The organism is Pseudomonas marginalis, from assembly GCF_024169655.1.
Lineage (GTDB): Bacteria > Pseudomonadota > Gammaproteobacteria > Pseudomonadales > Pseudomonadaceae > Aquipseudomonas > Aquipseudomonas paraveronii.
The window spans coordinates 6197186-6254856 of the sequence record NZ_JALJWV010000001.1; the positions used below are offsets into that span (position 1 = coordinate 6197186).

General features: G+C 60.9%; 52 protein-coding genes (2 of these 52 running past the window's edge). 17 read left to right on the plus strand and 35 right to left on the minus strand.

Annotation, left to right across the window (positions count from 1 at the left end):
* Positions 1-786 carry the 5' portion of a zinc metallochaperone GTPase ZigA gene (gene zigA, locus J2Y83_RS28695; RefSeq protein ID WP_253400195.1) on the minus strand. Its footprint begins 423 nt before the window's first position, so only the first 786 of its 1209 coding nucleotides appear in the window; its start codon is at positions 784-786; its stop codon lies beyond the left edge, outside the window.
* Positions 787-924: 138 nt separating this feature from the next.
* Here zigA and J2Y83_RS28700 point away from each other — a divergent pair, with 138 nt between their 5' ends.
* Positions 925-1293: a glutamine synthetase gene (locus tag J2Y83_RS28700; RefSeq protein WP_253400196.1), complete on the plus strand. Its 369-nt coding sequence runs from the start codon at positions 925-927 to the stop codon at positions 1291-1293.
* Here J2Y83_RS28700 and J2Y83_RS28705 read toward each other — a convergent pair.
* Complete coding sequence (locus tag J2Y83_RS28705; RefSeq protein ID WP_253400197.1) at positions 1290-2492, minus strand: N-acetylmuramoyl-L-alanine amidase; 1203 nt, start codon at positions 2490-2492, stop codon at positions 1290-1292. The two genes, J2Y83_RS28700 and J2Y83_RS28705, sit on opposite strands and share 4 nt — an antisense overlap.
* Positions 2493-2621: 129 nt before the next feature.
* On the opposite strand from J2Y83_RS28705, the gene folE2 reads away from it, so the two are divergent.
* Genes folE2 through J2Y83_RS28735 form a run of 6 tightly spaced genes read left to right on the plus strand, consistent with a single transcriptional unit; the run spans position 2622 to position 7831 of the window.
* A complete protein-coding gene (folE2, locus tag J2Y83_RS28710) occupies positions 2622-3512 on the plus strand; it encodes a GTP cyclohydrolase FolE2 (protein WP_253400198.1) in 891 nt (296 codons plus the stop codon).
* Positions 3509-4177, plus strand: a complete 669-nt coding sequence (locus J2Y83_RS28715; RefSeq protein ID WP_253400199.1) for a metal ABC transporter ATP-binding protein — start codon at positions 3509-3511, stop codon at positions 4175-4177. The genes folE2 and J2Y83_RS28715 overlap by 4 nt, the downstream gene beginning before the upstream one ends.
* Positions 4177-5043, plus strand: a complete 867-nt coding sequence (locus J2Y83_RS28720) for a metal ABC transporter permease (RefSeq protein WP_253400200.1) — start codon at positions 4177-4179, stop codon at positions 5041-5043. Before J2Y83_RS28715 ends, J2Y83_RS28720 begins: the two co-directional genes overlap by 1 nt.
* An 11-nt stretch (positions 5044-5054) precedes the next feature.
* Positions 5055-5933: a metal ABC transporter substrate-binding protein gene (locus J2Y83_RS28725; protein WP_253400201.1), complete on the plus strand. Its 879-nt coding sequence runs from the start codon at positions 5055-5057 to the stop codon at positions 5931-5933.
* The gene (locus J2Y83_RS28730) at positions 5930-6490 is read left to right on the plus strand and encodes a DapH/DapD/GlmU-related protein (protein ID WP_017850050.1); all 561 of its coding nucleotides are present in this window, start codon (positions 5930-5932) and stop codon (positions 6488-6490) included. Before J2Y83_RS28725 ends, J2Y83_RS28730 begins: the two co-directional genes overlap by 4 nt.
* Before the next feature lie 3 nt (positions 6491-6493).
* Positions 6494-7831: a dihydroorotase gene (locus tag J2Y83_RS28735; RefSeq protein WP_253400202.1), complete on the plus strand. Its 1338-nt coding sequence runs from the start codon at positions 6494-6496 to the stop codon at positions 7829-7831.
* On the opposite strand, the gene J2Y83_RS28740 is transcribed toward J2Y83_RS28735, so the two are convergent.
* Positions 7828-8349 (minus strand): DUF3617 domain-containing protein, encoded by a 522-nt coding sequence (locus J2Y83_RS28740; RefSeq protein WP_253400203.1) that lies wholly within the window; start codon positions 8347-8349, stop codon positions 7828-7830. The two genes, J2Y83_RS28735 and J2Y83_RS28740, sit on opposite strands and share 4 nt — an antisense overlap.
* A gap of 130 nt (positions 8350-8479) precedes the next feature.
* Here J2Y83_RS28740 and cls point away from each other — a divergent pair, with 130 nt between their 5' ends.
* Positions 8480-9919, plus strand: coding sequence for a cardiolipin synthase (gene cls / locus J2Y83_RS28745; RefSeq protein ID WP_253400204.1), 1440 nt, complete (start codon positions 8480-8482; stop codon positions 9917-9919).
* A 137-nt stretch (positions 9920-10056) separates the two neighbouring features.
* Here cls and cfaB read toward each other — a convergent pair whose 3' ends face one another.
* The 8 genes from cfaB to hflK (J2Y83_RS28785) form a co-directional block, all read right to left on the minus strand.
* Positions 10057-11241 (minus strand): C17 cyclopropane fatty acid synthase CfaB, encoded by a 1185-nt coding sequence (gene cfaB, locus J2Y83_RS28750; RefSeq protein WP_253400205.1) that lies wholly within the window; start codon positions 11239-11241, stop codon positions 10057-10059.
* An 87-nt stretch (positions 11242-11328) separates the two neighbouring features.
* Positions 11329-12117, minus strand: a complete 789-nt coding sequence (locus J2Y83_RS28755) for an HvfC/BufC N-terminal domain-containing protein (RefSeq protein WP_253400206.1) — start codon at positions 12115-12117, stop codon at positions 11329-11331.
* Positions 12108-12953 carry an MNIO family bufferin maturase gene (gene bufB / locus J2Y83_RS28760; RefSeq protein WP_253400207.1) on the minus strand — a complete coding sequence of 282 codons (846 nt, stop codon included), beginning with the start codon at positions 12951-12953 and terminating at the stop codon, positions 12108-12110. Before bufB ends, J2Y83_RS28755 begins: the two co-directional genes overlap by 10 nt.
* Positions 12954-13021: 68 nt before the next feature.
* Complete coding sequence (bufA2, locus tag J2Y83_RS28765; protein WP_253400208.1) at positions 13022-13273, minus strand: BufA2 family periplasmic bufferin-type metallophore; 252 nt, start codon at positions 13271-13273, stop codon at positions 13022-13024.
* Positions 13274-13388: 115 nt separating this feature from the next.
* Positions 13389-15275: a cation-translocating P-type ATPase gene (locus J2Y83_RS28770; RefSeq protein ID WP_253400209.1), complete on the minus strand. Its 1887-nt coding sequence runs from the start codon at positions 15273-15275 to the stop codon at positions 13389-13391.
* Positions 15272-16306 carry a protease modulator HflK gene (hflK, locus tag J2Y83_RS28775; protein WP_253400210.1) on the minus strand — a complete coding sequence of 345 codons (1035 nt, stop codon included), beginning with the start codon at positions 16304-16306 and terminating at the stop codon, positions 15272-15274. Before hflK (J2Y83_RS28775) ends, J2Y83_RS28770 begins: the two co-directional genes overlap by 4 nt.
* The gene (gene hflC, locus J2Y83_RS28780; RefSeq protein ID WP_253400211.1) at positions 16303-17292 is read right to left on the minus strand and encodes a protease modulator HflC; all 990 of its coding nucleotides are present in this window, start codon (positions 17290-17292) and stop codon (positions 16303-16305) included. Before hflC ends, hflK (J2Y83_RS28775) begins: the two co-directional genes overlap by 4 nt.
* Positions 17293-17304: 12 nt before the next feature.
* Positions 17305-19230: a protease modulator HflK gene (gene hflK, locus J2Y83_RS28785; protein ID WP_253400212.1), complete on the minus strand. Its 1926-nt coding sequence runs from the start codon at positions 19228-19230 to the stop codon at positions 17305-17307.
* Between the two features lie 319 nt (positions 19231-19549).
* Between hflK (J2Y83_RS28785) and J2Y83_RS28790 the strand changes: the two genes are divergently transcribed.
* The 8 genes from J2Y83_RS28790 to pbpC all read left to right on the plus strand — a co-directional run bounded on the left by J2Y83_RS28790 (position 19550) and on the right by pbpC (position 33460).
* Complete coding sequence (locus tag J2Y83_RS28790) at positions 19550-20173, plus strand: CDP-alcohol phosphatidyltransferase family protein (RefSeq protein ID WP_253400213.1); 624 nt, start codon at positions 19550-19552, stop codon at positions 20171-20173.
* Between the two features lie 10 nt (positions 20174-20183).
* Positions 20184-21938 (plus strand): bifunctional alpha/beta hydrolase/class I SAM-dependent methyltransferase, encoded by a 1755-nt coding sequence (locus tag J2Y83_RS28795; RefSeq protein WP_253400214.1) that lies wholly within the window; start codon positions 20184-20186, stop codon positions 21936-21938.
* Between the two features lie 2 nt (positions 21939-21940).
* Complete coding sequence (locus J2Y83_RS28800; RefSeq protein WP_253400215.1) at positions 21941-23239, plus strand: phosphatase PAP2/dual specificity phosphatase family protein; 1299 nt, start codon at positions 21941-21943, stop codon at positions 23237-23239.
* Entirely contained in the window at positions 23229-23672 is a 444-nt protein-coding gene (locus J2Y83_RS28805) for a hypothetical protein (RefSeq protein ID WP_253400216.1), read from the plus strand. The genes J2Y83_RS28800 and J2Y83_RS28805 overlap by 11 nt, the downstream gene beginning before the upstream one ends.
* 9 nt (positions 23673-23681) lie before the next feature.
* Entirely contained in the window at positions 23682-24302 is a 621-nt protein-coding gene (locus J2Y83_RS28810) for a lysophospholipid acyltransferase family protein (RefSeq protein ID WP_253400217.1), read from the plus strand.
* A gap of 1 nt (position 24303) precedes the next feature.
* Positions 24304-25236 carry a phosphatidate cytidylyltransferase gene (locus J2Y83_RS28815; protein WP_247408497.1) on the plus strand — a complete coding sequence of 311 codons (933 nt, stop codon included), beginning with the start codon at positions 24304-24306 and terminating at the stop codon, positions 25234-25236.
* A gap of 144 nt (positions 25237-25380) precedes the next feature.
* A complete protein-coding gene (locus J2Y83_RS28820) occupies positions 25381-31182 on the plus strand; it encodes an MG2 domain-containing protein (protein WP_253400218.1) in 5802 nt (1933 codons plus the stop codon).
* Positions 31163-33460: a penicillin-binding protein 1C gene (pbpC, locus tag J2Y83_RS28825; protein ID WP_253400219.1), complete on the plus strand. Its 2298-nt coding sequence runs from the start codon at positions 31163-31165 to the stop codon at positions 33458-33460. The genes J2Y83_RS28820 and pbpC overlap by 20 nt, the downstream gene beginning before the upstream one ends.
* Positions 33461-33481: 21 nt before the next feature.
* Here pbpC and J2Y83_RS28830 read toward each other — a convergent pair whose 3' ends face one another.
* The 7 genes from J2Y83_RS28830 to arsQ form a co-directional block, all read right to left on the minus strand.
* Entirely contained in the window at positions 33482-33847 is a 366-nt protein-coding gene (locus tag J2Y83_RS28830; RefSeq protein ID WP_253400220.1) for a hypothetical protein, read from the minus strand.
* Between the two features lie 301 nt (positions 33848-34148).
* On the minus strand, positions 34149-34694 hold the full coding sequence (locus J2Y83_RS28835) for an arsinothricin resistance N-acetyltransferase ArsN1 family B (protein WP_253400221.1): 546 nt from the start codon (positions 34692-34694) through the stop codon (positions 34149-34151).
* A 138-nt stretch (positions 34695-34832) separates the two neighbouring features.
* Positions 34833-35543 carry an aquaporin gene (locus tag J2Y83_RS28840; RefSeq protein ID WP_301295070.1) on the minus strand — a complete coding sequence of 237 codons (711 nt, stop codon included), beginning with the start codon at positions 35541-35543 and terminating at the stop codon, positions 34833-34835.
* A gap of 68 nt (positions 35544-35611) precedes the next feature.
* On the minus strand, positions 35612-36661 hold the full coding sequence (gene arsM, locus J2Y83_RS28845) for an arsinothricin biosynthesis methyltransferase ArsM (protein WP_253400223.1): 1050 nt from the start codon (positions 36659-36661) through the stop codon (positions 35612-35614).
* A gap of 16 nt (positions 36662-36677) precedes the next feature.
* A complete protein-coding gene (locus J2Y83_RS28850; protein WP_253400224.1) occupies positions 36678-37553 on the minus strand; it encodes a methyltransferase type 11 in 876 nt (291 codons plus the stop codon).
* 11 nt (positions 37554-37564) lie between these two features.
* Positions 37565-38839 carry an arsinothricin biosynthesis radical SAM protein ArsL gene (gene arsL, locus J2Y83_RS28855; RefSeq protein ID WP_253400225.1) on the minus strand — a complete coding sequence of 425 codons (1275 nt, stop codon included), beginning with the start codon at positions 38837-38839 and terminating at the stop codon, positions 37565-37567.
* A gap of 72 nt (positions 38840-38911) precedes the next feature.
* Positions 38912-40117: an arsinothricin export permease ArsQ gene (gene arsQ / locus J2Y83_RS28860; protein ID WP_253400226.1), complete on the minus strand. Its 1206-nt coding sequence runs from the start codon at positions 40115-40117 to the stop codon at positions 38912-38914.
* Positions 40118-40313: 196 nt separating this feature from the next.
* Between arsQ and J2Y83_RS28865 the strand changes: the two genes are divergently transcribed.
* Positions 40314-40811, plus strand: a complete 498-nt coding sequence (locus tag J2Y83_RS28865) for a MarR family winged helix-turn-helix transcriptional regulator (RefSeq protein ID WP_253400227.1) — start codon at positions 40314-40316, stop codon at positions 40809-40811.
* A gap of 414 nt (positions 40812-41225) precedes the next feature.
* Here the strand turns inward: J2Y83_RS28865 and glmS are convergent, their stop codons facing one another.
* From glmS to mnmE, 17 genes are all read right to left on the minus strand, one after another.
* The gene (gene glmS, locus J2Y83_RS28870; protein ID WP_247408019.1) at positions 41226-43058 is read right to left on the minus strand and encodes a glutamine--fructose-6-phosphate transaminase (isomerizing); all 1833 of its coding nucleotides are present in this window, start codon (positions 43056-43058) and stop codon (positions 41226-41228) included.
* 10 nt (positions 43059-43068) lie between these two features.
* A complete protein-coding gene (locus J2Y83_RS28875) occupies positions 43069-43836 on the minus strand; it encodes a DeoR/GlpR family DNA-binding transcription regulator (RefSeq protein WP_253400228.1) in 768 nt (255 codons plus the stop codon).
* 221 nt (positions 43837-44057) lie between these two features.
* The gene (glmU, locus tag J2Y83_RS28880; protein ID WP_253400229.1) at positions 44058-45425 is read right to left on the minus strand and encodes a bifunctional UDP-N-acetylglucosamine diphosphorylase/glucosamine-1-phosphate N-acetyltransferase GlmU; all 1368 of its coding nucleotides are present in this window, start codon (positions 45423-45425) and stop codon (positions 44058-44060) included.
* 115 nt (positions 45426-45540) lie between these two features.
* Entirely contained in the window at positions 45541-45966 is a 426-nt protein-coding gene (locus tag J2Y83_RS28885; protein WP_017848931.1) for a F0F1 ATP synthase subunit epsilon, read from the minus strand.
* Positions 45967-46010: 44 nt separating this feature from the next.
* Entirely contained in the window at positions 46011-47390 is a 1380-nt protein-coding gene (gene atpD, locus J2Y83_RS28890; protein WP_010565871.1) for a F0F1 ATP synthase subunit beta, read from the minus strand.
* Positions 47391-47417: 27 nt separating this feature from the next.
* Positions 47418-48278, minus strand: a complete 861-nt coding sequence (gene atpG, locus J2Y83_RS28895; protein ID WP_253400230.1) for a F0F1 ATP synthase subunit gamma — start codon at positions 48276-48278, stop codon at positions 47418-47420.
* A gap of 50 nt (positions 48279-48328) precedes the next feature.
* Positions 48329-49873: a F0F1 ATP synthase subunit alpha gene (gene atpA, locus J2Y83_RS28900; RefSeq protein WP_010565869.1), complete on the minus strand. Its 1545-nt coding sequence runs from the start codon at positions 49871-49873 to the stop codon at positions 48329-48331.
* A gap of 21 nt (positions 49874-49894) precedes the next feature.
* Positions 49895-50431 carry a F0F1 ATP synthase subunit delta gene (locus J2Y83_RS28905; protein ID WP_247396723.1) on the minus strand — a complete coding sequence of 179 codons (537 nt, stop codon included), beginning with the start codon at positions 50429-50431 and terminating at the stop codon, positions 49895-49897.
* Between the two features lie 12 nt (positions 50432-50443).
* Positions 50444-50914, minus strand: a complete 471-nt coding sequence (locus J2Y83_RS28910; protein WP_015886647.1) for a F0F1 ATP synthase subunit B — start codon at positions 50912-50914, stop codon at positions 50444-50446.
* Between the two features lie 57 nt (positions 50915-50971).
* Positions 50972-51229 carry a F0F1 ATP synthase subunit C gene (gene atpE, locus J2Y83_RS28915; protein ID WP_002555987.1) on the minus strand — a complete coding sequence of 86 codons (258 nt, stop codon included), beginning with the start codon at positions 51227-51229 and terminating at the stop codon, positions 50972-50974.
* Between the two features lie 133 nt (positions 51230-51362).
* The gene (atpB, locus tag J2Y83_RS28920) at positions 51363-52232 is read right to left on the minus strand and encodes a F0F1 ATP synthase subunit A (protein ID WP_053258795.1); all 870 of its coding nucleotides are present in this window, start codon (positions 52230-52232) and stop codon (positions 51363-51365) included.
* 16 nt (positions 52233-52248) lie between these two features.
* The gene (locus J2Y83_RS28925) at positions 52249-52656 is read right to left on the minus strand and encodes a F0F1 ATP synthase subunit I (RefSeq protein WP_247396726.1); all 408 of its coding nucleotides are present in this window, start codon (positions 52654-52656) and stop codon (positions 52249-52251) included.
* A 148-nt stretch (positions 52657-52804) separates the two neighbouring features.
* A complete protein-coding gene (locus J2Y83_RS28930; protein ID WP_253400231.1) occupies positions 52805-53677 on the minus strand; it encodes a ParB/RepB/Spo0J family partition protein in 873 nt (290 codons plus the stop codon).
* A gap of 9 nt (positions 53678-53686) precedes the next feature.
* Positions 53687-54484 (minus strand): ParA family protein, encoded by a 798-nt coding sequence (locus tag J2Y83_RS28935; RefSeq protein ID WP_247396734.1) that lies wholly within the window; start codon positions 54482-54484, stop codon positions 53687-53689.
* 18 nt (positions 54485-54502) lie between these two features.
* On the minus strand, positions 54503-55147 hold the full coding sequence (gene rsmG / locus J2Y83_RS28940) for a 16S rRNA (guanine(527)-N(7))-methyltransferase RsmG (RefSeq protein ID WP_253400232.1): 645 nt from the start codon (positions 55145-55147) through the stop codon (positions 54503-54505).
* Complete coding sequence (mnmG, locus tag J2Y83_RS28945; RefSeq protein WP_247396738.1) at positions 55144-57036, minus strand: tRNA uridine-5-carboxymethylaminomethyl(34) synthesis enzyme MnmG; 1893 nt, start codon at positions 57034-57036, stop codon at positions 55144-55146. Before mnmG ends, rsmG begins: the two co-directional genes overlap by 4 nt.
* A 540-nt stretch (positions 57037-57576) precedes the next feature.
* Positions 57577-57671 carry the final stretch of a tRNA uridine-5-carboxymethylaminomethyl(34) synthesis GTPase MnmE gene (gene mnmE / locus J2Y83_RS28950; RefSeq protein WP_247396740.1) on the minus strand. It continues 1276 nt past the right edge of the window, so the window shows 95 of its 1371 coding nt (coding positions 1277-1371); its start codon lies beyond the right edge, outside the window — the gene reads right to left on this strand; the stop codon is at positions 57577-57579.

Here is a 57671-nt window from a genome sequence, read left to right on the forward strand (position 1 = left end):
GCGGTAAGCCGTAGAGGCGATGCCGTACTCTTCGGTTTCCGGCACATGCTCGCCGCGCAGTTCCTGCAGCCAGCCAGGGGCCTGGGCGGCGCGGTCGAAGTCGAAGCGGCCGGTGTTGAGGATTTTGTGCAGCGGCACTTCGCCCATGACCATCGGGATGATTTCCGCCTGGGCGTTCAGGCGTTCGAGGATGGCCATCAGTTCCTCGCGCTCGTGGCGGCCGATCAGGTCGATCTTGCTGATCAAGATGACGTCGGCAAATTCGATCTGCTCGATCAAAAGGTCGGTGATCAAGCGTTCGTCCTCTTCGCCGAGGGTTTCGCCCCGTGACGCGAGGCTTTCGGCGGCCTGGTAGTCGAGCAGGAAGTTCATGCCATCGACCACGGTGACCATGGTGTCCAGGCGCGCGATATCGGCCAGGCTCTGCTCGTTTTCATCGCGAAAGGTGAAGGTTTCGGCCACGGGCAACGGTTCGGAGATGCCGGTGGATTCGATCAACAGGTAATCGAAGCGACCGTCCCTGGCGAGTTTTCCGACCTCTTCGAGCAGGTCTTCGCGCAAGGTGCAGCAGATGCAGCCGTTGCTCATCTCCACCAGCTTTTCTTCGGCGCGGTTGAGGGTGACGTCGCGCTGCACCTCGCCGCCGTCGATATTGATTTCGCTCATGTCGTTGACGATCACCGCCACCCGCAGGTTGTCGCGGTTGCGCAGGACATAGTTGAGCAGCGTACTTTTACCGGCGCCGAGAAAGCCGGACAACACGGTAACGGGGAGACGATTGGGCATCAGGTCATTCTCATCAGGCCGCCCGTTCAAGCCGGGCTGTACTTAATGTTATATTATAACAACACAAATAAGCCAATCCCCCGCTTGCTCATCATGACCAACGGGGCAATGCTGGCGCCTGTCTACATCGAGAACCCTATGAAATATCTACTGTGCAGCCTGCTGTTGCTCATCACGGCCGAAGCCTGCGCCCAAGTACCGAGCCTGTCGGCGAACTGCACGCGCAGCGCCACCCTGCTGGCTTGCGTCGACCCGCTGGGCAACGCCTACAGCGTGGCGACGGTCGGCAGCACCACGTATTTGCGCGGTTTCGAAGTGATCGGCCAGCGCCACTGGGCTCAGACCAACAGCCGCTACGGGCAACTGACGTTCTTCACCGGCTTGGCCTCGGACGGCGAGGCGTGGGTCGGCTACACGCGGCGCGTGGGCTGGACCACGATCAACCGCTTTTCCAGCTCCGGTGGCGCCAGCGCCACGTTCACCTGCAGCCGCGTGACTGGCTGTTAGGCCTGGTTGTTTTTCTGTTCCTGGACCCAAGCCATGTAGCTGTCCACTGGCGGGTTCTTCTGGAAATAGCGCTGCAGGCCGACGAACAAACCCTCCGCCACCGCCTGTTGATGCCGCGCCGTGACCAGCCGCGCACTGTCCCGCGCATTGGAGATAAACCCGGTTTCCACCAGGATCGACGGCACGTCCGGTGACTTGAGCACCGCGAATCCGGCCTGCTCCACGCGCTTCTGATGCAACGAGGTGATGCCTTCCAGGCTGCCGAGGATCGAGCTACCGAGTTGCAGGCTGGAGGCGATGGTGGCGTTCATCGACATGTCGAGAATCACCCCGGCCAGCATCGGGTCCTTGTCCTTGAGGTTCAGCAAACTGGTGGCGCCCAGCAGATCGGCGCCGTTTTCCCGTTGCGCCATGAAACGCGCCGTGGCCGAGGTCGCACCGCCTTCGGACAAGGCATACACCGAAGCCCCCGACGCGGTGATCCGTGGTGCCGCATCCGCATGCACCGAGATAAACATGTCGGCGTTGTGTTTGTGGGCGATCTCCACGCGCTTGCGCAGCGGCACGAAGAAGTCATCGTTGCGCACCAGCTTCACATCGAACCCTTTCTCGCGCTTCAAGCGTTTGGCCAGCAATTGGGCAATGGACAGCACCACGTCTTTCTCGCGCTGGCCCTTGGAACCAATAGCGCCGGGGTCTTTGCCGCCGTGGCCGGGGTCGACCACCACAATGATGTCGCGCTTGGGGTGCGCCCTGTCGACCGGCGGTTTGGGTGCGGCCGCTATCGGGTGAGGCACCTGGGTGGCGCTGGTGAGATCAAGCACCAGGCGGTGCCCTTGCCCATCCTGGGGCGGCAACAAAAAGCTGGTGAGCTGCATCGGCGTGGCGAGGTCCAGCACGATGCGCGTATCCGCCTTGCCGAAGTGCCCGGAGCGAATCGAGGTGATCCCGCTGTTCTTCAAGACCAACTGAGAGAAGTCGCCACTGAGTCCGGCGCCGCTCAGGTCGATGATCAGGCGTTCCGGCGCGGTCAGGGAAAAAGTCTTGTAGTTCACCGGGCCACTGAGGTCGAACACCAGCCGCAGCTTGTCGTCCGAGCGCCACAGGCGGGCGTTGCGAATCTGCGTGGCCGACGCGGTGAAGGGCAAGGTGAACAGCGGGCTGACCAGGAGCAGGTTAAGGAGCTGACGTCTGTGCATGACAAATACCGCAGATAGAGGAGCGTCCTTACTCGACATGACCAAAAAAAGACCCGAGCAGAAAATTCATCGTCGACTCAATCGTTATAATATAACATGTCTTTTTTATCGCCAACGATGGACCTGCTCATGAATGCGCTGACTCTGCCGGATATCGCCGCGCAGGCTTCACGCCAAGCCTTGCCGCTCGACTGGGTGGGCATGTGCGGCATCGCCCTGCCCATTTTGCTCGACGGCCAACGCCTGGCCGCCACTGCTGACGCCGGCGTCAGCCTGGACGACGGCACGGCTCGTGGCATTCATATGTCACGCCTGTACCTGGCGCTGGAGATGCTCGACCGGCAGCCACTGACGCCGGCACTTCTGCGTAAGGTACTGCAGCGGTTTCTCGACAGTCATGAAGGTTTATCTAATAACGCCTACCTGCGTATCCACACCGATCTGCTGCTCAAACGCCCGGCATTGGTCAGCCCACTGGCCGGCTGGAAAGGCTACCCGGTGAGCATCGAAGCACGTGTGGAAAACCAGATGTTCCACGTGGAACTAAAAATTGACGTTACTTATTCCTCAACCTGCCCGTGCTCGGCGGCCCTCGCCAGGCAGTTGATTCAGCAGCAATTTCTCGAAGACTTCGGCAACACGCCGTTGCAGCATACCGACGTGCTGACCTGGCTCGGCAGCGCCAATGGCATTGTCGCCACGCCCCACAGTCAGCGCAGCAGCGCGCAACTGCGCGTCCAGTTGCGTGGCGAGCACCTGGCATTGACCGATTTGATCAACACCGCGGAGGCCGCCCTCGGCACCGCCGTGCAAACCGCGGTGAAACGTGCGGACGAACAAGCCTTCGCCCTGGCCAACGGGCAGAACCTGATGTTCTGCGAAGACGCCGCCCGCCGCTTAAACCTCGCCTTGAAACGCTCGGACGCCGTCCAGGCCTTCCACCTCAAAGTGATCCACGCCGAAAGCCTGCACGCGCACGATGCCGTGGCTGAAAGCTGCTGGACGAGGTACTCGGCATGATCACCTGCACGGCTTTACGCTGGGGCGCCCCTGGCCAACCACTGACCCCGGCGCTGGACTTGCGCCTGGAAACGGGCAGCCTTACCGGTGTGATCGGCGCCAACGGCACGGGCAAAAGCAGCCTGCTCAAAGTCATCGCCGGCCTGCAAAACCCCCTGGCGGGGAAAGTCACCGTGGACATTCCACGCCGTGGCGGCCTGTCGTTCCTGCCGCAGCAACAGCACCTCGACCGTCAGTTCCCGATCAGCCTGCAAGAACTGGTCGCCGCCGGCTTCTGGGGCACGCAGCTCAGCACGCCGCAACGCAGCCAGCGTTTGCAGGCGGTGCTGGAAGACTGGTGCCTGGGAGGCTTGGAACAGCGCCCGTTGATGGCGTTGTCCGGCGGCGAACTGCAACGCGCCCTGCTCGCCCGCATGAGCCTGGCCGACGCGCCGGTGCTGTTGCTCGACGAACCCCACGCGGCGCTCGACGAAGACGGCCAGGCTTTGTGCTGGAAACACATCCACGCCTGGCACGCCGCAGGTCGCACGCTGGTCGTGGTCTGTCATGACTTGGCCTCCGTGCGTCAACACACCCAGCAAGTGGTGCAGATCAAAAGCACGGGCTGCCTGTTCGGGCCGAGCAAAGAACTGATCCGACCGCAACCGCACATGCAGGTGGCCTGATGCACTTCACCGCGCACCTGTGGATGCCGTTTCTCGACTTCGTGTTCATGCGCCGCGCCCTGATCGGCGGCCTGGTACTCGCCTGCAGCACCGCACCGCTGGGGGTGTTTCTGATCCTGCGGCGCATGAGCCTGATCGGTGACGCCGTCGCCCACGGCATCCTGCCCGGCGCCGCTCTGGGGTTCTGGCTCGCCGGCCTGAGCCTGCCCGCGCTGACCCTCGGCGGCCTCGGCGCCGGCCTGAGCATGGCCGGGCTGGCAGCGTGGATCACCCGTCGCACCGGCCTGCGCGAAGACGCCAGCCTGGCCGCCATTTACCCCATATCCCTCGCCGCCGGCGTGCTGATCCTCGGCCTTGCCGGCAAGCGCCTGGACCTGCTGCACCTGCTGTTCGGCTCCGCGCTGGCCGTCGACGACACCACCTTGACCGGCATGCTCTGGGTCTCTGGCTTCAGCCTGGTCGCCATGGCGCTGATCTACAAACCGCTGCTGCTGGACACCCTCGACCCACTGTTCCTGCAAACCGTCAGCCGCCTCGGCCCGCTGGCCCACGGGCTGTTTTTGACCCTGGTGGTGCTGAACCTGGTGATTGGTTTCCAAGCCATCGGCGCGCTGATGGTGGTGGGTTTGATGATGCTGCCGGCCATCGCGTCGCGGTTCTGGAGCCGGCGCTTGCCGGTGTTGATCGCGGTATCGGCAGTGCTGGGCTGCCTGTCGGTGTGGCTTGGCTTGTTGCTGTCGTTCTACTACTCACTGCCCAGCGGCCCGGCGATTGTGCTGGTGGCTGGTGGTGGGTACCTGCTGTCCGTGGTTTTCGGTCCGGTGCATGGCTTGCTGCGCCGCCCGCCCTTGCTGTCATCCCAATGAGGTGTTTCCCGATGCGCGCTCTATTCGTGCTGTTCAGTCTGCTACTGCCGTTGTCCATGGCCCAGGCCGCCGACAAACTCCAGGTGGTGACCAGCTTCAGTATTCTCGATGACATCACTCACCAGATCGGCGGTGAGCACATCCAGATCAGCAACATGGTCGGCCCCGACGCCGACGCACATACCTACGAGCCGAGCCCGGACGACGCCAAGGCGCTGCTCAAGGCCAAGCTGATCATCAAAAATGGCCTCGGCTTCGAGCCGTGGCTGGACCGCCTGGTGGCCAGCACCGAAACCCGCGCCACCGTGGTCACCGCCAGCAAAGGCGTGATCTCCCACACCATGGAGGAAGACGGCGAAACCATCCCGGACCCGCACGCCTGGCATAACCTGGCCAATGCCGAAATCTATGTGAACAACATCACCAAGGCGCTGGTGGCCGCCGACCCGGCCAACCAGGCCGACTACCTGCGCAACAGCCAGGCGTACCTGAAAGACATCTACCGCCTGCTCGCCGAGGCCAAGGCCAAGTTCGGCGCGTTGCCAGCGGGCAACCGCCGTATCGTCACCTCCCACGACGCCTTCGGCTACCTGGGCCAGGCCTATGGCATCCAGTTTCTGGCGCCCCAGGGTTTGTCCACCGAGCGTGAGCCTTCAGCCGCTGAAGTCGCCGCGCTGATCACTCAGATCCGCAAGGACAAGGTCAAAGCCGTGTTCATTGAAAACATCAAGGACTCGCGCCTGCTCAAACAGATCGCCAGCGAAAGCGGCGCACAGATCGGCGGCACGCTGTACTCCGACGCCCTCGCCGCAGAAGGCCCGGCCAGCACCTTTATCGGGCTGTTCGAATACAACCTCAACACCCTGTGCGCGGCGTTGGGCAAACCATGATCCGCAAGAACCCATCCGGCGATCTGCCGGTGATTGCCGAATCGGCCTACGTCGACAAAACCGCAATCATCTGCGGCAAGGTCATCATCGGTGAGAACGTGTTCGTCGGCCCCTACGCCGTGATCCGCGCGGACGAAGTCGACGCCAGCGGCGACATGGACCCGATCACCATCGGCGCCAACTCCAATATCCAGGACGGCGTGGTGATTCACTCCAAATCCGGCGCGGCGGTGACCATCGGCGAATTCACCTCCATCGCCCACCGCTCCATCGTCCACGGCCCGTGCAGCGTCGGCGACCGCGTGTTCATCGGCTTCAACAGCGTGTTGTTCAACTGCGCCGTCGGCGACGGCTGCGTGGTGCGCCACAACTCCGTGGTCGACGGCCGCGACTTGCCCGCCGCGTTCTACGTGCCCTCCACCACCCGCATCGGACCCAACACCGACCTGTCGCAATTCCCGCCGGTAAGCGTCAGCGCATCGGAGTTTTCCGAGGACGTAGCGCGTACCAACGTCGATCTGGTGCAGGGTTACAAAGCCCTGCAAAACGAGTTCTGAACCATGAGCCGCCTGTTGATCCGCAACGCCCGACTGGTCAATGAAGGCCAGGTATTCGACGCCGACGTGCTGGTCGCCCATGGCCGTATCGAGAAGATCGCCAGCAGCATCGCGGGGCACACGGCGTCCGTAGAAATCGACGCCCACGGTCAATGGCTGCTGCCGGGTATGATCGATGACCAGGTTCACTTTCGCGACCCCGGCGCGCCGGACAAAGGCAGTTTCTACAGCGAATCCCGCGCAGCGGTGGCCGGCGGCATCACCAGTTTCATGGACATGCCCAACACCCGGCCGGCCACCCTCACCCTGGAAGCGCTGGCCGACAAAAAACGCCGCGCCGTCCAGCACTCGGTGGCCAACTACGGCTTTCACTTCGGCGTCAGCAATGACAACCTCGACACCGTCGCCGCGCTCGACCCTCGGCAGGTGGCCGGGGTCAAAGTGTTCATGGGCGCGTCCACCGGCAACCTGCTGGTGGACGATCCACGGATTCTGGAGCGCCTGTTCGCCGAGGTGCCGACGATCCTGCTGGCCCACTGCGAACACACGCCGAGTATCCAGGCCAACGAACAGCGCTTGCGCGAGCGGTTTGGCGACAACATCCCCGCCGTCGCCCACCCGCTGATCCGGGATGCCGAAGCCTGTTATCGCTCGTCTTCACTGGCGGTGGAACTGGCCAAGCGTCACGGCACGCGCCTGCATGTGCTGCACCTGAGCAGCGCCCGCGAGTTGGCGTTGTTCGAAGATAAACCGCTGGCGCAGAAACGCATTACTGCCGAGGTCTGCGTGCATCACCTGCTGTTCGACGACCGCGACTATCACCGCCTGGGCCACCAGATCAAATGCAACCCGGCGATCAAGACCCGCGCCGACCGCGACGCTCTGCGCCTGGCCCTGCTCGGTGAGCGGCTGGATGTGATCGGCACCGACCATGCGCCGCATACCTGGGCGCAAAAGCAGTTGGCGTATGGTGAGGCACCGTCGGGTTTGCCCCTGGTGCAACATGCGTTGCCGGCGTTACTGGAGTTGGTGGCCGATGGGCTGCTGCCGCTGACCACCCTGGTGGCGAAAACCAGTCATCGCGTCGCCGACCTGTTCGCGATCCCCGACCGTGGCTACCTGCGCGAAGGCTATTGGGCCGACCTGGTGCTGATCAAACCCGAACCCGAGGGCAAGCCGGTCAGCCGCCAGCCGATCCTGGCGCGCTGCGGCTGGACACCGTTCGCCGAGCGCCGCTTTCGCCACAGCGTCAGCACCACCCTGGTGTCGGGCCAGTTAGCCTGGCACAACGGCCAGGTGGTCGACAGTTGCCAGGGGCTACCCCTGCACTTTCAGGGTTAAGCGCGCGGTTTGACACTGCCGCAGTTATCCCCCAGCCACTGGGCGTGGCTGTCCAGGCTGCCCTTCTGCTGAATGCCGGTGGCGTTGAAGGTGCCGTTGACCGTGGTGGTGAACTCTTTCTGACTCTGGAAGGTGGCCACGCCGGTACCCTGGGCTTTCGGGCAACTGAAACGAAATTTCCACTGGTTGCCGCTCTTGTCGGTCACTTGCTGTTTGCAACCCGACTGCGGGTCGGTCAGCGGGATCGAGTCGGAGGCGACCTGGGCGGGGGTGAGGCACACCTGGACGCCTTTGCCGGCCATGGCGATGCCCTGTTTTTCCAGCATAGCGCGCTGTTCCGGGGTCATCTGTTGCTTGAGCTGACCGAGGATCAGCGACAAGTCCGGCAGGTCCTGGTTATCCACTTTCATGTTGCTCGTAGTCAATTCCCACAAGCCCGGCGCCAGCATCTGCGCCTGTGCCGCCACGGGCAGCGACAAACCAATAACCATGGCCAAACCTAGCAGACGAGCATTCATCGGGTAACTCCTGGGCAATTGTGGGCGTTAGACGCCACAAAAGCGCCAGTGTTGCACGACAAAGAAAATAGCGACATTCCTGACCGAACATGGTCTGTTAAGCACTGGATTGCCTGGAGTGACATCGTCCATGGATTTTTTTGGCCCGCACCTGCTCGCCTACTTTATCGCCACGCTGCATTTTCTCGGGACGCTTGCAGCGATCCACGCGGTGCTGACGGTCAGGACCGCCCAAGGCTCGATTGCCTGGGCCTTATCGCTGATGTTCGTGCCCTACCTGACGCTGATTCCTTACCTGATCTTCGGCCGCAGCACCTTCGATGCGTACATCCAGGCGCGGCGCCAGGCCAACCAGGAAATGCACACCGCAATCAACGAACTGAACTGGCGCCCGTGGGTCGAGGAAGCCCTGGCCGCACGCAACTCCAGCGCCTACGCCTCGCTGCGGGCGATGCCCAAGCTGGGGCGCATGCCGTGTCTGGCAAACAATGAAGTGCGCTTGCTGATCAATGGTGACGCCACCTTCAGTGCGATCTTCGACGCGATTCGCCGCGCCAAAACCGCCGTGCTGTTCCAGTTCTTCATCATTCATGACGATGAACTCGGCAGGCAGTTGCATGCCTTGCTGAAGGAAAAAGTCGCCCAAGGCGTCGCCGTCTACGTGCTCTACGACCGCATCGGCAGCCACGCCCTGCCCTCTCGCTATGTGCAATCGCTGCGCGACGCCGGGGTGCAGGTCAAGGCGTTCGCCACCCGCAGCGGTTGGCTCAATCGCTTCCAGGTCAACTTCCGCAACCACCGCAAGATCGTGGTGGTGGATGGCATCACCGGGTTTGTCGGCGGGCATAACGTCGGCGACGAATACCTGGGCAAAAAACCACCACTGGCGCCGTGGCGCGATACCCATGTGCAGGTCAGCGGCCCGGTGGTGGCGTGCCTGCAGGAATCGTTTGCCGAAGACTGGTTCTGGGCCGCGCGGGAACTGCCGCCGCTGATCCTGCCGGACACCTACCCCGAAAACGGGGTGCTCTGCCAATTGCTCGCCAGCGGCCCGGCCGACCCTTATGAAACCTGCTCGCTGTTTTTTGTCGAAGCCATCCACGCCGCGACCGAGCGCGTGTGGATCACCAGCCCGTATTTCATCCCGGATGAAGCGGTGTTTGCCGCCCTGCGCCTGGCGGTGCTGCGCGGGGTCGACGTGCGCCTGCTGCTGCCGTCGCGGCCCGACCACCGCATTGTGTATGCCGCCTCCAGCCTTTACGCGATCGAAGCGGTGCGCGCCGGGGTGCGGGTGTTCCGCTATACGCCGGGGTTTCTGCACCAGAAAGTGGTGTTGGTCGACAGCGAAATCAGCGCCATCGGCAGTGCGAATATGGACAACCGTTCGTTCCGGCTGAATTTCGAGGTAATGTTGCTGACCGTCGATGAAGCCTTCGCCCAGCAAGTGGAGCACATGCTGCTCGATGACTTCGCCCAGGCCCATGAAGTCAGCCAGGAAGAAAGCCGCGAAACCCGCCGCCTGCAACAATTAGGCATGCGGATTGCGCGGCTTATCTCACCGATTCTCTAACAGACACTGCGGTAAAAATGTGGGAGGGGGCTTGCCCCCGATAGCGGTGAATCAGTGCCTAATCCGCTAGCTGACACACCGCAATCGGGGGCAAGCCCCCTCCCACATTTACACCTGCAGGGCTGCGGGAAAATGCTTCAGCGGTAGATATCTTCCCGCGTCCACGGCAGTTCATGGCTGCCATCGGCGAAGGGTTTTACTGCCAGGATCTGGTGCAGGTTGATCCAACCCCGCGCAAACGCGTAGGCGCAACCGGCCAGGTACAACCGCCAGATGCGCAATGCCTGTTCCGGCACCAGCTTCGCCGCCGCTTCCAGGTTGTCTTCCAGGCGTTCGCTCCAATGGTCGAGGGTGCGTGCGTAGTGCATGCGCAGGCTTTCCACGTCGACCACTTCGAGCCCGGCTTCGCTGAGCTCGGCGGTCATCATCGCCAGGTGCGGCAGTTCGCCGTTGGGGAATACGTAGCGCTCGATAAACTCCCCGGCGCCACGGCCCACGGGGCGACCGTCAATGTGCTTGGCGGTGATGCCATGGTTCATCACCAAGCCACCTTCGCGCACCGCGCCAAACAGGGTCTTGCAGTATTGCGCCAGGTTGGCGTGGCCGACGTGTTCGAACATGCCCACGCTCACCACTTTGTCGAAACGGCCGTTCTGGGGCAGGTCACGGTAATCGAGCAGTTGCAGGTCCACCTGATCCTCCAGGCCCTCGGCTTTCACGCGCTCTTTGGCCAGGGCCAGTTGCTCCTTGCTCAGGGTGATGCCGAACACTTTTACCCCAAACTCCCGCGCCGCATACCGCGCCAGCCCGCCCCAACCACAGCCGACATCGAGCAAATACTCCCCCGGCTGCAAGCGCAACTTGCGGCACAGGTGGCGGAATTTGTCTTGTTGGGCCTGGTCGATGGATTCGCTGCCGGTTTCGAAGTAACCGCAGGAATACGCCATGTCCTGGTCGAGCCACAACTGGTAGAACTCGTTGGACAGGTCGTAATGGTAGGAAATCGCCGCCGCGTCAGTGGCCTTGTCGTGGATCGAGCGCACCGGATGATTGTGCACATCGTCATCGATCAGGGCATGACTCAACTCGTCACACACCCGGATCACCTCGGCGATGGAGCCTTCCAGCTCCAGCTTGCCCTCGACAAAGGCTTCGCCCAATGAATCGAGCGTGGGATGGAAAAGCGTGGACACAACCGTGGGGTCCTTCACCACGATGGTCACACTGGGCTCGGGGCCCAGGTTGAATTCATGGCCGTCCCAGAGTCGAAGACGCAGCGGTAGCTGAAGATTCTGTAAGGCCGGTGGAAGTTGCGCGAGCATGAGTAGTCCCCCCTTGTTTCAGACGTCTGGAAAGAGGGTAGACCATCCTACGACAGCGTAGAAAGCTATCGATTTCATAACCTGCGCCTATGGAAATCGGCGTTCGAGCAAACCGTCCTGAATCCACTGTTTCAGCCATGAGACCGCTTGCAGGGGCGCACCCTCTCCATAGCTGACTGCCAACTGCGCGCACAGTTCTGAAAAACACCAGCCGGTGGTCACCATACCCGCCAAAGCGCAGGTTTCTGCGGGTTCCAGGCTGCGGTAGCGGCACACCTGCTGATGGCGCCACACCAGGCAGATCTGCGGCGCATCCAGAGGCTGGCTGGCGCGCAAGTCCGACTGGGCCTTGCCGGCGCGCCAGGTCTCTACGGTGTTGAAGCGGCAGAGAATCTGCTGAACGGTCGGCGCCAGGGTGACCTGCAAACCCGGCCAGTCGTGCGGCGACAGTCGCGCCATATCGTCCACGGTCAGCGGTGTACCCGGCGGCGCGTCGAACGCCAGGGTGAAAGCCCACTCCAGCCGCGCCAGCTCAGACAGCGGCGCGCTTTGCTCAGCCACCAGGTGCTCCTGGATAAACGCCGCGAACCGCTGGCCCAGCCAGCGCAGGCTGTAGTGGGCGGACGGGTAGCGACGCACGTAGGCCTCGGTCAGCGCGGCGAACTCGTCATCCCCGAGCCAATACCAGAGGGCGCCGAAGTCCTGCCGTAACACGTCCTGCAACCGCGACAGGTAGGCGTTGTGATAAATCGCCAGGCCCGTTTCCACATCCAGCGTAGGACCACCCAGCAACGTGGCGGCAAAGCCGGTGCCGGCCACGGGGGTTTCGGCCAATAAGTGCTCTTCGAAGGCCTGTTGCCAATCCGTCAGGCGCATAGCGTTCTCCTGGCCAAGGCGGTCGCACCCAGCGTGCGAGCCTTGTCCAACTCGCTGAGCAGCTCTTCGAACGGTGGGAAATGGTCATCGCGCTCCAGCAACGTCGAGACCGGGCCCAGGTGCTCCAGGGTCTGTTGATACAGCGCCCACACCGGATCACACACCGGATGGTCATGGGTATCGACCACGTAATCGCCGTAGTCCATATGCCCGGCCAGATGCAGTTGGCGGATGCTCTGCGGCGGCAGGTTGTGAATGAACGTCCAGGCATCGAAACCGTGATTGCGCGAGCTGACGTACACATTATTGACGTCCAGCAGCAACTGGCACCCCGTCAATCGGGTCAGCGCGTTGAGGAATTCCCACTCGGTGAATTCATCCGCCTTGGCGCGCACATAGCTGGAGACGTTCTCCAGCACCAGCGGGCGCTGCAACACATCCTGCACCTGCAGCACACGACTGGCCACGTGATACAGGCTTTCTTCGGTGTAAGGCAGGGGCAACAGGTCATGCAATTGATGCGCGCTGCCACGGCTCCAGCACAGATGATCGGAGATCCACGCCGGCTGGATGCGCGCGGCGAGTTGCTGGAGCTGCTTGAGGTAATCGATATCGAGGGCATGGGGCCCGCCGATGGACAGGGACACACCGTGCATCACCAGCGGGTAGCGCTCGGCGATCGCGTCCAGGTAGTACAAGGCTTTACCGCCCTGCACCAGGTAATTCTCGGAGATCACTTCGAACCAATCCACGGCCGGCGATTGTTCAAGGATCTGCTGATAGTACTCACTGCGTAGACCCAGGCCGTAACCCAGGCTCGGAAGGGACATAGACATCAGACACTCCTGGGCAAAAGTGTCCGCAGCGGCAGGTGGCAACCGCTGCGGTTGCACTCGGTCGCCGATTATTCGCCGACTTTGCCGCCGGCCGCGTCGCACGCCGCCTTGGTCATGGCCTTGAAACCATGACCCTTGCAAACCGCTTGACCCTTGCAGGCGTTTTCAGCGGTCTTGCAGTCATTCATGCCTTTGCAGGAAGTGACGCCGTAGCAATGCACCGCAGCGTCGGCGGCCTGTACCTGGGTGGTGACACCGGCAAACAGGGTGGCAGCAGCGAGCGCCAGGGCAGCACCGGAAATGGCGTTTTTGATGGTCATGGGGTCATCCTCATAAATCGTGGTTAGGTCGGCTGAGCAACATGCTCAGTCCCGACATACCCCTAGAGTGAGGTGACCCCTTGCCGTTACAGCACCCTCGAAAAAAACCTGACAGTTATTTCTCCAGCTTCGACAGCGGCTCCTGAAACCGCAGCAAACGCCCGGCATTGCCCAGCACCAGCAAGGTGCTGAGGTTGTGCAACACCGCCGCGATCATCGCGCCGGCGGCGCCCAACCAGCCAAACGCGGCGAACACCACGATGGCCAGCGTCCAGCCCAGGCCGATGATCACGTTGACCTGCAACGTGTGCCGACACTGGCGACTCAAGCGCACACACGTGCCCAGGCGGCGCAAGTCGCTGCCAATCAACACCACATCCGCCGAGGCCAGCGCGATGTCCGCACCGCCCGCGCCCATGGCCACACCGACCACGCCCGCTTTGAGCGCCAGGGAGTCGTTGATGCCGTCGCCCACCACCATCGGCCGGAAACCGCTGCGGATCTCGCCCAATACGCGGTTGAGTTTGTCTTCCGGCAACGCCTGAGCTTCGACATCGCTGATGCCGACGTCGAGGGCCAGGCTGTCGGCCACGCTTTGACGGTCGCCGGTCAACAGCAGTTGGCGACCCAGGCCCAGGTCGCGCAGCTCTTGCAGGGCCTGGCGCGCTTCGGGTTTGACGCTGTCGGCGAGCAACAGCCAGGCGAGGAACGCACCGTTCAAGGCCAGCCCGGCAATCGGGCCATCATGGTCGGGGACGCGGGTGGTGACGATGCCCAACTGCTCGAACAGCTCCGGCCGGCCCAGCGCCGCTTCGCCCTGCGCGGTCCGGGCCACCACGCCGAGGCCTTGGCGTTCGCGGATGTCGGTGAGCACCAACAGCTGTTCCTGGCTCGCCAACCCCGCCAACGCGCGGCTGACCGGGTGGCTGCTGGCCGACCCGAGGCTGGCCGCCAGGTTCAACAACCCTTGGCGGTCCGGCGCGGTGGTTTCGATGGACTGCAAACGCAGGGTGCCAAAGGTCAGGGTGCCGGTCTTGTCGACCACCAGCGAGGTCAGGTCCGCCAACTCTTCGAGGAACGCCGAGCTGCGGATCAGAATCCCATGCCGCGCCGCCACGGCAATCCCGGCAATCGCCGTGGCCGGGGCCGACAGCACCAGCGCGCATGGGCACGCCGCCACCAACACCGCGAGCATCGCCTGGGCGTCATTGGTAACAAACCACGTCACCGCCGCCAGCAACAGCACCAACACCATATAGCTGCCGGCGTAGCGCTCCAGCAGCCGCGTGATCGGCGGCTTGGAACGCTCGGCGTTCTGCATCAGGGCGATGACCTTGCCCAGGGTCGACTCGTTGCCGGTGCGCGTCACCTCCAGGCGCAACAACCCGTCGAGGTTGATCGCACCACCAAACACTTGCACGCCGACACTGGCTTCCAGCGGCACCGACTCGCCGGTGATCGGCGCCGTGTCGAGGCTGGCCTGGCCCGACAGCACCACGCCATCGGCGGGCACGCGGTCGCCGGCGCGCACTTCGACAACGTCGCCGGTGTTCAGCGTGCCGTTGTCGACTTCGCTGATGCTGCCGTCCGCCTGCACCAGGCGTGCGTGGCTGCGGGTCAGTTTGCCGAGGGCATGGATCGCTTCCTGGGAGCCGATCACGCTGCGCTCTTCCAACACATGGCCGAAGATCATGATGATCGGCAGCAACGCGGCGGTCAGCAGATCGCCCGTGGCCCATGCGCCGAGCATCGCCAGGGCGATAAGCTGGTCGGTGATGCCATGCAGGCTGGGAAAACGCAGGCTGTACCAGGCCGAGCGCATCACCGGCACGGCCACCAGCAGCGAGGCCACGCCGAGCAGCAACTGGCTGACGCCGCTCTGGTCCGGCGCCAGCCAGCGCCACACCAGGCCCAGCACGAGCAAACCGAGGGCGAGCATGGCCAGGGTCAATTGCCGGGCGGCGCTGCGCTGCTCGGCGGATGTCAGCATGGGCGCGCTCATTGTTCGGCTCCCTGAATGATCAAGCGGGAGTCGTCTTTGGGATCGACCGTGGTCACGGAACCGGCCTGGCCGAGAATCTTCGGCAAGCGTTCGCGGTACAGGCGCAACAGCAAGCCGGGGTCTTTGACCTGGGCCAGGCTGGCGACGGTGGCGGTTTGCGCCTGGGCGTTGGCCAGGCGTTCGCTGGCCTGGGCGTGGGCGACTTGCACCAGGCGGTCAGCCTGTTGATTCGCGGTTTGCGTGAGTTTTTCCGCGTCGGTCCGCGCATTCGCCACGGCTTTGTCGGCTTGCTGACTGGCGGTGAGCACCGCATTGAAGGCATTCACCGCCGGGCTCGGCAGGCTCGATTGCACATCGACGCGGGTGACTTCGATGCCCACTCCCAAGCCGCTGGCAGTCAACTGTGCCAGGCGCTTGTTGATGCCTTGCACCAAGTCGCCGCGCAGCCGTTCACGACGCTCGGCGGCGCCGTTGTCGCTGCCGATCAATTCGGGGCGCGCCACCAGAATCGTGTCCAGATCCCGCGCCGCCGTCAGGGCCACGGCGCTGCGCGTCACCAGACGATCCAGCGCCGGCAGCACGTGCTCGCCCTGCAACACAAACGCATACGGCTCGGTGACCTTGTAGAACACCCGCACATCCAGCTGCACCACGCCGGCGTCGCCGGTCAGCAGGTAGCCGGAGCCGGCCAGGGCATCGCTCAACGGCGTGGCCAAACTGGCCACGCGGTCGGCCTGCACCGCGGCATCGGAACGCAGCAGGTTGTCGACCCGCCGCTCGATCACCCGGTCCGCCGCCGGCAACAGCACGACCTGCTCGAACGGCTGCGGCCACGCCAGCAACAGCCCGGCATTCTGAATCCGATCAAGCGCGCCGAAGTGCAACACCACGGCGCGATTCTGCGGGTCGATCTGGCGCACATTGGAAAACGCCCAGGCCAGGGCGGCCAACACCGTCACCGCGTACAGCGCCATGAACGTCAGGCGCCCGGCCTGGATCCACGGGCTGTCCGGGCTGTCACGCTCGGTCATGGCTGGACATCCTTCGGCCCATCCACCAATGCGCGGAACGGCGCAGCATCGGTACGCAGGATGATCCTGGTGCCCGGGGTGACCACGGTGCCCAGGGTATCGAGCGAACGCAGCAGGTTGTACAGCTGGGGATTGCCCGCGTAGGCGCGCCCATAAATCTGCGCCGCTTCGACCCGCGATTGCGCTTCGATGTCGGCGGCTTTCACCGTGGCATCGGCCTGCACGATCCGCGCATCGCGCTCGGCGGCAGAGCGAATCTGCGCCGCTTCACGCTTGCCCACGGCGGTGCGTTCGGTGGCGATGGTTTCACGCTCGGCGCGCATGCGGTCGACGGTGGCGGTGAGCGTCACCGACGGCAAGGTCAGGCGCTCGATGCCCACCTGCGCCACGCGCACGCCATAGGTGGTGAGCAATTGTTGATCGATCTGCTGGCGCAACTGCGCTTCGAAATCGGCGATGCGCACTTGGCTGGCATCGGTATTGATCAGGCTGGACAGGTCGAAGCTGGCCGCCGTGGTTTCCAGCGCCGAACCGACAAAGGTCCGAATCTGCCGCGCCGCTTCATCCGGCTGGTTCTGCACCGCACGCATGAAGCGCTGCACATTGTCGGCATCGCCCTGCACCTGCCACGCCACGTAAGCCTGCACGATGATGCGCAGGCCATCGCGGGTGCCGACGTCCTGCAAACCGCTGGAGGTGGTGCGCAGGCGCAGGTCCACCGGGATCGCCGCTTCGAACGGCGCCGGCCAGCGCCAGCCCAGGCCCGGCTCCAGCAGCACCCGCGACGGGTTGCCGAAACGGGTAATCACCGTGGCTTCGCCGGACCGCACCTGCACCAGGCTCGCGGCCGCGACCGCAAACAGCACCAGCAGCACGGCCCAGGCCATGCGCCGCCAAGGGAATGGGCCGGCGGGTTGTTCATCGCCATGGTGGTGGTGATGGTGGCCGTGGTGGTGGTGACCATGATCGTGAGAATGAGCGCTCAACAGACAGACTCCTTATTGAACGGCTTTGCGCGGCACCGAGGGATCGGCCGGCAAGGAAAAAGAACGCAGATCGATCGTCGGCGCACTGTCGGCGCCCAGGCGATGATCCAGAATCAACAGCTTGGCGTGGGCCAGGCCCTGGGTCAGCTGGCCGAGGTACTGCTCCAGCACGAAGGCTTTGCCCGCGCTGGCGTAGGCCTTTTGTTCGGCGGCAAAACGCAGGTCCGCCGCCTGGGCGCCGGCATTGACCTCGCGCGCGGTAGCCTGGGCCTGGTCGCGGACGGTGCTGGCTTGCAGCAGGGCCTGGTTGGTTTGTTCGCTGGCGGCGCCGCGTTCGCGGGAGATCAGCGCCTGGGCGCCGATCTGCGCCGCTTGCACGCCGTGATAGGCGTTGGCGGCACCGGACGGTGGGTGGATGGCTTCGACCACCGTGGCGAGAATTTCCACGCCGCTGTCGAGTTTTTGCAGGTCCGCTTGCACGGCGCGGCCGATTTTGTCGGCCAGGCCGGTGCGTTGTTCGCCGAGCAATTCGTCGAGGGTGCGCGAGGCAAAGTCATGCACGAGGATACGGCTGGCGGTGCTGCGGATCAGGGTCGGCACATCCGCACTGTTATAAGTGGCGGCAAGCGCAGCCTGGTCGGTCAGGCCGATACGGTAGACGAAGCGCACATCCATATTGACGATCTGGAAGCTCTGCTTGTCGCCACGGCTGCTGGCGATCACCTGGGATTTGTCATTCACATGGCTGGCGTCCCACAGGCGGTTGGCGATCAGCGGCGCCGGGCCTTCGGCGGCCGCGAGTTCCGGGCTGGCGGCTTCGCCGACGCTGGTCGCCAGCTCATGCACCACGCCGTTCTCCACGTTCAGCACGCGGCCCAACGGCCACGGCAACCCGGCATGCAGGCCAGGGCCGAAGACTTGCACCGGTTTGCCAAAGCGCTCATAGATCCCACGGCCTTGCAGGGGCACTTCATGCACCCCCGTCAGCGCCCAGCCGACGGCCAGCACCACCAGCAGCACCGGCAGAAACGCCCGGCGCATGTAGGTAAACGCCCAGATCTGGCGCAGGTCGATACCGAAGCGGTTATGCAATTCGTGCTGCAAGGCCTGCAGCGGTTGCGGCGGCCAGCGCAGCAGACCGGCGATAAAACTCTGCGCCATCAGGCGCGGTTCGAGGCGCGGTTGGCGCGGGCTGAACAGTGACAGCACGGCCCGTAACAGAAACTCCAGCGCGACCAGCGCCGGCAACAGCCCGACCAGCGTCGCCAGGCGCAGCGGCCACACCGACCCGGCACTGGCAAACAGCAGGCAAATCGCGCTGATCAGCAGGCACGCAATCGCCACCCGGCTCAGTTGCGCCAACTGCGCGGCTTCCGGCCATTGCGCGGCGGTTTCCTGGGCCAGGCGCCGCTCGAACACCAGCAGGCCAAAGGCCAATGCCAAGGCCAGCGCGGCGCCGATACTGGCGGATTGGCCGACCGCTGCCGCCGGCAAGCCCAGGTTCCAGAACTCGATGATGCTGACCAGCGCGAACAACGACCAACCGCCGAGCCACAACACCGGCGCGCCGATCTGGGCCAGCAACCCTCTGCCAAAACGCCCCACCAGGCGCGCCTGCCAGCCGGCGGGTTCGTCCTCTGCTACGAGTAACTCAGGTGCCGACGCTTCCAGCGCCTGGGCACGCCAATCGGCAACCCACCACGCCGACTGCAACCCGGCCACCAGCACCAGCAGCGCGGACGCGCAGTTGATCAACACCACCGGCCAGATCGACACCGGTGCAAACAGCGCAACAAACAGCGCCAACACCCAGCCGCTGATGGCCACGGCAGTCAGGCTGATACCGGCTTGCCTCAATCGACGGGCCTGGAACAGCCCTTGCTGAAAACGCGGCAGGCCTTCAACCGAAGCGCCGTCAGCTTCTAGATCCACTTGCATCCACTCATGCCCGCTTGTACATAATTCGTTACGATATAACACAATGCGTGAAATTTTTGTTCGCTGAACGCCGTCTTTACATGCAACACAGATCCACTGTGGGAGGGGGCTTGCCCCCGATCGCTCTGGGTCAGTTGATGCATGGGTTGGCCGGTCCGCCGCCATCGGGGGCAAGCCCCCTCCCACATTTGTTCTTCATCGCGCTCCGGAGCGTGACTAAACCCCCATAAACACGCGCCATCACTGGTGCAGGCTACGATTAATCGGCACACTCCCGAGCAGTTTTTCGCGGGTTCACGGACAAGGAAGCGTCACCCCCATGATTTCGATCTATCAGCTCAAACCGCGGTTTCAAAACCTGCTGCGCCCCCTCGTGCAGCGCCTCTATGACAACGGCACCACCGCCAACCAGATCACCGTGCTGGCCGGGGTCATCTCCCTGCTGGTCGGCCTGCTGATCGCCGGCTTTGCCCAACACCTCTGGGTGTTTGCGCTGATCCCGCTGTGGATGATCGTGCGCATGGCCCTGAACGCCATCGACGGCATGCTCGCCCGGGAATTCGGCCAGCAGTCGCGCCTGGGCGCCTACCTTAATGAACTGTGCGATGTGATCGCCGACAGCGCGCTGATCCTGCCCTTTGCGCTGATCCCCGGCGTCAGCCTGGCGCCGGTGCTGCTGGTGACCTTGCTGGCGGTGTTCAGCGAATACGCCGGGGTGCTCGGGCCGATGGTCGGCGCGTCACGGCGCTACGACGGGCCGATGGGCAAAAGTGATCGGGCATTCGTCCTCGGCGTGCTGGCCACCGGTGTGGCGTTGGGCTGGCTCGGCGCCGGTTGGGTCGACACGGTGATGTGGCTGGTCGCCGCCCTGCTCGCCTACACCCTGGTCAACCGGGTGCGTCAGGGCCTCAAAGAAGAACAACACATTTCCCCTTCTGCATAAGGATTTTGCGATGCGCGAACAGCAAGAACACACCTTCAGTACCCATGATAGCGTCGAGCTTTTCTACCGGCACTGGCCGGCTACCGCCCCAGCGGACGGCGAGCCGCGCAAGGCGATCCTGCTGTTCCATCGCGGCCATGAGCATTCGGGGCGCATCGCCCACCTGGTCGATGAACTGAACCTGCCGCATTTCGACTTCTTCGCCTGGGACGCCCGTGGCCACGGCCAATCTCCCGGCGAGCGCGGCGACAGCCCCAGCTTCGCCACCAGCGCCCGCGACGTGCAGACTTTCTGCGACCACATCGGCGCCACTTACGGCGTCGAGGCCGAAAATACTGCAGTCATCGCCCAAAGCGTCGGCGCAGTGATCGCAGCCACCTGGGTCCACGACTACGCGCCGAAAATCCGCGCGCTCGTGCTCGCCTCCCCGGCATTCAAAGTCAAACTGTACGTGCCCTTCGCCCGGCCGGGCCTGGCGCTGATGCGCAAGTTTCGCGGCAACTTTTTCGTCAACAGTTACGTCAAGGCCAAGTTCCTCAGCCACGACCCGGAACGCGTTGCGTCCTACGACAGCGACCCGCTGATCACCAAGGCGATTTCGGTGAATGTGCTGCTCGGCCTGTACGAAGCGGCCGACCGGGTTGTCGCCGATGCCCAGGCGATCCAGGTGCCGACCCAACTGCTGATCTCTGGCTCCGACTTCGTGGTGCATCGCAAACCCCAACAACAGTTTTTCGACCGCCTCGGCAGCCTGAAAAAAGAACTGCATATCCTCCCCGGCTTCTTCCACGACACCCTCGGCGAGCGCGACCGCGCCGTGGCCGTGAGCAGCGCCCGACGTTTTATCCTGCAAAACTTCACGCACCCGCTGGACCGCGCCTCACTGCTCGATGCCGACAAGCTGGGCGCCACCTGCGCCGAATCCGAATCCCTCGCTGCGCCGCTGCCGCGCAATTCCTTGCGCGACCTGTATTGGCGTATGACCCGCGCCAGCATGGGCCTGGGCAAAACGCTGTCAGACGGCGTGAAGCTGGGCTTCGACACCGGTTTCGACTCCGGCAGCACCCTGGACTACGTGTACCGCAACACGCCCACCGGCAAAGGCCGGCTGGGCCGGATGATCGACACCAACTACCTCAACTCCATCGGCTGGCGCGGCATTCGCCAGCGCAAGCTGAACGTCGAAGAGCTGCTGCGCCTGGCCATGACCCAGTTGCGCACAGCGGACCGCGAAGTGCGCATCGTCGATATCGCCGCCGGCCACGGTCGCTACATTCTCGAAGCCTTGCAGGGCGTTTCGCCGCTGCCGGAATCGATCCTGCTGCGCGACTACAGCGACATCAACGTGCGCGACGGTGGCGCACTGATTCGCGAGAAAGGCCTGGGGGATATCGCGCAATTCGTCAAAGGCGACGCGTTCGACCGCGCGGACCTGGCGGCGCTGGCGCCCAAGCCGACGTTGGCGGTGGTCTCCGGGCTGTATGAATTGTTTGCCGACAACGCCATGGTCGGCGGTTCGCTGGCGGGCTTGGCCGAAGCCGTGGAGCCCGGCGGTTATCTGGTCTACACCGGCCAGCCGTGGCACCCGCAGTTGGAACTGATCGCCCGCGCGTTGACCAGCCATCGCCAGGGCCAGGCCTGGGTGATGCGCCGGCGCAGCCAGGCAGAAATGGATCAACTGGTGCAAGCCGCCGGTTTCCGCAAGATCACCCAGCGGGTGGATGAGTGGGGCATCTTTACCGTGTCCCTGGCGCAGAAGATCTGAACATGCGCGAGCCCGGCCTGTTAAAGCCCGCGTTCCTGTGGCTGTTGCTGTTAGCGCCGCTGTTTTTCAGCACCTATGGCTTTGCCACATGGGTCACCAGCCAGCGCAGCGACGTCGGCACGCTGGTGTTCGATTGGGAAACCCACATGCCGTTCTGGGCCTGGACCATCGTGCCCTACTGGACCATCGACCTGCTCTACGGTTTCTCCCTGCTGTTGCCCAACAGCCGCCATGAACTGAAGCAACATGCGCTGCGCCTGCTGAGTGCGCAGCTCATCGCCGTGAGTTGCTTCCTGATCTGGCCGCTGCGCTTCACCTTCGAACGGCCGGAGCTGGATGGCGTGTTCGGCTGGCTGTTTGCCGTGCTGGCCGGTTTCGACAAACCGTTCAACCAGGCGCCGTCGCTGCATATCGCGCTGCTGGTGATCCTGTGGATCATGTACCAACGCCACACCCAGGGCGCCTGGCGCTGGCTGGTACACGGCTGGTTCGCGCTGATCGGGGTTTCGGTGCTGACCACTTATCAACACCACTTTATTGACTTACCCACAGGCGCCCTGGCGGGTTGGCTGTGCGTGTGGCTGTGGCCGCTGGAACACCCGAGCCCGCTGTTGAATGCGCGGCTGACCCGCGATTCCACGCGCTGGCGGCTGGGGTTGCGCTATGGCCTGGGCGCGCTGGCGCTGATCATCCTCGCGTTTACCCTCGGCGGCGGGTGGCTGTGGCTGCTGTGGCCGGCGCTGTCCCTGGGGCTGATCAAGGCGAATTACGTCGTCCTCGGCGCGCCAGGTTTCCAGAAACGTGCCGACGGTCAACTGACCCCCGCCGCGCGCTGGCTGTATGCACCGTATCTGGCGGCGGCGTGGCTCAATTCGCGGTGGTGGACACGCACGCATCCACAACCCGACCTGATTGTGGATAACGTCTGGCTCGGGCGGCTGCCTACCGCGCGAGAGCAAGGTTCATTCACGGCCATCGTCGATTTGTGCGCGGAATTGCCGATTAATCCACAGGGCCGCGCCTATCAATGCGTCCCCGTACTCGACCTGATCGCGCCGACCCCCGCCGAATGCCTGCAAGCGGCGCAAGCCATCGAACGCCTGCGCGCCAGCGGCGCCGTGCTGGTGTGCTGCGCCCTCGGCTATTCGCGCAGCGCTACCGCCGTCGCCGCCTGGCTGCTGCACAGCGGGCGCGCCGCCACGGTGGATCAAGCACTGGCTATTATTCGTACAGCACGGACCCAGGTGGTCCTGCATCCCGCTCATCGCCATGCCTTGGAGGCCTTGCCCCATGCCTGCTGATATGGAACTTCAGGTCGTCGCCAGCCTGCTGCGCCGTGGCCGCTCACTGGATCAGTTATCCACAGGCCTGACGCTGCTGGGCGTGTTATTCGGCCTGGCGCAACTGTTGATGGCCAGTGTCGCGCCGATCTGCCTACTGCTCAGCCTGTGGATGATTATCCTCGGCCTGCTGCAGAAGTACTGGGCACTGCGCGTGGCCTTCGACGCCGACCTGTTCACCCTGCTCGCCCGCGACACCGAACGCACCCCGGACCTCGACCAGGCCCTGCAAACCCTCGGCCTGCAGTCGCCCAAACGCGCCGGCCGGCCCTGGCCCGAACGCCGTCGCGGCGCCCTCAAACTGCTGCGCAAGCAAGCCTGGCTGCTCGGCGCGCAAGTGCTGCTGACCCTGGGCGTGATCCTCGCCAGCCCTTGGCTACCTTTCACCGGATAAGGAATCCCCATGTTCGAACCCGTGGTTGCCACCCTGATTACCTCGATGGCCCGCACCGTCACCGGCGCCCGCAGCCTGTGGCTGGGATGCGCGCCGTTGCCGGTGCAACGCATCTATTTCGCCAACCACAGCAGCCACGGCGACTTTGTGTTGCTGTGGGCATCGCTGCCGCAGAACCTGCGCAAATTCACGCGCCCGGTGGCCGGCAGTGACTACTGGAATAAAAGTGCGCTGCGCCGCTACATCATCCGCCGCGTATTCAACGGCGTGTTGATCGACCGTGAACGCAAAGACCCTGTGGATAACCCCTTGCAGCCCATGCTCGCCGCGCTGGAAGGCGGCGACTCGCTGATCATCTTTCCCGAAGGCACACGCAATCTGGAAGACGGCTTGCTGCCGTTTAAAAGCGGCCTGTATCACCTGGCAAAAAGTTACCCACAGGCCGAATTGATCCCGGTGTGGATTGCCAACCTCAACCGGGTCATGCCCAAGGGCCGCGTCCTGCCGCTGCCTTTGCTGTGTACCACCAGCTTCGGCGCCCCACTGCAATTGGAAGACGGCGAAGACAAAGCGGCCTTCCTTGCCCGCACCCGCGACGCCCTGCTCGCCCTCGCCCCGGAGCATTTCTGACATGGATAGCCAAACCCTGATGCTGTTCGGCGGGATCGGCGCGATCCTGGTACTCGCCTCGCTGATCGGCCTGATCCTCAAGCTGCGCACCCGTGGCACGCCGAATGCGGTGATCGACAACCTCAATGCCCGCATCAACGCCTGGTGGGTGATGGTGGTGGTGATCGGCATCGCCTTCTGGCTCGGCACCGGCGCAGTGATCCTGCTGTTCTACGCCGTCTCGTTCTACGCCCTGCGCGAATTCCTCACCCTCACCCCCACCCGGCGCAGCGACTACCCGGCCCTGGTGGCCGCGTTCTACCTGGCGCTGCCGCTGCAATACCTGCTGATCTACGCCGACTGGTACGGGCTGTTCTCGATCTTCATCCCGGTGTACGTGTTCCTGCTGCTGCCGATCCTCGCCTCCCTCGGCGGCGACAGCACACACTTCCTGGAGCGCGCCTCGAAGGTGCAATGGGGCTTGATGATCGCAGTGTTCTGCGTGTCCTTCGTGCCCGCCCTGCTCACCCTCGACATCCCCGGCTATGAAGGCCGCAACCTGCTGCTGATCGCCTACCTGGTGATCGTGGTGCAACTGTCGGACGTGTTGCAGTACGTGTGCGGCAAGCTGTTCGGCAAACACAAGATCGCGCCCAACCTGTCGCCGTCGAAAACCGTCGAAGGCTTTGTCGGCGGCATCCTGCTCTCCTCGCTGATCGGCGCGGCGCTGTGGTGGACCACGCCGTTCAACCCGTGGCAGTCGTTCCTGATTGCGCTGCTGATCAACCTGCTGGGGTTTGCCGGCGGCATTGTGATGTCGGCGATCAAACGCGACCGTGGCGTGAAGGACTGGGGGCATATGATCGAAGGGCACGGCGGGATGCTCGATCGGCTGGATTCGGTGTGCTTTGCGGCGCCGATCTTCTTTCATCTGGTGCGCTATTGGTGGACCTGACAAACAGCGCCCTCAAGCCTGACGAAGATCAACATGTGAATCCCAGCCCCCCATAAACATCCCCCCACGATGCGACGTATCGACCTCATCGTTTGTCTTAAAGACGCGTGTAAGATACGTCGCACTTAGCCAGGGATGCTCACCATGTTTGACGCGTTAAAAACGATCTGTCGCCGCTTGTTCGGTGCGTTAATGACTGTGGTGGGTGCCCTGTTCGGCCAATGGCGGCCGCCGTTCTGGCTGCGTGCCATCGGCCGTGGCGGGCTGAACCTGGCGAGCAAGGCCCGCGCTTACCCGCGCCAGGCCGGTGCCGGGGTGTTGGGCCTGGTGCTGCTGGCCGCCGCCGGGTTCTATGGCTGGCATTGGTACTCCAACCTGCCGCAGCCGCACACCGTGGGTTATTCGCTGCACAAACCCAACCTGACTGACTACACCCAGCAACCCGCCGTTGTGGATAACCTGCAGGTGCGTTTTGCCGAGTCCGTCGCCCCCTTGGCGGCGATAGGCAAGCCGGTCACCGCCGGCATTACCCTTAAACCCGCTGTGGCCGGTGCCTGGCGCTGGTCCGATGACCACACGTTGCTGTTCACACCGGAAAAAGACTGGCCCATCGACGCCCATTACACCTTCGATTTGGCGAAGAAAAACCTGCTCGCCGACGGCGTGTTGCTCAGCGAGTACAGCGGCCAGTTCTCCACCCAGCCGTTTCGCGCCAGCCTTTCGCAGAACGAGTTGTATCAGGACCCGTCCAACCCGACGCTGAAACAACTGGTGGCGACTTTCCGCTTTTCCCACCCGGTCGACGAAGAAAGCCTGCGCAAGCGGGTTTCGATCATTCTCGGCAAAGGCCTCGCCTACCGCGACGCCCAGTTACCCAATCGCCCGGAAATCACCTTCGACGAGACCCAGCTCAACGCCTATGTACGCTCCGCCGCCCTGGCCACCCCGCTGGAAAGCACGCCCGTCAGCGCCAAGCTCGACGAAGGCATCAAAGCCCGTGACGGTGGCAACGCCAGCAACGCGCCATTGGTGGCCGAAGTCACCGTGCCCGGCCGCTACCGCCTGACGTTTACCGCTGCCGAAGTGAGCTTTGTCGACAACGAACGCGGCGAACCCGAGCCGGTGTTGATGTTCAGCAGCTCCAGTGCCGTGGCCGATGACACCATCGCCGGTAAGGTCCAGGCGTGGCTGTTGCCGGAAAAAGCTGAGGACGACACACGCCCCTATAACAGCAACGACATCGACGACGCGCTGCTGGCCCGTAGCACCAAGATCAACCTGACCCACGTGCCCAGCGTCGAACCGCTCAACACCCTGCACGCGTTCAAGTTCAAGGCCCCGGCCGGTCGTGCGCTGTATGTGCGCGTGCCCGCGAACCTGGAAGCCATCGGCGGCTACCTGGCGAAAAACCCTACGGCGTCGCTGATCAGCATGCCGGCCTATCCGCGCACGCTGCAGTTCCTGTCTGACGGCGCCTTGCTCAGCCTCACCGGCGAAAAACGCCTGGGCTTCATGGCCCGTGGCGTGCCCGGCGCCCATGTGGAAATCGCTCGCCTGCTGCCCAACCAGTTGCAACATTTGGTGGACCAGAGCAGCGGCAGCTTTGCGCGGCCGAACTTCGGCAATGAGTACTTCGACCGCATGGTCGAGCGTCAGTCACTGGATATTCCGCTGTCGTCCAACGACCCGGCGAAAACCGTCTACGACAACGTCGATCTCAGCCGCTACCTGAGCGCCAACGGCGGCCGGCGCGGTATTTTCGTACTCAAGCTCAGCCCACAGGATGACCCGGCCGAGCGCACATTCGACTACTCCCGCAGCAGCACCAGCGACCTGCGCTTTATCGTGGTGACGGACCTCGGGATCATCGCCAAGCGCTCCAGCGACGGCAGCCATGACGTGTATGTGCAGTCCATCGGCAATGGTTCGCCGGTGGCCGACGCGCAAGTCGACATCATCGGCCGTAACGGTTTGCCGGTCGCCAGCGGCCACACCGACGCCGAAGGCCACGCGCATTTCGCCAAACTCGATGAACTGCGCCGTGAGAAAACGCCGCTGATGTATGTGGTCAGTCGCGGCAATGACCAGTCTTTCCTGCCGATTGCCCGTCAGTCCCAGCAGCTGGATTTGTCGCGCTTTGATGTAGGTGGTTTGCAAGAAGACGGTGCGATCGATCGCCTCAGCGCCTACCTGTTCACCGACCGTGGCCTGTACCGGCCCGGCGAAACCGCGCACCTGGGCATGATCGTGCGCAGCGGCAACTGGAAAGGCGCCCTGCAAGGCCTGCCGGTGGAGCTGCAAATCACCGACCCGCGCGGCCTGGAAGTGATTCGCCAGCCGCTGAAGCTGTCCGCCAGCGGTTTTGAAACCTTTGATTTCCCCAGCAGCGAAGTGGCCCCCGCCGGGGATTACACCGCGACCTTGCAACTGCTCGGCGAAAAACAGACCCGCACCGACCTGGGCAGTGTCAGCTTCAAGGTCCGCGACTTCGAGCCGGACCGCATGAAGGTCAGCCTGAGCCTGCACGACACGCCGGTGCTGGGCTGGATTGCACCGGACCAGGTGCTGGCCAAGGTCACCGCAATGCACCTGTTCGGCGCCCCGGCGTCCGGCCGGCGCGTGACGGCGAAGATGTCCCTGAGCCCGACGCTCGCGGCATTTGAGCGTTACCCCGATTACCGCTTCCGCCTCAACGACACGCTGGAAGAGGCCAGCACCGAAGACCTCGCCGAGACCACCGTCGATGACAACGGCCAAGCCGTGCTCGACCTCAACCTGCAGCGCTTCGCCAACAGCACTTACCGCCTGCAGGTGATGACCCAGGTGTTCGAGGCCGAAGGCGGGCGCAATGTGGCAGCGCAAAGTGCGTTGCTGGTGTCGTCTGCGCCCTACCTGGTGGGTGTGAAAAGTCAGGACTCGCTGTCGTATGTCGCCAAGGACGCCCCACGCCAGGTGCAATGGTTGGCCGTCGCGCCGGATCTCACGCCGCTGGCGGTGGACGGCCTGACCAGCGAAGTGGTCGAGCACCGCTACGTCTCGGTGCTGGTGAAACAGTCCAACGGCACCTACAAATATGAATCGCGGATCAAAAACATCAGCCAGCCGGCCTCGCCGCTGGTGATGACCAAGGACGGCGCCAAGCAACCCCTGAACACCGCCACCCCCGGCGATTTCACCCTGCAACTCAAAGACGCCAACGGCAAGCTGCTGAACCAGATCGACTACAGCGTGGCCGGGCGTGGCAACACCTCGCGCTCCCTGGAGCGCAACGCCGAGCTGCAACTGCGCCTGGATAAACGCAGTTACGCAACGGGGGATGAGATTGCCATCAGTGTCCGCGCGCCGTACACCGGGGCGGGCCTGATCACCATCGAGCGTGACAAGGTCTACACCCAGCAGTGGTTCAAGGCCGACAGCACCAACAGCGTGCAACATATCCGCGTGCCCGCAGGGCTTGAGGGCAATGCCTACGTCAACGTGCAGTTCGTGCGCGACATCGGTTCGTCCGAGGTTTACATGAGCCCGCTGTCCTATGGCGTGGTGCCGTTCAGCATCAACCTGGATGCGCGGCGCATGCCATTGAAGGTTGACGGCCCGGCGCAGATCGAACCGGGGCAGACCCTGGATATCAAGGTCAACGCAGACCGCCCGGGCCGTGCGGTGGTGTATGCGGTGGACGAAGGCATCCTGCAAGTGGCGCGCTACCAGACGCCGGACCCGTTGGGCTTTTTCTTCCAGAAGCGTGCGCTGGAAGTCGGCACCAGTCAGATTCTTGACCTGATCCTGCCGGAATTCAGCCGCCTGCTCAGTGGGGCCGCGCCCGGTGGCGATACCGAAGGCGCGCTGGCCAATCACCTCAACCCGTTCAAGCGTAAACATCAGCCGCCCGTGGCCTGGTGGTCCGGGCTGGTGGACTTGCCGGCCGGCGACACCGTGCTGCATTACCAGGTGCCCGACAGTTTTAACGGCAAGCTGCACCTGTTCGCGGTGGCGGTGGATGCCGACAGCGTGGGCGTCAGCGAGGCCACAACCGAGGTGCGCGGACCGCTCGTGATCACGCCAAACGTACCGGCTTTCGTGGCGCCGGGGGATGTGTTCAACGTGAGCGCCGGGGTGTTCAGCAACCTCGATGCGGCGGCGGATGTGAAGTTTGAAGTGCAGACCAGCGACGGCCTCAACGTGCAGGGCGACAAAGGCAGCACCTTGTCGCTGCAACCGCGCAAGGAAGGCACCGCTGAGTTCAAGATCAAGGTCGGCGATACCCTCGGCTCGGCGGATCTGCGCTTTATCGCCGTGTTGCCGAACGGCAAGCGCATTCAGGTGGCAGAAACCACCTCGATCCGCCCCCTGAGCGAACATCGCGTGGCCTTGAGCCTGGGCCGTTTCGACAGCGCCAGCAAAGAGCTCAAGCCCACCCGCGAACTGTTCAGCCAACTGCGCGATGTGCAATTGGGTGTGGCGGCGTCGCCGCTGGTGTGGGCCAACGGCCTCAAGCATTACCTGGATGACTACGGCTACGCCTGCACCGAGCAGTTGGTGTCCAAGGCCATGCCGGCGTTGATCTGGGGTGGCAACGCGCCCGAGGCCGAACAAGCCTTCGCCAGCGCGGTGCGGATGTTGCGCCAGCGCCAGAACCAGGCCGGCGGTTTCGGCTTGTGGGCAGCCAACCCGGACGTGGCCCCGTATGCCAGCCTGTACGCCACCGACTTCCTGATCGAAGCCAAGGAACGCGGGCTGCCGGTGCCGGAAGATCTGCTGGTACGGGCCAATACTTATCTGACGGACCTGGCCAACGGCCCGAGCGAAGGCCTGTCGGAATTGCGCAACCGCGCCTACGCCAGTTACCTGCTGAGCCGTCAGGGAATTCTGGTGAGCGGCGCCTTGAGCGATATCCGTGAGCGCTACGAGAGCTACTTCAAGGACACTTGGCAGAATGACCTGGGCGCCGCCTACCTGGCCGCCAGCTACAAGCTGCTCAAGCAGGATCGCCAGGCCGACACGCTGTTCCGTAAGATTCCATGGCGTTCGCTTGTGGATAAGTGGAACAGCGACGGTCTGTATTACGACCCGTTGGTGCATGACGCCGAACACCTGCACCTGCTGGCGCGGCACTTCCCCGAGTTGCTGGACGATGTGCCGACAGCGCTGCTGGATAAACTCGGCAAGCGCCTTAACGAGCAACGTTACAATTCACTGTCGGCGGCGCTGTTACTGCGCGCCCTGGACAACTATGGCCAGCGTGCGCAAAGCGACATGACCCTCAAAGCCAGCGCGTGGCTGGGCGACAAGCAGCAACAACTGCTGGAGATGGCCGGCCAGCCGCCGCGCGCCGCCGTGCCTGGCGCCACGCAAAAGTTGCTGCTGGAAAAATCCGACGGCCCGGCAGCGTTCTACATGCTCAGCGAAGCCGGCTTTGATAAAGGCGCCAAGCTCAAGCCGATCAACAATGGCCTGGAAATCATCCACGAGTACCTCGACCTCAACGGCGAGCCGGTGAGCAAAGTCGCGGTGGGCGATGAGTTCCTGGTGCGCCTGCGCCTGAGAGCGACCGACCGCGATCAAGTGCAGCAAGTGGCGGTGGTCGACCTGCTGCCCGGTGGCGTCGAGCCTGTGTATAACTTGCCGCCGGAGCCGGAAGCCGCCAGCACCGAGGACAGTGAAGGCGAGGAAGCTGAATACGTAGAAGACAGCGAACCGTCTGACGCCTGGCAAGCGCCGATCGGCGAAACCGAGCTGAGCAACTGGCAGCCGGACTACGTGGACGTGCGCGATGATCGGGTGGTGTTGTACGGCACCGCACTGCGTGACGTAGGCACTTTCGTGTACCGCGTGCGCGCCACCAACGCAGGCACCTTCAATACGCCACCGGCTTACGCCGAAGGCATGTACGAAACCACCCTGCAAGGGCGCGGCAAAGTAGGCCAGCTTGAAATTACCAAGCCTTAAACGCCTGACGCCGCTGCTGGCAGCGGCGGTACTGCTGGCGGGGCTGCGGCTGTGGCCGCATGCCCCGCTGGAACAGGCGGTGACATCGTCGAGGGTGGTGCTGGCCGACGATGGCTCGCTGTTGCGCATGACCTTGGCGGATGACGGGCAATATCGCTTATGGCTACCGCTGGAGCGGTTTTCTCCGTCATTGATCGAGGCCTTGCTGCTCAAGGAAGACCGTAATTTCTACTGGCACCCGGGGATCAATCCCCCGGCGTTGCTGCGGGCGGCCATGGCCACTTACAGCGGCGGCCAGCGCCAGGGCGGCTCGACGCTGAGCATGCAACTGGCGCGGCGCCTGTGGGACCTCAACACCCGCCAAGTGCCGGGCAAGCTGCAACAGATGGCCTTGGCCTTGTGGCTGGAAGCGCGCTACAGCAAGCACGACATCCTTGAGGCCTACCTGAACCTGGCGCCCATGGGCGGCAATATCGAAGGCGCCGAGGCGGCGAGTCGCATCTACTTCGGCAAGTCGGCGGCGCAGTTGTCGTTGTCCGAAGCGCTGGCACTCGCGGTGATCCCCCAGCAGCCCGGGCGGCGCGCACGCTTCGGGCCATCGCTGCAAAACGCACGGCTGCGCTTGATGAACGACTGGCGCGCTACTTATCCACAGGACCCGCGCAACGACAGCCTGCTGGATTTGCCCCTTGAGGCGCGCAACCGCCAGCAGATCGCGTTTCTGGCGCCGCACTTGAGCGAACAGTTGCTCGCGTCCCAAGCGGGTAACGAGTTGAACAGCACCCTCAACCTGCCCTTGCAACAATTGCTCGAACGCCTGATCAGCGGCTTTATCGCCGAACGGCGCGGTACCGGGGTGGAAAACGCCACGGCGATCCTGATCGACAGCCGCGACCAGAGCGTCAAAGCACTGGTGGGCTCGGCGGATTACTTATCCACAGGCATCCATGGCCAGGTCAATGGCGTGCTGGCGCGGCGTTCGCCGGGGTCGACGCTCAAACCGTTCCTCTACGGATTGGCGCTGGACCAGGGGGTGATCCACCCCATGAGCATCCTCAAGGATTTACCCAGTAACTTCGGCTACTTCCAACCGGAGAATTTCGACGGCAGTTTTGTCGGGCCACTGACGGCGCGCGATGCGTTGATCCGTAGCCGCAATATCCCCGCCGTGTGGCTCGCCAGCCAGGTGAAGGCGCCTTCGTTATACGGCTTGTTGCAACGCGCCGGCATCAAGGGCCTGCGCGGTGAAAGCCATTACGGCCTGGCCCTGGCCCTCGGCGGCGGCGAGATGACGCCCGAAGAGCTGGCGCGGCTGTATCTGATGCTGGCCGGCGACGGGCACCTGCGGCCCTTACGCTATGTGCAGGAACAGCCCCAGGCCAGTGGCCCAGCGCTGCTGACGCCTCAAGCCGCCTTCATGGTGCGCGACATGCTGCGCCGCAACCCGCGCCCGGATGGCCTGCCCGGCCGACATTGGCGCACCGCCTGGAAAACCGGCACCTCCTGGGGCTTTCACGATGCATGGAGCGCCGGCCTGGTCGGCCCCTACGTGCTGGTGGTGTGGGTAGGTAACTTCGACGGGCGACCAAACCCCGCGTTCATCGGCGCCAAAACCGCCGCGCCGCTGTTCTTCCGCATCGCCGACGCCCTGCCCCTGGCCTTGCCCAACGTGCAGATCAAACCCGACAAGCCGCCGCCCGGGCTGATCCGCATCGACGTCTGCGCAGCCTCCGGCGAGTTGCCCAACCGCTGGTGCCCGCAAACCCGCAAGACCTGGTACATCCCCGGCGTCTCACCGATTCGCGTGTCCAACCTGCACCGCCCGGTGCTGATCGACACCCGCACCGGCAAAGCCGCCTGCCCGCCGTTCGACCCGCAGTACACCCGCGAAGAAGTCTTCGAGTTCTGGCCCAGCGACGTACAACGCCTGTACCGCGCCGCCGGCCTGGCTCGACGCACGCCGCCCAGCGTGATGAAAAACTGCCAGCCCAACCGCATCAGCGACCAGAGCGAAGCCCCGCAGATCCGCTCGCCGCTGACCCAGGTGAGCTACCAACTGCGCCTGTCCCAGCCGCAGGAGAGCATTGCGCTGAATGCCAACGCGGCCAGCGACGCGACGACGTTGTACTGGTTTGCCGACCAGACCCTGATCGGCCAAGGCCCGCCGCAATCCACGCTGAATTGGCGACCGGGCAAGTCGGGGGAATATCGGTTGCGGGTCAGTGATGATCAGGGGCGCAGTGCGAGCCGGGGGCTGAGGGTGGAGTTTGTGCCGTGATCGGGCGAACGCGCTTAACCGCTAAGCACTAGTCTCCACGTAGCTCGACTCCCCACCGCCCGTCGCGCCCGACAACCATCCCCACACGAAGCTCAAAGTGGTACGCCCGGCCTGATCCACGCCTACCGTGCCATGCGACCAGCCGGCCAGCAGCTCGCCCTCAAGCGTCAGGCATTGATACAGCAACTCGATGGTATCGGCGCCTGTCACGCGCCCGACCTGCGTGCCCATGCGGATTCGACCGCCTTGGTAAGTGCCGGAAATGGCATCGCTTTCGACAAGGTAATGAAACACCGTGCCGGCACCGGATAGCCCGTGGGCGTTGTTCGCGACCGTAAAGTGGCGATTGTTCAAACGGGCGTGGATTGGGGAGAAGGGAGTGTCCATCGATGTCGCGTCCGTTCGTGGGGCTGGGTCGAGTCTGGAGACCCAGCGGTGAATTTAGAGAATTAAAACTGTCGCGGGAGCATCACGGTTTTTGCGGCCTGCAGACTCGTTGAGAGGAATCGCAAAACTGTCGCAACCACCTAAAATGCCAATCCGGACGGATACGATAGAGAATTAAAACTGTCTCAGCCAGTAACGACGCGGCTTTCACGTAGTTTTGTCAGCACCGACGGCTGGTCAGCCGCCGGACCAAGAGTCATCGACGAGGAAGGCGCTGAGGCAGAGAGTTGAACCTGCGTTTCTACTCTCCCTTTAAGTCGCTGAAGGGAATGATTTCTGTTGGCGGCGTCACCGTACCAAGTGGTTTGCGCCAGTAACCCACGCTATGCCATTGGCCGTATTTGTACCCAACCTCAGGGTAGGTGCCGATGTGGGTGAAGCCTAGCGCTTCATGAATACCTATGCTTCCCGCATTGGGTAAGGCGATGCCGGCATAGGCTGCATGAAACCCCTGTTTCTCTAGGACTGGTAGAAGCTGCTGATAAAGGGCACGACCAACCCCTTTTCGGTGCACTGACGGGTCGACATACACGGTGACATCCACCGACCAACGATAGGCTTCCCTGGCTCGATGCTGGCTGGCATAAGCGTATCCAACGACCTTGCCGTCCATCTCTGCTACCAGATAGGGATACGTTGGCAGTGTTGCGGCTATTCGTGCTGCCATCTCATCGACAGTCGGTGGCGTCAGCTCAAACGAAATGACCGTGTCCAAAACCATCGGCGCATAGATAGCCTGGATGTCAGAGGCATCAGCGGGTGTAGCAACCCTCACTTTATAATTCATGTCTTTCCTTGCTGCCCCTTAAAGAACCGCGTTTGAAGGGCTGAACCACCTAGGCCCAGCCCTTCAGAATGTCGCGATAGAACCGTGAACTTTGCCTCAGACGGGCTCACCACATCCACGAACCGTAGAGAGCACCGTTCACTGAATTGGTAGCTTCTGCTCGTGGAGACCAGGCTGCGGGATATCCACTACGACCTCTTTACCACCGAGAACCTTCGCCAGGAACAGCGCCGTCAGCCCACCGAAAAACTGCGCAATGATGAATGGCGGTACGTCTGATATCCGTATCCCCGAGAATGTATCGGTGAATCCGCGAGCAATCGTCACCGCCGGATTCGCAAAGCTCGTAGAGGACGTGAACCAGTAGGCTGCGACAACATACGCGGCAACCACCTGAGGCACTTTTGCTTTGTGATATTTATCGCACAGCAGAATTGTCAGCACCAATCCCGACGTTGCCAGGTACTCACTGAACCACTGCGACGGCCCTGTGCGAATGTGATGGGAGAACTCGATCACAGGCAGCTCGAACATGAAATGCGCAGCGAATACCCCGAAGATTGCACCCGTTGTTTGAGCCGCCACGTAGGGGCCCAGTTGCTTACTGCTCAGTCCTCCGCGCAAATAATCGACTACAGAGACCACCGGGTTGAAGTGCGCACCGGAAAAAGTGGAGAAGCACACGATCAGTACATACAAGCTCGCGCCAGTTGCCAGCGCATTGGCAAGAAGCGCTAGCGCATCGTTACCGTTCGCCAGGCGCTGACCCATGACTCCAGAACCAACTACGGTGCACAGCAGAACTGCTGTACCGAGAAACTCAGCCAAGATCTTCCGTGAAGTACTCATTGGATAGGCCTATGAGGAGAGATTTGAGGGGTAGCGGCTACTGAGCTGGCTCGTAGCCGCAGACGCTGTTACGAGCAGCAGGACTTGGGCTTGACGGGCTGACTCCCTTCCACGACATACAGCGCATCGTCTGCGGAAAGGTAGGCATCTCCTGCGGCCAGCTCCGTAGGCACACCGCGCTTGTAAACCCTGCCGCTATCACCGGTGAGTTCAAGCCCAGGCCCTCGGTAGATCACCGTCACAGTCTTCCCGCTCTGAACTTCAGGCTTGGTACCAGTAACAGTGACGGAGTAGAACCGGACAGAGCCTATTCGCTTGGTTGAGGCGTCGTTCCTCGCCTCAATCTTTATTCCCGTCAGACCGACTTCTTGAAGCTGCTTGTAGAAGTCCTGTTCTTGAAGCACGCCGGAGTAGCAGGCCGACCACAGCTTAGTGTCTCGTTTCAACTCATCAGGAATGGCGATATCTGAAACGTTGTCAGAAATTGCAAAGCGTCCGCCTGGTTTCAGTACCCGAAAAATTTCGGCGAAAACATTCTGCTTTTCGGTCTCGCCAACCAGATTGATCACGCAGTTAGAGATCACCAGATCGACAGACTGGCTGTCGATAAGAGGCTTGGACTCGGAGCTATCGCTGATGAACTGTTCGAAGTTTTTCCACGATGCCCAATCAGCACAAGGTTCCGAACGCAGACGCTCTTCGGCGAGCTCCTGATCGACTTTCAGGTTGCTCGCGGATGCCTTGTAGAAGCGCAATGGTGCGCCATCCGTCGCTTTCTGAAAGGCATTCGCTTCTTCACGAGCGATCTGCAACATGCTTGGATTGATGTCGATACCAAAGACTGCACCCTTACTGCCGGCGATTTGGGCAGCTACATAACAATTCAGACCAGCCCCTGACCCCAAGTCCAGGACGACATCACCCTCACGCACATACTTGGTCGGGTTACCGCACCCGAAGTTGGCCTCGATGATTCGCTTCGGAATGTTTTTCAGGTACTGGGCACCATAAGCGTCGCTGCAGCAGCTCTCAGTGAGTTGCGATTCAAGGACAACGTTGCCGTTGCTCAACGCCTCGTTGTAGTCGGCGATGATTGTGTTTTCAATTGCAGAAGTCATTACTCACATCTCCGGATTAGCAGCACGAAGTACCATCAGCGCAGCACGATTCCTCGGCAGAGCCTGCGATGGGCACAAGCCCTTTGGTGACCTTGGGATCTCGAACTGAAGGCGTGTTGCAGTCGAAGAAGCCGCTCTTGTCCAAGGCTGGCTCGACATAGCAACGCACTGGGATGAATTGGCCTTGGTAAGGCGCGGACATCAGCAGATTGAAGGTCTTTTCGCACACCGCTGTACGGACGCCGCGCTGGTAGGTATGGCCGTCGTCGTCGACGGTATGTTTCCAGGGGCCTTTGTAGATAACGGCATGCCCCTGGTCGAGGCACACGCCGGCCTTACCCTTGTACGCGCTCACGGTGAACAGTCGGAACTCAATGCCGTCCTGAATGGAGACAGGCACCTCGGAAGCGAGCTCATAGGTGATTCCATGGAAGCCCGCCTCGCAGAGCTGCTCGGCAATAGCAGACTCAGTTAGCGAGTGCTTGCACTCCAAACCTTCCACAGTAAAGGTACGGAGAGAAACGGCTTCCTCATCAGACAGAATCGCCGGGAATAACAGTCGGCCATGACGTTGCAGTCGCTCATAGAGCGATTGCGCGATTCGGCCAAACTCGGGCTCAGCGTTGAAGCCTTCCCAATAAATGTTCGCGAACAAGGTCGCGTCGGCATCATGCATGTTCGGGCTGAACACTTTGCCCTGACCCTGCCCTAACTGGGTGGCGAGTTCTTCATTTCGGTTCGCAGAGCAAATGAAAAGCGTGTTCTTGCGATCCTTCAGCGTTCGGTTTAATGACTCGTTATGCGCACGCCATGCAATATAGCCCGGCACCTGGAGACCATCAGTTTGGTTGGCCAGCCTGAGAGCTGCCTGCAACAAAGTAAGTGACGACATCTTTTATCTCCTTAGCATTTCAGGCAGCAGCGTTTGAACACACCCTCTTCCGGCGGTGTGACCGAGTCCATGAAGAGCTTGTCCAGGCGAGAGTCCGAATGCTGCCAGTCGAAGTGAAATTCGTGCTCCTCCAACTGCAACTCCTTCACCGTGTCGTTGTTAAGCAACGGTGTGCCTTTATAGAGATGCAGCCGAGTCTCAAACTGGATGGGGTCGACGATGTTCTCCAACTCGTTGCGAGCAATGAAATCGTGCAGCTCGGCCATGTCCTCAAGGCTCACCCAAGGGTTGAACGTGATGAAGGTCGGATTAACCTTGACGCCGGCCTCCTTCAGGAACGCCAACGCCTCCTCGATCATGGGCACGTTCATTTCCTTGAAGACCTGATCGAGAACTTCCTGCTTGGGGAACTCCAACGCGGTGGTGATGAAAGCAAGCCCGAGCTGCCCCATTTCCTTGATGGCGTCTTTGTTCTCCAGAATATGATCCACGCGAGTGGTGAAGTCGTACGTGAGGTCGGGGAATTGCGAATGCAGAGTCCGGATGATTTTCAAACCGTGCTTCTTGGCATTAAAAAAATCGGCATCCGTGAAGGTGAGGTGAGTCATTCCCTGTGCGACGAGGTTCGCCACGTCGCGCTCTACACGATCGTCGGAGACCAAAAGCACCTTGCCGTCGTAGGCTGCATACACGGAACAGTAGGAACACTTGTGGTGACATCCGCGTGACCCTTCGACTCCACCCACAACTTTCTTTTCGCCGAGCAGCTTCTCCAGCTGAGGTTGCGGGTATTTGTGTAGAGGCGGTGCCAAGTCCCTGCGCGGCAGGCGGAACCCGTCACGGATCAACTGAGGCACCACAATCTCACTGGAAAGGCCGCGAGTCCGATCGATCACTCCGCGCAGATCTTGTTCCTGTTCGCCACTCAGGTGTTTAGCCAAGCTGACAATGGGTTTTTCCCACTCGCCGGCGATCGCATAGTCACCGTATTTGGAGGCCAGGCTTTTTGCATTGATGGTCGCGTATTGACCGAAGAAGCAAATTTTCTGGGAGGGCTTCGCCTCTTTAAGCTGCTTGGCCAACTGCGTTCCCGCAGTCAGAGAGTCAAAAAGCGGTACGCAGATGAAGACCAAATCTGCATCGCTGAATCTCTCTAGGGAAAGCCCCTCAACGTAGATATCGATCAGCTGCGCGTCGATATCTGCATCGAGTAGAGCTGTTGTAGCAGATATCGCGTTGAGCGGTTGATACCCCCCTTCGAATGTACTTGCGACCAGGTACTTCATTCTCTTTCTCCTTGAGCTCAGGCACGACGATTCGGTGACTGGAGTCACTGATGGTTTTGTAGGAGTTCGAAGTTAAAGCGAGATCAGCAGAAGAACTGCCAGACCTATCAATGCTTGTAGAACTGAACCGGCAGTCACCAAGCGCATATACCTGCCGGTACTGTATTCGGGGAAAGCGTCCGATTTGACCAGCCAGTAATAGCTGTCGTTAGGGAGAATGGCGACGAAGGATCCCAGGCACACGGCGAACGTGACGCTCATCAAATCCACTCCGCTGGACGCCAGGATCGGAGAAAGAACAGGAGGGATGGCAGCAAAGGTCGCAAGCGAAGAACCATTCAGAGTTTTGAATACCGCTGCCAGTAGGAATACCCCAACCAAAATGTGTGTGGTGCTACCCGATGCGCTGAATGCCTGCTGAATCAGGTCCTTGGGAAGCACCAGACCGAGGGCTTGGCCCAACGCAGACGCACAGCCGATCGTAAACAATAGCGAGCTGGTTCTACGCATCGCTTTGGACAGCAGATCTTGAACCTCACCAGGTTTGCAGCTAACTGCGATCAACAGCGATGTGGCGATCAGCGCCCCTGCGGGAGTAGTGAAGAACTCGATTACGGAGTGCTGGTTTTTGGGAATGACGTAGCCGGTGATCAGGAGCACGAAAAATACAGCCAGAGGGAGAATGACTCTGATAATGGAGTCCTGAGGCGCGGCTGAGTCAGTAAAATCGCTTGGGGATGAAAAGTCTGAGCGTGTCGTCCAGTAAGTCCAGATCGTCCCGGCCACCCAGGTAACGACTGTAAGCAGCAGCCCTAAATACAGAAATTTCGGATCATGAGTATTGGCCCCCAACCCGATCCCAATGATCAGCGGGCCAGCGGGCATCAGAAGCTTGAACCCCGAGTAGCAGCCGATCGCAATGTACTTCCTGTGTTGCCCCGCAATGGGAGCAAGAGAGGCATAAGCTGTATCGGGGCATACCATCCCAGCACCCAGCAGGGGTGACAGAGAGATACCGAATTTTCCGAAGGAAGCGCTTCCCTGCGTCGAGATCCAGCCAGCAATGAAAAACGCGCTCAGGATCACGATGGCGAAATAGCCGAGATTGTTTCCGAATCCTTTGCTCAGCGATTGGAATACGTCACCGCTGCTTGTGCCGGCAAGAAGGGGGATCAGTATTGCACCCAGTAGCATCGCGACAGGGAGAGGAATGGAAACGCTGCTCCATAGGTTCCGTAACCGGGAGCCTGTTTTCGTCCTAAGCGCTTCTACCAACATCCATGTACCTCCAAGCATTACCGGAACCGCCTCTGAAAGGTCCGTGAACCTTGTCTCTAATTCACAATCGCAAAATACGTTGCGCCTCGCAACCAATATTTTGGAACAATTTTTCTGGCCGTTATGCCCAAAAATATGTGTCGCTACGACTGCTAAGGTGTTATTAGCGTTTTCCCGGAATTGCGAGCCGAGTGCTATGCCAAAGAACGATCAGATCGACCAGGATGCCGAACAGCTCTATGAAGCGCTGAGTCATTTGGTTCGCGTGTACCAGTTTCGTGACAGAGATCGCAGCTGCTGCGAAGGTCTATCCGTCACTCAATGCTACGCGCTTGAGCATGTGATAAAGGCTGGGCCTGTTCGCGTTCAATCGCTGGCCAGCGAGCTTTTTCTCGATAAGAGCAACGCCAGCCGGCTGGTTGATTCACTTGCCAAACAAGGGCTCGTTCGCCGTGTACCCGACGCAACTGACGGCCGCGCCTTGGCGATCACCGTGACGCCAGAAGGCGCGACCCTCTATGAGAGTATTCGCTCGGATTTGGTGAGTGAAGCTCGCAACCTGGCCTGCGATTTGTCGAAAGAAGCACGTTACGGGGCGATCGAAATGCTTCGTCGTTTCGCCAAAGCAACCGAACAACGCTGCGGTCTGAAAGACCCTAGCCGTGACGAGTATTTGCCAAGCAAATGCTGTTGAATTAGTAGGCTGTGCTCCTCTCTCTGACGTTTTCACCGACTCTCGGTCGAAAACGTTTCAGAGCCAAATCACCGATCTTCTGTGTACGGGAAGACAACGGGCGTGCGACCGCAAGAATCGCGAAAACTCGTGAAGAGGTCCATGTGTGTCGGCGCCGATGCCGAGGTGACCCAGTTGCCGAGATTTCACTGCCCCAGCCTGACTCCTCGTGAATCATTGTCTGTGCTGGATTTTGCAGGTTTGGAGATGGTGCAGTCTTGCGTCGGCAGCTGGGTCAATCCAGGGGCAGCGCCAACAAACGTGGGAGCTTATGGGTGATGGAACGCTTAGCAAGAGCCGTTATGTGAGGTCTCACCGGCTCCTGCGACAGCTTTAATTCTCTAAAACCAAGCGGGCCTCCAGGCGCTTGCCGTATTACTCCACCGTCACCGACTTCGCCAGGTTGCGCGGCTGGTCAACGTCGGTGCCCTTGAGCACGGCGACGTAGTACGACAGCAATTGCAGCGGGAGGGTGTAGAGGATCGGCGACAGGGTGTCGTGGATGTGCGGCATGTTGATGACGTAGGTGCCTTCGCCGTTGACCATGCCGGCTTTCTCGTCGGCGAAGACGATCAATTGGCCGCCACGGGCGCGCACTTCCTGCAGGTTGGACTTGAGCTTCTCCAGCAGTTCGTTGTTCGGCGCGACGGTGACCACTGGCATGTCGTCATCCACCAGGGCCAATGGGCCGTGTTTCAGCTCGCCGGCCGGGTAGGCTTCGGCGTGGATGTACGAAATTTCCTTGAGCTTGAGGGCGCCTTCCATCGCCACCGGGTATTGCGCACCACGGCCGAGGAACAGGGTGTGGTTCTTGTCGGCGAACAGCTCGGCGACTTTTTCTACGGTGCTGTCCATCGCCAGCGCTTCGCCGAGGCGGGTCGGCAGGCGGCGCAGTTCTTCCACCAGGGTGGCTTCGACGCCGGGGGCCAGGGTGCCGCGCACTTGGCCCAGGGACAGGGTCAGCAGCAGCAGGCCGACCAGTTGGGTGGTGAAGGCTTTGGTAGAGGCGACACCGATTTCGCGACCGGCCTGGGTCAGCAGGGTCAGGTCGGACTCACGCACCAGGGAGCTGATGCTGACGTTGCAGATCGCCAGGCTGGCGAGGAAGCCGAGCTCTTTGGCGTTGCGCAGGGCGGCCAGGGTGTCGGCAGTTTCACCGGACTGGGAGATGGTCACGAATAGGCTGTCGGGCTGCACCACCACCTTGCGGTAACGGAACTCGCTGGCGACTTCGACCTGGCACGGAATACCGGCCAGTTCTTCCAGCCAGTAACGCGCAACCATCCCGGCGTGGTAGCTGGTGCCGCAGGCCACGATCTGGACGTTGCGCACCTTGGCGAACAGCTCAGCGGCTTGCGGACCGAAGGCGTTGACCAGTACTTGCTTGTCGCCAAGGCGACCTTCCAGGGTGCGTTGCACCACGGCCGGTTGCTCGTGGATTTCCTTGAGCATGAAGTGGCGGAACGCGCCCTTGTCGGCCGCTTCGGCGCCGTCGCGGTATTGCACGGCTTCGCGCTCGACGGAATTGCCGTTTACGTCCCAGATCGCCACGCTGTCACGGCGGATGTCGGCAATATCGCCTTCTTCCAGGTACATGAAGCGGTCGGTGACCTGGCGCAGGGCCAGTTGGTCGGAGGCGAGGAAGTTTTCCCCCAGGCCCAGGCCGATCACCAACGGGCTGCCACTGCGTGCGGCAACGACGCGGTCGGGTTGGCTCGCGCAGATCACGGCCAGGCCGTAGGCGCCGTGCAGTTCCTTGACCGTGGCCTTGAGGGCGGTGGTCAGGTCGCTGTAGTCCTTGAGCTTGTGGTTGAGCAGGTGGGCGATGACTTCGGTGTCGGTGTCCGAGGTGAACACGTAACCCAGGCCCTTCAACTGTTCACGCAGCACTTCGTGGTTTTCGATGATGCCGTTGTGTACCACGGCCACGTCGCCGGAGAAGTGCGGGTGGGCGTTACGTTCGCACGGCGCACCGTGGGTGGCCCAACGGGTGTGGGCGATGCCCAGGCGGCCGACCAGCGGTTCGCCGGCCAGGGCTTGGTCCAACTCGCTGACCTTACCCGGACGACGCAGGCGCTCGAGCTTGCCGGCGTTGGTGAAGACCGCCACACCGGCGCTGTCATAGCCGCGGTATTCCAGGCGTTTGAGGCCTTCGATCAGGATAGGGGTGATGTTACGTTCAGCGACTGCGCCAACAATGCCACACATGGTGTTTCTCCTAGATGATTGCCGCGCATATCAGCGTAATGCCGCGGGCTTGGATCTGGTCGCGGGCCTCATGCGGCAGGCGATCATCGGTGATCAGGGTATGGACGCTGCTCCAGGGCAGTTCCAGGTTGGGAATCTTGCGGCCGATCTTGTCGGATTCGACCATCACCACCACTTCACGGGCGACCTCGGCCATCACGCGGCTCAGGCCCAGCAGTTCGTTGAACGTGGTGGTGCCGCGCTGCAGATCGATGCCGTCGGCGCCGATGAACAGTTGATCAAAGTCGTAGGAACGCAGCACCTGCTCGGCAACCTGGCCCTGGAACGAGTCCGAATGCGGGTCCCAGGTGCCACCGGTCATCAGCAGCACCGGCTCGTGTTCCAGCTCGCTCAAGGCGCGGGCCACGTGCAGGGAGTTGGTCATCACCACCAGGCCGGGCTGGTGGCCCAGTTCGGGGATCATGGCGGCGGTGGTGCTGCCGCTGTCGATGATGATGCGGGCGTGCTCGCGCAGGCGCATCACGGCGGCACGCGCGATGGCGCGCTTGTAGGCCGAGATGGGCTGGGCGGGGTCGCCGACGAGTTCCTGGGGCATGGTGATCGCGCCACCGTAACGGCGTAACAACAGGCCGTTGCTTTCGAGGGCGGCCAGGTCCTTGCGGATGGTGACTTCCGAGGTTTCGAAACGCTTGGCCAATTCGTCCACGCTGACTTCGCCCCGTTCATTGAGCAAGGTCAGGATGTTGTGGCGTCTTTGGGGTGTATTTCGTTTCGACATGGTGATTATAAGTTTCGTTTCGAAAGATAACGAAGGCAATAGAAACCTATAGGCGAAAGTTCGTCAAGCAGCATTTTTTCAAACAACGCACACCGAATATGGGAGGGGGCTTGCCCCCGATAGCAGTGTGTCAGTCATTAAGTGCTTTGACTGGACCGTCGCCATCGGGGGCAAGCCCCCTCCCACATTGGAGTTTTGCTGTCAGTGAGACTGTGGATAACTCAGCTCTTTTTGATTTTGACCGGGCGTTTCCAACCGTCGATGTTGCGCTGGCGGGCGCGGGCTACGGCTAGTTGGGACTTATCCACATCCTGATTGATGGTTGAGCCGGCAGCGGTGTTCGAGCCATCGCCAATAGTCACTGGGGCAATCAGCGAATTGTTGGAGCCGATGAATACGTCTTCACCAATAGTGGTCTGGTATTTGTTGGCGCCATCGTAGTTGCAGGTGATGGTGCCGGCGCCGACGTTGGTCCGCGCGCCAATCACCGCATCGCCCAGGTACGTCAGGTGGCCGGCCTTGGCGCCTTCGCCCAGATGGGCGTTTTTCAATTCGACAAAGTTACCCACATGGGCTTTGGCTTCCAACACGCTGCCCGGACGCAACCGTGCAAACGGACCGGCATCGCTGCCCTCACCCATCACCGCACCGTCGAGATGGCTGTTAGCCTTGATCACCACACCCTTGCGCAAGGTGCTGTCCTTGATCACGCAGTTCGGGCCAATCACCACATCGTCTTCAATGATCACGCGACCTTCAAGAATCACGTTGATGTCGATCAGCACGTCGCGGCCCACGGTGACTTCACCACGTACATCAAAGCGCGCCGGGTCGCGCAGGGTCACGCCCTGGGCCATCAGGCGGCGGCCTTCGCGCAGTTGGTAGTGGCGCTCCAGTTCGGCCAATTGCTTGCGGTCGTTGGCGCCCTGCACTTCCATCGGGTCGTGGGGCTGTTCGGTGGCGACCAGCAAGCCATCGTTGACGGCCATTTCGATCACGTCGGTCAGGTAGTACTCGCCCTGGGCGTTGTTGTTGGACAGACGGCTCATCCAGTCCGCCAGGCGATTGGCCGGTACCGCAAGAATCCCGGTGTTGCCTTCGGTGATGGCGCGCAGGGCGTCGCTGGCATCTTTGTGCTCGACGATGGCCGCGACCTTGCCGTCGGCGTCGCGCACGATGCGGCCGTAGCCGGTAGGGTCATCGAGTTCGACGGTGAGCAGGCCCATCTGGCCAGGCACGACGTGCTTGAGCAGGCGTTGCAGGGTTTCCACTTCGATCAGGGGCACGTCGCCGTAGAGGATCAGCACCGTGTCGGCTTTGATGAACGGCACGGCTTGGGCGGTTGCGTGGCCGGTGCCCAGTTGCTTGTCTTGCAATACGAAATTCAGGTCTTCCGCGGCCAAGCGCTCACGCACCACATCGGCACCGTGGCCGATGACGACGTGGATGCGTTGCGGGGCCAGTTGCCGGGCGCTGTGGATAACATGGCCAAGCATAGAGTTACCGGCCACCGGATGCAGCACCTTGGGCAAGGCCGAGCGCATGCGGGTGCCCTGGCCTGCGGCGAGAATGACGATTTCTAGAGACATGAATGGCTACCAATCCTGGGCGGTCCGGCTTCAGACCAGAGAAGTGTTTTGCAAAAAAAGAAAAAGGGTAGCCGAGGCTACCCTTTTTAATCAATCACGCATGAGGCTTAACGGCTTAGCCGCCAAACTTCTTGCGGATCTGCTGGACGGTACGCAGCTGAGCTGCGGCCTCGGCCAGACGAGCGGCAGCAGAACCGTAGTCGAAATCTGCGCCTTTTTCGTTCAGGGCCTTCTCGGCGGCCTTGACGGCTGCCTGAGCGGAGGCTTCATCCAGGTCAGCAGCACGTTGCACGGTGTCGGCAAGTACCTTGACCATGTTCGGCTGAACCTCGAGGTAACCACCGGAGATGTAAAACACCTCCCGGTCCCCGCCTTGCTTGGTCAGAGTGATCGGACCTGGCTTCAAACTGGTGATCAACGGCGCGTGGCCCATGGCAATACCCAGGTCACCGAGTTCGCCGTGTGCAATCACCATTTCTACCAGACCGGAGAAGATTTGCCCTTCCGCGCTGACGATATCGCAATGGACTGTCATAGCCATCTGATTGCCTCAACCTGATGAGCGCCCGTTGCCGGGCGCCGGGATTACAGTTTCTTGGCTTTCTCGATCGCTTCTTCGATGCCGCCGACCATGTAGAACGCTTGTTCTGGCAGGTGGTCGTAGTCACCGTTGAGGATGCCTTTGAAGCCAGCAATGGTGTCTTTCAGGGAAACGTATTTACCCGAGGCACCGGTGAAGACTTCAGCCACGAAGAACGGCTGCGACAAGAAGCGCTGGATCTTACGAGCGCGGGATACCAACTGCTTGTCGGTTTCCGACAGCTCGTCCATACCCAGGATCGCAATGATGTCCTTCAGTTCTTTGTAACGCTGCAGCACGTACTGAACGCCGCGAGCGGTGTCGTAGTGCTCCTGGCCGATCACGTTCGGGTCCAGTTGGCGCGAAGTCGAGTCGAGTGGATCGACCGCTGGGTAGATACCCAGGGAAGCGATGTCACGGGACAGAACGACGGTGGCGTCCAAGTGGGCGAAGGTGGTCGCTGGCGACGGGTCGGTCAAGTCATCCGCAGGTACGTATACCGCTTGGATCGAAGTGATCGAACCTTCCTTGGTCGAAGTGATACGTTCTTGCAGAACGCCCATCTCTTCAGCCAGGGTCGGCTGGTAACCTACTGCCGAAGGCATACGGCCCAGCAGTGCGGATACTTCAGTACCGGCCAGGGTGTAACGATAGATGTTGTCGACGAACAGCAGAACGTCGTTACCTTCGTCACGGAACTTCTCGGCCATGGTCAGGCCAGTCAGAGCTACGCGCAGACGGTTTCCCGGCGGCTCGTTCATCTGACCGTAAACCAGTGCCACTTTGTCCAGAACGTTGGAGTCCTTCATCTCGTGGTAGAAGTCGTTACCCTCACGAGTACGCTCACCCACACCGGCGAACACGGAATAACCGCTGTGCTCGATGGCGATGTTACGGATCAGTTCCATCATGTTTACGGTCTTGCCTACACCGGCACCACCGAACAGACCGACTTTACCGCCCTTGGCGAACGGGCAAACCAGGTCGATAACCTTGATGCCGGTTTCCAGCAGGTCGTTGCCGCCAGCTTGTTCCGCGAACGAAGGTGCTGGACGGTGAATGCCCCAGCGCTCTTCGGTGTCGATCGGGCCAGCTTCGTCAATCGGGTTACCCAGAACGTCCATGATCCGGCCCAGGGTCGCTTTACCGACCGGTACGGAGATGGCAGCGCCAGTGTCCAGAACACCCAGACCGCGCTTCAAGCCCTCGGTGGAACCCATTGCAATGGTACGAACCACGCCGTCGCCCAGCTGCTGCTGAACTTCCAGAGTGGTGCCTGCATCGCTTTGTACTTTCAAAGCGTTGTAGATGCTCGGTACGCTGTCGCGTGGAAATTCCACGTCGATAACGGCGCCGATGATTTGAACGATACGTCCGCTACTCATAGCTGGATCCTCTGAATATTTGAACCGTTAAACCGCGGCAGCGCCGCCGACGATTTCCGAGATCTCTTGGGTGATCGCAGCCTGACGCGCCTTGTTGTAGATCAGCTGCAAATCGCTGATCAGATCACCGGCGTTATCGGTAGCGTTTTTCATCGCGATCATCCGCGCCGCTTGTTCAGCTGCGTTGTTCTCGACCACCGCCTGGTACACCTGCGACTCCACGTAGCGCACCATCAAGCCGTCAAGCAGCTCTTTGGCGTCTGGTTCGTAGAGGTAGTCCCAGTGGTGCTTGAGTTCCTGATCCGGAGTCGCCACCAGTGGAATCAATTGCTCCACGGTTGGCTGCTGGGTCATGGTGTTGATGAACTTGTTGGATACCACGGACAGTCGATCAATCCGACCTTCCAGGTACGCATCCAGCATCACCTTCACACTGCCGATCAAATCATTGATCGACGGCTCTTCACCCAGGTGGCTGATAGCTGCAACGACGTTACCGCCGAAGCTGCGGAAAAAGGCCGCACCCTTGCTACCAACTACACACAGATCGATCTCGACGCCGTTTTCGCGGTTTACCGCCATGTCCTTGACCAGGGCCTTGAACAGGTTGGTATTCAAACCACCGCACAAACCACGGTCACTGCTCACAACCACATAACCCACACGCTTAACTTCGCGGTCGATCATGAACGGGTGGCGGTATTCCGGGTTGGCGTTGGCCAGATGCCCAATTACCTGGCGGATACGCTCCGCATAAGGACGGCTAGCCGACATGCGCATTTGTGCCTTGCGCATTTTGCTGACCGCCACTTTTTCCATGGCGCTGGTAATTTTTTGCGTGCTTTTGATGCTCGCAATCTTACTGCGAATCTCTTTTGCGCCTGCCATGTAACACCTATCAGGTTAGCAAGCGGGAGCCTTGCGGCTCCCGCTGCGGCTTACCAGGTTTGGGTGGCCTTGAACTTCTCGATACCGGCTTTCATGCCAGCGTCGATATCGTCATTGAAGTCACCCTTCACGTTGATCTTCGCCATCAATTCGGCGTGATCGCGGTTGAAGTAAGCAATCAGCGCTTGTTCAAAGCTGCCGACCTTGGCGATTTCAACGTCGGTCAGGAACCCACGCTCAGCGGCATACAGCGACAACGCCATGTCAGCGATCGACATTGGGGCGTATTGCTTCTGCTTCATCAGCTCGGTAACGCGCTGACCATGCTCAAGTTGCTTACGGGTCGCTTCGTCCAGGTCAGAAGCGAACTGGGCGAATGCCGCCAGTTCACGGTACTGAGCCAGAGCGGTACGGATACCACCGGAGAGCTTCTTGATGATCTTGGTCTGAGCGGCACCACCCACACGGGATACCGAAACACCGGCGTTCACTGCAGGGCGGATGCCCGAGTTGAACATGGCCGATTCCAGGAAGATCTGACCGTCGGTGATGGAAATCACGTTGGTCGGAACGAACGCGGAAACGTCGCCAGCCTGGGTTTCGATGATCGGCAGTGCGGTCAGGGAACCGGTTTTGCCGGTCACTGCGCCGTTGGTGAACTTCTCTACGTATTCTTCCGAAACGCGGGATGCGCGTTCCAGCAGACGGGAGTGGAGATAGAACACGTCGCCTGGGTAGGCTTCACGGCCTGGTGGACGGCGCAGCAGCAGGGAAATCTGGCGGTAAGCCACTGCTTGCTTGGACAGATCGTCATAAACGATCAGCGCGTCTTCACCGCGGTCGCGGAAGAATTCGCCCATGGTGCAACCGGAGTACGGTGCCAGGAATTGCAGCGCAGGAGATTCCGAAGCACTGGCAGCCACGATGATCGTGTTGGCCAGGGCGCCGTTTTCTTCCAGTTTGCGAACCACGTTGGCGATGGTCGATTGTTTCTGACCGATCGCTACGTAGACGCAGTAAATGCCGCTGTTCTTCTGGTTGATGATCGCGTCGATCGCCAGAGCGGTTTTACCGATCTGACGGTCACCGATGATCAGCTCACGCTGGCCACGGCCGACTGGGATCATGGCATCGACAGCCTTGTAGCCAGTCTGTACAGGCTGGTCTACCGACTTACGCCAGATCACGCCTGGAGCAACTTTCTCGACCGCATCGGTCTCGGTGTTGTTCAGCGGACCTTTGCCGTCAACTGGGTTACCCAGTGCGTCGACTACGCGACCCAGCAGTTCCTTACCAACCGGAACCTCCAGGATGCGGCCGGTGCACTTGGCGCTCATGCCTTCAGCCAGACTGGTGTACGCGCCCAATACAACGGCACCTACGGAGTCTTGCTCCAGGTTGAGGGCCATACCGTAGACGCCGCCCGGAAACTCGATCATCTCGCCGTACATGACGTCGGCCAGACCGTGAATCCGCACGATGCCGTCAGATACGCTGACGACAGTGCCTTCGTTACGGGCTTGGGAGGTCACATCGAGCTTGTCGATGCGGCCCTTGATAATTTCACTTATTTCGGAAGGATTGAGTTGCTGCATTGCTCTGCTGCCCCTTCAAACTCAAGATTTCAATGCTTCGGCAAGGCTCGCGAGTTTGCCGCGAACCGAGCCATCGATAACCAGGTCGCCGGCGCGAATGACAATGCCCCCAATGAGGGATTTGTCTTCCGCAACTTGCAGGCGCACTTCCCGGTCGAGTCGTGCACTGAGAACCTTGGCGAGTTTGTCTTGCTGTTCTTGGTTCAATGCAAAAGCACTGGTCACTTCAACGTCTACCGACTTCTCTTGCTCGGCCTTGTACAGGTCGAACAGAGCGGCAATCTCCGGCAGAAGCGGGAGACGGTCGTTTTCGGCAACGACGTGGATGAAGTTCTGCACTTTCACATCGAACTTGTCGCCGCACACGTCAATAAACGTGGCGGCCTTGTCTGCGCTCGTCAGGCGCGGGGCCTTGAGCACGCGCTGCATGGTGTCGTCTTGTGACACTGCTGCAGCCAGGCCGAGCATGGCTGACCAAGAGGCCAGCTGCTGGTGGGCCTGGGCGTGCTCGAAGGCTGCCTTAGCGTAAGGTCGGGCCAACGTGGTCAGTTCTGCCATGATCGCCCTCGCTTAAATTTCAGCAGCCAGTTTATTAACCAGCTCCGCGTGCGCGTTTTGATCGATTGTGGCACCGAGGATCTTCTCGGCACCGCCGACCGCCAGAGCACCCAATTGGGCACGCAGCGCGTCTTTGACGCCGTTCAGTTCCTGTTCGATCTCGGCATGAGCCGAAGCCTTCACACGGTCAGCTTCGACGCGGGCTTTTTCAACAGCCTCTTCGACGATCTGGTTGCCGCGCTTCTTGGCTTGCTCAATGATTTCAGCTGCCTGTGCTTTAGCATCGCGCAGTTGATGACCCACTTTCTCTTGGGCCAACTCCAGGTCGCGAGCTGCACGGCTGGCAGCGTCCAAACCATCCGCGATCTTCTTCTGACGTTCGTGCAAAGCCGCGATGACCGGAGGCCACACGAACTTCATGCAAAACACTACAAAAATGAAGAACGCAACGGATTGGCCAATCAGGGTTGCATTAATGTTCACGCCAACACCTCGCTCATTCGTTGTCCATCACCCCAATCAACTCGAAAATTCGAGTGATTAGCCAGCGAGTTGACCAACGAAGGGGTTCGCGAAGGTGAAGAACAGAGCGATACCAACGCCGATCATGGTCACGGCGTCGAGCAGGCCGGCGACGATGAACATTTTAACTTGCAGCATTGGGACCATTTCTGGCTGACGCGCTGCGCCTTCCAGGAATTTGCCGCCAAGCAGGCCGAAACCAATGGCAGTACCCAGGGCGCCCAGGCCGATCAACAGTGCAACAGCGATAGCGGTTAGACCAACTACAGTTTCCATCTTTCCTCCCGACTTTTACGTCGTATGGTTTAGGTTTTTTAGATTTTAAAGCGGTAAAACAAATCGTTTCATAGCCCTTTCAGGCCACCTTCCCGTTTTACCGGGAAGGACATCAGACTAGTCGAGACTGGTCTTAATGGTTCTCTTCGTGCGCCATCGACAGGTAGACGATGGTCAGCATCATGAAGATAAACGCCTGCAGGGTGATGATCAGGATGTGGAACACAGCCCACGCCCACTGCAGAACAATGCCCAGGCCGCTAAGCCAGAGCAGACCGCTGCCGAACATCACAGCGATCAGAATGAACACCAGCTCGCCGGCATACATGTTGCCGAACAGTCGCAAGGCCAGGGAGATCGGCTTGGCAACCAGGGTCACGAATTCCAGCAGGAAGTTCACCGGGATCAGCAGGGCTTGAACGAAGATGTTCTTGCTGCCGAACGGGTGCAGGGTCAGTTCGCCGATGAAGCCGCCGATGCCCTTGACCTTGATGCTGTAGAAAATGATCAACGCGAACACCGACAGGGCCATGCCCAGGGTGGCGTTAGGGTCAGTGGTGGACACCGCACGGAATGGAATGTGGTGATCGCCAGTGATCAGGATGGCCAACTGAGGAATCCAGTCGACCGGAATCAGGTCGACGGCGTTCATCAGGAACACCCAGACGAAGATGGTCAGTGCCAGCGGTGCAATCACCGGGCTACGGCCATGGAAGCTGTCTTTCACGCTGCCATCGACGAATTCGACCAATACTTCAACGAAGTTCTGCAGGGCACCTGGTTGACCGGAAGTCGCCTTCTTTGCCGCCATGCGGAAAATCAGGACGAAGATCAGACCCAATGCGACCGACCAGCCCAGAGTATCCAGGTGGAAAGCCCAGAAGCCCATTTCTTTGGCTTCTGCTGCGGTGTGGGCGAAGCCCCAGCCGCCGTTGGGAAGCTGACCGAAGGTCAGGTTCTGCAAGTGGTGCTGGATATAGCCCGAAGCGGTTGTTTCTGCCATGGTTGCCTCAAACGCCCTAAGGTTTCGAAAGTCTTGTTTTCATTAGCAGGGGAGCGAACCAGTTGACCAGTTGGGTCAACACGAAGACGCCGAATACAGCCAGCGGCGCCAATGGCTTCACACCTGCAAAGGTCAGCGCAAACAGCACTGCCGTCAAAATCAATTTCCCCGCCTCGCCGGCATAAAAGGACCGGACGATAGCCTGGGCTGCTCGGGCGCCGGAAAACCGAAAGGCCCTATGAGCAAAATACATATTGGGCAGCAAGGCTATCAGGCCTCCGCAGAGTCCAGAGTACCCGGCTACGACGCCATGCCAATACCAAAGCGCCAGTGCGGCGATCAGCAAAATGACAAATTGCGCCATTAACACCGGGAAAACCGCCAAGCGATGGAACGACGACGTGTTTGGCGTGCGGGTTTCCACCACTCTTGCTCCTCAATGGTCGGCTGCCGGAAATCAATAACTTGGCATAATTTGTGCCGACAAAATGCGCGCAGAGTATAGGGGCGGTTCTGCCCCTATTCAACTGGTAGGTAGTGATTTCCGATCACGCGCTACATAAGCAAATGTTTCAGCGGATGTGGGCAAGCACGCCCTGAAGCTCATCGAGCGAGTTATAGCCGATGACCAATTGGCCTTTGCCTTTCTTACCATGCCGAATCTGCACCGCAGAGCCCAGGCGCTCGGCCAGGCGCTGTTCGAGACGGGCAATATCCGGATCAGGTTTGGCCGTTTCGACCGGTGCAGGTTTGCCACTGAGCCACTGCCGAACCAGGGCCTCGGTCTGACGAACGGTGAGGCCTCGTGCGACAACGTGTCGCGCCCCTTCAACCTGTTGATTTTCCGGTAAACCGAGCAAAGCACGCGCATGCCCCATTTCCAGGTCGCCATGGGAAAGCATCGTCTTGATGACTTCCGGCAGTGCGATCAGGCGCAGCAGGTTAGACACGGTCACGCGGGATTTACCCACCGCATCGGCCACTTGTTGCTGGGTCAGCTGGAATTCCTGCTGCAAACGCTGCAAGGCGATCGCTTCTTCGATCGGATTGAGGTCTTCGCGCTGAATGTTCTCGATCAACGCCATGGCGATGGCGGTTTCATCCGACACATCGCGCACCATCGCCGGGATGGTTTCCTTGCCAGCCTGTTGGCTCGCGCGCCAGCGACGTTCGCCGGCGATGATTTCAAAGCGGCCGCCGCCAATCGGGCGTACCACGATCGGCTGCATCACACCCTGGGCCTTGATCGAATTGGCCAGTTCTTCCAGCGCCTGGGGGTCCATGTCCCGGCGGGGCTGGTATTTGCCGCGCTGGATCAGGTCCAGCGGCAGATGCTGCAGCTCGCGCTCGTCGGCCTGTACCGCTTGTTCTTCAAGGGTCGTGACAGTCGGACCACTCAGCAGTGCATCCAGTCCACGTCCGAGACCTCGTTTCTTGACGGCCATGGGGTTTCCTTAAGTTGGCTGGGCTGCAGTGGTACGGGAGTTGCGGCGTTGACGACGAACCATCTCGCCGGCCAATGCCAAGTAGGCAATGGCACCACGAGAGGACTTGTCGTAAGCCAGCGCGGGCATGCCATAGCTTGGCGCTTCGGCCAGGCGGATGTTGCGTGGGATCACGGTGTCGTAAAGCTGATCGCCGAAGTGTTCCTTGAGCTGCGCCGACACATCGTTCATCAGGCTCAGGCGCGGGTCATACATGGTCCGCAGCAGCCCTTCGACTTTCAGGTTCGGGTTGAGCAGTTCGGCAATGCGCTTGATGTTATCCACAAGGTCGCTCAAGCCTTCGAGGGCGAAATACTCGCACTGCATCGGAATGATCACGCCATCGGCGGCTACCAGTGCATTGAGCGTCAGCATCGACAACGACGGCGGGCAGTCGATCAAGATGTAATCGTAATTCTCGCGAATCGGCGCCAAGGCGCTGCGCAGACGGCTTTCTTTCATCTGCATTTCCAGCAGAACCACTTCCGCCGCCGTCAAATCGCGGTTGGCCGGCAGCAGTTGATAACCGCCGTGTTCGGAATAGTGCATGGCCTGGGCCAGGTCGCACTCGCCAATCAGCAAGTCGTAGACCGAGTTTTCCAGGCCGTGTTTATCCACACCGCTACCCATGGTGGCGTTGCCCTGTGGATCGAGATCAATCAACAGCACCCGGCGCTTGGTCGCGACCAGGGATGCTGCGAGGTTGATGCAGGTGGTGGTTTTACCCACGCCACCTTTCTGGTTCGCTATCGCGAATACCTTAGCCATTCTTGCTTGTGTTCCCAATCATGCCGTGCGGCGCAGTATCAGCAGATGGCGTTGGCCTTGGCAACCGGGTACGGCCAAGGCGTGTTCGCTATCGAGGTGGAAGTCTGCCGGCAATGCTAGCAGCTCGTCGCTTGGATGAACGCCCTTCATTGCCAGCCAACGGGTGTCACGGTCGCCTAAGTGGCGGGTCCAGTTGCTGAAGTTCTCCATGCTGCTGAAAGCCCGGGAAACAATTCCGTTGAAAGGCTGCGGCGGCGTGAAGGCTTCAACGCGACTGTGGATAACTTGCAGGTTGTCCAGCTTCAGCTCGAGTTTGACCTGAGTCAGGAAGCGGGTCTTCTTGCCGTTACTGTCCAGGCACGTCACTTGCGACTCGGGAAACAGGATGGCCAGGGGAATGCCGGGCATGCCGCCGCCGCTGCCGACGTCGAGCCAGCGGCCGTTTTCGATGAACGGCATCACGCTCAGGCTGTCGAGCAGGTGGCGCGAGACCATTTCGTCGGGATCGCGCACTGCCGTGAGGTTGTAAGCCTTGTTCCATTTGATCAACAGGGCCAGGTAGCCCAGCAGCAACTCATGCTGGGCGGCGCTCAGGTCGACGCCCAACTGGCGCGCTCCTGTGGATAACTCTTCGGCGTGTTGCGAGGTGACCAACGAACTCAAGCGCTTTGCTCCAACTGACGGCCCGCGCCGCGTTTTTTCAAATGAATCATCAACAGCGAAATGGCTGCCGGGGTGACGCCGGGAATACGTGAAGCCTGGCCCAAGGTTTCCGGCCGAGTTATCCCCAGCTTGCTTTGGATTTCTTTCGACAGCCCGGAAATCCCGGTGTAATCGATATCCACAGGCAGCTTGATGTCTTCACTGGCGCGCAGACGAGCGATCTCATCCTGCTGGCGATCAATGTAACCGGCGTACTTGGTTTTGATTTCGACCTGTTCGGCGACCTGTGGATCGTCTGCACCGCCGCCGGTCACTTCAACCAGGCCGGCGTAATCGATTTCCGGACGGGACAGCAGGTTCAGCAGGTTGTACTCGTGGGTCAGCGGCGTGCCGAATTTTTCGGCGATCGCGTCGCCTTGCTCGGTGCCCGGGCGAACCCAGGTGCTTTTCAGGCGTTGCTCTTCCAGGTCGATGCTTTCGCGTTTTTTGCAGAAAGCCGCCCAACGCGCGTCATCCACCAAGCCCAACTCGCGGCCTTTTTCGGTCAGGCGCAGGTCGGCGTTGTCTTCACGCAGGATCAGACGGTATTCCGCCCGCGATGTGAACATTCGGTATGGTTCCTGGGTGCCCAGGGTGATCAGGTCGTCAACCAACACGCCGATGTACGCTTCATCGCGACGCGGGCACCAGCTGTCTTTGCCCTGTGCGCGCAACGCGGCGTTGGTCCCGGCCAGCAAACCTTGGGCGCCGGCTTCTTCGTAACCGGTGGTGCCGTTGATTTGCCCGGCGAAGAATAGACCGCCGATCACCTTGGTTTCCAGGCTGTATTTCAGGTCACGCGGGTCGAAGTAGTCGTACTCGATGGCGTAGCCGGGACGCACGATGTGCGCGTTTTCCATGCCGCGAATCGATTGCACGATCTGGATTTGCACGTCGAACGGCAGGGACGTGGAAATCCCGTTCGGGTACAGCTCGTGAGTGGTCAAGCCTTCGGGCTCGATGAAGACCTGGTGGCTTTCCTTGTCGGCAAAGCGGTGGATCTTGTCTTCGATCGACGGGCAATAACGTGGCCCGATACCTTCGATCACCCCGGAATACATCGGCGAACGGTCGAGGTTCGCCGCGATGATTTCGTGGGTACGGGCGTTGGTGTGGGTAATCCAGCAGCTCACCTGTTTCGGGTGCTGTTCTTTCGAGCCCATGAACGACATCACTGGAATCGGGGTATCGCCGGCCTGCTCGGTCATCACCGAGAAATCTACGGAACGGCCATCGATTCGCGGCGGCGTGCCGGTTTTCAGGCGACCGACCCGCAGCGGCAGTTCGCGCAGGCGTTGTGCCAGGGCAATCGACGGCGGATCGCCGGCTCGGCCACCGGAATAGTTCTGCATGCCGATGTGGATAAGTCCGCCGAGGAAGGTACCGGTGGTCAACACCACGGATTCTGCGAAGAAACGCAGGCCCATCTGGGTGACAACACCGCGTACCTGGTCCTGTTCGACGATCAGGTCATCGGCGGCTTGTTGAAATATCCACAGGTTCGCCTGGTTTTCCAGGGTTTCACGTACCGCCGCCTTGTACAGGATGCGGTCGGCTTGTGCCCGAGTAGCACGCACGGCGGGGCCTTTGCGGCTGTTCAGCACACGAAATTGGATACCACCTTTGTCGGTGGCCATTGCCATGACGCCGCCAAGGGCGTCGATTTCCTTGACCAGATGGCTTTTGCCGATGCCGCCAATGGCAGGGTTGCAACTCATGGCACCAAGGGTTTCCACGTTGTGCGTCAGCAACAGGGTTTTTACGCCCATGCGTGCTGAGGCCAGTGCTGCCTCGGTACCGGCATGACCGCCGCCGATGACGATCACTTCAAAACGGGAAGGGAAATCCACCACGCACCTCGTGCCTGCTTATGTAGGTAATTAGGAATTGATTGGTTGAGCTGGTTTTAGAGCTTTGGCGGCAAGTATAGGGACTTAGCCCTTCCTAAAGAACCCTTTGCACAAAATTTAACCAGCTGTGGATGAATCACAGACAATAGAAATTAAAAGAGAGAAATATATTAAATCTTTGTTTTTATGTTTATTTTTACTGAGCCTACTTTCTGTGGATAGATCTCTACAGCCCTTAATTTACGTTGTGTACAGCGATTCAAAAGTCTGTGGTCATGTGCCCATGAGCGGCGTGGATAAGTGCTCTAAGCCTGTGGATTAAACAGGTGGTTATCCACAGAGGGGTTTTTGCTCAGGTTTCAAGGCCTGTTATCAACCGAGCACAAGGGCGGTTATTCACAGGGCTTAATCCACAGAAATAGACGCACCAACGCAAATTGCGCCCACGGCAAAGCCGCCAATGGCTTGGTCATGGGAGGGAAGCGGTTGAAATAACGGAAACAGACAGGCACGAATGGCCTGTCTGTGGACAACGAAGGATTATTTACCGATACAGAAGCTGGAAAAGATCCGTCCCAGCAGATCATCCGAGCTGAACGCACCGGTGATCTCGCCCAACAGTTGCTGCGCCTGGC

What these genes read in the sequence shown, in the direction of transcription:
- J2Y83_RS28830 (WP_253400220.1), bottom strand. Translation starts at nt 33,847, where the DNA reads ATGGACACTCCCTTCTCCCCAATCCACGCCCGTTTGAACAATCGCCAC.
- J2Y83_RS28800 (WP_253400215.1), top strand. Translation starts at nt 21,941, where the DNA reads ATGCGCGAGCCCGGCCTGTTAAAGCCCGCGTTCCTGTGGCTGTTGCTG.
- J2Y83_RS28820 (WP_253400218.1), top strand. Translation starts at nt 25,381, where the DNA reads ATGTTTGACGCGTTAAAAACGATCTGTCGCCGCTTGTTCGGTGCGTTA.
- cfaB (WP_253400205.1), bottom strand. Translation starts at nt 11,241, where the DNA reads ATGCTCGCGCAACTTCCACCGGCCTTACAGAATCTTCAGCTACCGCTG.
- folE2 (WP_253400198.1), top strand. Translation starts at nt 2,622, where the DNA reads ATGAATGCGCTGACTCTGCCGGATATCGCCGCGCAGGCTTCACGCCAA.
- J2Y83_RS28725 (WP_253400201.1), top strand. Translation starts at nt 5,055, where the DNA reads ATGCGCGCTCTATTCGTGCTGTTCAGTCTGCTACTGCCGTTGTCCATG.
- J2Y83_RS28790 (WP_253400213.1), top strand. Translation starts at nt 19,550, where the DNA reads ATGATTTCGATCTATCAGCTCAAACCGCGGTTTCAAAACCTGCTGCGC.
- J2Y83_RS28840 (WP_301295070.1), bottom strand. Translation starts at nt 35,543, where the DNA reads ATGAGTACTTCACGGAAGATCTTGGCTGAGTTTCTCGGTACAGCAGTT.
- J2Y83_RS28795 (WP_253400214.1), top strand. Translation starts at nt 20,184, where the DNA reads ATGCGCGAACAGCAAGAACACACCTTCAGTACCCATGATAGCGTCGAG.
- J2Y83_RS28705 (WP_253400197.1), bottom strand. Translation starts at nt 2,492, where the DNA reads ATGCACAGACGTCAGCTCCTTAACCTGCTCCTGGTCAGCCCGCTGTTC.
- arsL (WP_253400225.1), bottom strand. Translation starts at nt 38,839, where the DNA reads ATGAAGTACCTGGTCGCAAGTACATTCGAAGGGGGGTATCAACCGCTC.
- J2Y83_RS28905 (WP_247396723.1), bottom strand. Translation starts at nt 50,431, where the DNA reads ATGGCAGAACTGACCACGTTGGCCCGACCTTACGCTAAGGCAGCCTTC.
- atpE (WP_002555987.1), bottom strand. Translation starts at nt 51,229, where the DNA reads ATGGAAACTGTAGTTGGTCTAACCGCTATCGCTGTTGCACTGTTGATC.
- cls (WP_253400204.1), top strand. Translation starts at nt 8,480, where the DNA reads ATGGATTTTTTTGGCCCGCACCTGCTCGCCTACTTTATCGCCACGCTG.
- atpB (WP_053258795.1), bottom strand. Translation starts at nt 52,232, where the DNA reads ATGGCAGAAACAACCGCTTCGGGCTATATCCAGCACCACTTGCAGAAC.
- J2Y83_RS28835 (WP_253400221.1), bottom strand. Translation starts at nt 34,694, where the DNA reads ATGAATTATAAAGTGAGGGTTGCTACACCCGCTGATGCCTCTGACATC.
- J2Y83_RS28810 (WP_253400217.1), top strand. Translation starts at nt 23,682, where the DNA reads ATGTTCGAACCCGTGGTTGCCACCCTGATTACCTCGATGGCCCGCACC.
- hflK (WP_253400210.1), bottom strand. Translation starts at nt 16,306, where the DNA reads ATGACCGAGCGTGACAGCCCGGACAGCCCGTGGATCCAGGCCGGGCGC.
- atpA (WP_010565869.1), bottom strand. Translation starts at nt 49,873, where the DNA reads ATGCAGCAACTCAATCCTTCCGAAATAAGTGAAATTATCAAGGGCCGC.
- J2Y83_RS28850 (WP_253400224.1), bottom strand. Translation starts at nt 37,553, where the DNA reads ATGTCGTCACTTACTTTGTTGCAGGCAGCTCTCAGGCTGGCCAACCAA.
- hflK (WP_253400212.1), bottom strand. Translation starts at nt 19,230, where the DNA reads ATGCAAGTGGATCTAGAAGCTGACGGCGCTTCGGTTGAAGGCCTGCCG.
- J2Y83_RS28805 (WP_253400216.1), top strand. Translation starts at nt 23,229, where the DNA reads ATGCCTGCTGATATGGAACTTCAGGTCGTCGCCAGCCTGCTGCGCCGT.
- J2Y83_RS28935 (WP_247396734.1), bottom strand. Translation starts at nt 54,484, where the DNA reads ATGGCTAAGGTATTCGCGATAGCGAACCAGAAAGGTGGCGTGGGTAAA.
- bufA2 (WP_253400208.1), bottom strand. Translation starts at nt 13,273, where the DNA reads ATGACCATCAAAAACGCCATTTCCGGTGCTGCCCTGGCGCTCGCTGCT.
- J2Y83_RS28720 (WP_253400200.1), top strand. Translation starts at nt 4,177, where the DNA reads ATGCACTTCACCGCGCACCTGTGGATGCCGTTTCTCGACTTCGTGTTC.
- J2Y83_RS28930 (WP_253400231.1), bottom strand. Translation starts at nt 53,677, where the DNA reads ATGGCCGTCAAGAAACGAGGTCTCGGACGTGGACTGGATGCACTGCTG.
- J2Y83_RS28865 (WP_253400227.1), top strand. Translation starts at nt 40,314, where the DNA reads ATGCCAAAGAACGATCAGATCGACCAGGATGCCGAACAGCTCTATGAA.
- bufB (WP_253400207.1), bottom strand. Translation starts at nt 12,953, where the DNA reads ATGTCTATGTCCCTTCCGAGCCTGGGTTACGGCCTGGGTCTACGCAGT.
- J2Y83_RS28815 (WP_247408497.1), top strand. Translation starts at nt 24,304, where the DNA reads ATGGATAGCCAAACCCTGATGCTGTTCGGCGGGATCGGCGCGATCCTG.
- atpG (WP_253400230.1), bottom strand. Translation starts at nt 48,278, where the DNA reads ATGGCAGGCGCAAAAGAGATTCGCAGTAAGATTGCGAGCATCAAAAGC.
- arsM (WP_253400223.1), bottom strand. Translation starts at nt 36,661, where the DNA reads ATGACTTCTGCAATTGAAAACACAATCATCGCCGACTACAACGAGGCG.
- J2Y83_RS28715 (WP_253400199.1), top strand. Translation starts at nt 3,509, where the DNA reads ATGATCACCTGCACGGCTTTACGCTGGGGCGCCCCTGGCCAACCACTG.
- J2Y83_RS28875 (WP_253400228.1), bottom strand. Translation starts at nt 43,836, where the DNA reads ATGTCGAAACGAAATACACCCCAAAGACGCCACAACATCCTGACCTTG.
- J2Y83_RS28755 (WP_253400206.1), bottom strand. Translation starts at nt 12,117, where the DNA reads ATGCGCCTGACGGATTGGCAACAGGCCTTCGAAGAGCACTTATTGGCC.
- arsQ (WP_253400226.1), bottom strand. Translation starts at nt 40,117, where the DNA reads ATGTTGGTAGAAGCGCTTAGGACGAAAACAGGCTCCCGGTTACGGAAC.
- glmS (WP_247408019.1), bottom strand. Translation starts at nt 43,058, where the DNA reads ATGTGTGGCATTGTTGGCGCAGTCGCTGAACGTAACATCACCCCTATC.
- J2Y83_RS28770 (WP_253400209.1), bottom strand. Translation starts at nt 15,275, where the DNA reads ATGAGCGCGCCCATGCTGACATCCGCCGAGCAGCGCAGCGCCGCCCGG.
- J2Y83_RS28735 (WP_253400202.1), top strand. Translation starts at nt 6,494, where the DNA reads ATGAGCCGCCTGTTGATCCGCAACGCCCGACTGGTCAATGAAGGCCAG.
- J2Y83_RS28700 (WP_253400196.1), top strand. Translation starts at nt 925, where the DNA reads ATGAAATATCTACTGTGCAGCCTGCTGTTGCTCATCACGGCCGAAGCC.
- J2Y83_RS28885 (WP_017848931.1), bottom strand. Translation starts at nt 45,966, where the DNA reads ATGGCTATGACAGTCCATTGCGATATCGTCAGCGCGGAAGGGCAAATC.
- J2Y83_RS28740 (WP_253400203.1), bottom strand. Translation starts at nt 8,349, where the DNA reads ATGAATGCTCGTCTGCTAGGTTTGGCCATGGTTATTGGTTTGTCGCTG.
- atpD (WP_010565871.1), bottom strand. Translation starts at nt 47,390, where the DNA reads ATGAGTAGCGGACGTATCGTTCAAATCATCGGCGCCGTTATCGACGTG.
- glmU (WP_253400229.1), bottom strand. Translation starts at nt 45,425, where the DNA reads ATGTCTCTAGAAATCGTCATTCTCGCCGCAGGCCAGGGCACCCGCATG.
- J2Y83_RS28730 (WP_017850050.1), top strand. Translation starts at nt 5,930, where the DNA reads ATGATCCGCAAGAACCCATCCGGCGATCTGCCGGTGATTGCCGAATCG.